The organism is Achromobacter pulmonis (genome assembly GCF_002885955.2).
Taxonomy (GTDB): Bacteria; Pseudomonadota; Gammaproteobacteria; order Burkholderiales; family Burkholderiaceae_B; genus Achromobacter; species Achromobacter pulmonis_A.
Window position 1 is genome coordinate 424,780 of the sequence record NZ_POQS01000005.1, and the last position, 46,826, is coordinate 471,605.

The window sequence follows — 46,826 nt, forward strand, 5'->3', positions numbered from 1 at the left end:
GCTGGGGCGCCGAAGTCTTCCACATGCTCAAAAAGCTGATCCACGGCCAGGGCATGTCCACGGCGGTGGGCGACGAGGGCGGTTTCGCGCCCAACGTGGCCAGCCACGAAGCCGCGATCCAGCTGATCCTGAAGGCCATCACCGAAGCCGGCTACGAGCCGGGTTCGCAGATCGCCCTGGGCCTGGACTGCGCCAGCTCCGAGTTCTACCGCGACGGCAAGTACACGCTGGCCGGCGAAGGCGGCATTTCGCTGTCCTCGCAGGAATTCGCCAACCTGCTGGCGACCTGGTGCGACAAATACCCGATCATCTCGATCGAAGACGGCATGGCCGAAAACGACTGGGAAGGCTGGAAGCTGCTGACCGACCAGCTCGGCAAGAAGGTGCAGCTGGTGGGCGACGACCTGTTCGTCACCAACACCAAGATCCTGCGCGAAGGCATCCAGAAGGGCGTGGCCAACTCGATCCTCATCAAGATCAACCAGATCGGCACGCTGACCGAAACCTTCGCCGCCATCGAAATGGCCAAGCGCGCCGGCTACACCGCCGTCGTGTCGCACCGTTCGGGCGAAACCGAGGATTCCACCATCGCCGACATCGCCGTGGCCACCAACGCCATGCAGATCAAGACCGGCTCGCTGTCGCGTTCGGACCGCATGGCCAAGTACAACCAGCTGCTGCGCATCGAGGAAGAACTGGCCGAAGTGGCGTCGTATCCCGGCCTGGAAGCCTTCTACAACCTGCGTTGATGAAAAACGCGGCCCGCAACCCGGGCCGCGCAAACGCCGCGACTGCTGAGGGTTCTCGCGTATGCGCCTGTTGTTCCTGGTGCTGTTCGTGCTGCTAGGCCTGATCCAATACCCGCTGTGGCTGGGCAAGGGAGGCTGGTTCAAGGTCTGGGATCTGCAACGCCAGGTGGCGGAGCAGCGCGAGACCAACGAAGGCCTGCGCGCGCGTAATGCCGCGCTCGAAGCCGAAGTGCGCGACCTGGAGGGCGGCTCCGGCGCCATCGAGGAGCGCGCCCGCGGCGAGCTGGGCATGATGCGCGAGGGCGAGGTCTTCGTGCACATCCTGCCCCAGAACACCCAGCCGCCGGCAGGCGGCGCCTCGCTGGCGGCCGAACCGGCCGCGGCGCCGGCCAAGCCTGCCAAACCCGCCGTCGGCACGCCCGCGCGCGCCAGCGCCCAGGCGCCCAAGCCCGCCAATCCGGCGCCCGCCCGCCACTGAGGGGCCGCCGCAGGCGCGGCGCTCCATTCCCCATTCCCCATTCGCGTTTCCGTTCAGCCGCAGCGCAGCCTGCGGCATTCGCCGTACACGATGCCGGCGGGCGGTGGCGCGCCGCGCGCCCAGTCCGCCGGGTGCGAGTGCATTTCCGTTTCCAGTTCGACCCGGATGGGCAGCAGGCCTGCGCGCAGCGCATTGCCGGCATAGCCGGCGCGGCCGCGGCTCAGCAGCGCCAGCAGGCCGCGCACGGGCGGCAGCAGCGGCCGGTGCAGATAGGTCAGGCGCAGTCGCAGCGTATTGGCCTGGAAGATGCTCTGGCCGCCCGGGCGCGGCGGGCGGCGCGCGTGCTGCAGGTCCTGGTAGTCGTTGTCGATGGCGCGCAGCCCGGGGCCGGCGCGCAGGCCGGGCCGGGCATGTTCGCGAAACGATTGCGCGTCGGGCAGCAGCACTTCGATGCGCCACGGATGCACGCCGGCGATGGCTGCGAGGTCGGCCCGGCCCTGGCGCGGCGGCAGGGCCTGCAGGAAGGCCGCGCGCATGCGCGCCGGATCGCCATGCGCGGTGGCGCCGGCGCGCGCGGCTTCCATCAGCGCCAGGTGGGCCAGCTGGCGCGCGCCCTGCCAGTGGGCGGCCTCGATGGCCAGCAGGCCCAGCAGCAGCACGATGGCCGCCGCCACGGCGAACTCGACGGCGGCGGCGCCGCGCTGCGGGCGGCGGGGCGGGACAATGAAAAAGGCGGTCATGGCAGCGCAGTCTGGCGCCGGCATGACCGCCTGTCGATGCGGACTATCCGAGGGGTGGCTCAGTGCACGGTGGGGGGCGTGTCGCCCGCGGCCGGCTGGTGGGGCGAGAACAGGGCGGCGCAATCGACCGCGTCGAACTTGTAAGGCTTGCCGCAGAAATCGCAGGACACGTCCACCTCGCCGCGTTCGGCCAGGATGTCCTGGATCTCGGCCTCGCCCAGCGAGCGCAGCATGTTGGCCACGCGTTCCCGGGTGCAGGGGCAGTGCCAGCGCACCTCCAGCGGGTCGAAGCCCACCAGGGTCTCTTCCCAGAACAGGCGATGCACCAGGGTATCGATTTCGGTGGCCAGCAGTTCGTCGCGCTTGAGGGTGCCGGCAAGGGCGCAGATGCGGTCCCAGGTTTCGGCGGCGTCCTGGTCGGTCAGGACCGGCGCGTCCGTGCCGCCGTTGTGCGGCAGGCGCTGGATGAGCATGCCCGCGGCGTGTTCGGGGTCGGCCGCCAGCCACAGCCGGGTGTCCAGCTGTTCGGAGGCTTTCATGTAGTGCTGCAGCGCTTCGGCCACGGTCTCGCCTTCCAGCGGCACGACGCCCTGGTAGGCCTGCTGGCCGGGCAGCTTGCGCTGCGGGTCCAGCACCACGATGAAACGGCCGTTGCCGCCGGGATTCAGCAGGCTTTGCATATCGCCTTCGGCGGGAACCTCGTGGCCTTCGCGTATCTTGACGGTGGCGCGCAGGCTCAGGTCGTGGCGGCATTCCACCACCAGCAGGGCGATGGGGCCGTCGCCCTGGATCTGCAGCACCAGGGAGCCGTCGAACTTGATGTTGGCGGCCAGCAGCGTGGACGCGGCCACCAGCTCGCCGAGCAGGTTGGTGATGGCGGGCGGGTAGTCGTGGTTGGCCTGCACGGCCTTCCAGGTCGCTTCCAGGCGCACGGCCTGGATGCGGCCGCTACGGTCTTCGGTAAGGTATTTTTTAAGCTGATCGGTCATGGGGGAATGTTAGCCGATCGGGCCGGCCAAATTCCCCTGTTGCCGGCAGGGGCAGGGGCGCCGCGGGCGGGCCTCAGCCGATCCGCTTCAAGGCCGTCTTGTAGTGTTGGCCCCGCGCCACGTAGTGGGCGGTGTTCTTGTGCAGATTGGCAATTTCCTCGTCGGAGAGCTCGCGCACGATCTTGCCGATCCCGATGATCAGGGAGTTGTCGGGAATGACGCGGTCCTCGGGGATGATGGCGCCGGCGCCGATCAGGCAGTTGCGGCCGATGACCGCGTTGTTCAGCACGATGGCCTGCATGCCGACCAGCGCGCCTTCGTGGATGGTGCAGCCGTGCAGCATGGCCTGGTGGCCCACGGTGACGTTGGGGCCGATGGTCATGGGGCAGCCGGCGTCCACGTGCAGCACGCTGCCTTCCTGGATATTGGTGCCCTGGCGGATCAGAATGGCGTCGTTGTCGCCGCGGATCGAGACGTTCGACCAGATGCTGACGCCGGCCTCCAGGGTCACATTGCCGATGATGTCGGCGCTGTCGGCCACGTAGGCGGCCGCGTCGATGCGCGGAATCAGGTCGTCGAGCTGGTAGATGGGCATGCCTGGGGTCTCCTGTGCGGCCTCAGGCCTTGGAGGCCGGCGGCGCGTCTGTCGTGGCTGCGGCCAGGCGCGCGAGGTCTTCTTCGCGCTGGCGCAGGATGCGACGTTGGATTTTACCGGTGGTGGTCATGGGCAGCTCGTCGACGAACTCGATCTCCTTCGGATATTCGTAGGGGGCCAGGCGCTCGCGCACGTGTTCCTGCAGGCTTTCGACGAGTTCGCCGCGCTCGCGCTGGGCGAATTCCGGGGTCAGGACCACATAGGCCTTCACCAGCGCGCCGCGCTCGGGGTCGGGCTTGGGCACCACCGCCGCGTTGGCCACGGCCGGATGCCCGACCAGGCAGCTTTCGATTTCCCCGGGACCGATGCGGTAGCCGGCGGACTTGAAGACGTCGTCGGCGCGGCCGGCATACCAGAGGTAGCCGTCGGCATCCACGGTGGCCAGGTCGCCGGTCAGGCACCAGTCGCCCTTGAACTTGGCCTGGGTGGCGGCTTCGTTGCGCCAGTAGCCCAGGAACATCACCGGGTCGGGGTAGCCGTGGATGTCGAGCCGGTTGACGGCGATCTCGCCGGTGCCGCCGGGGGCCACCGGCTTGCCTTCGTCGTCCAGCACGGCGACGTTGTGGCCGGGATAGGGGCGGCCCATGCTGCCGGGCTTGGCGGGCCAGCGCTTGTGGCTGTTGCCCACCACGTAGTTCATTTCGGTCTGGCCGAACATCTCGTTGGGCGTCACGCCCAGCGCCGAGCGGCACCATTCGAACACGCTTTCGCCCACGCTTTCGCCGGCGCTCATGACCGAGCGCAGCGCCAGCTGGTAGCGGTTGCGCGGCTCGGGCACGGCCTTCATCATCATCTTGAGGGCGGTGGGGAAGAGAAAGGTGTTGGTGACCTGGTAGCGCTCCATCAGCTCGAACGCGCGCTCGACGGAAAAGCGCCCGCGCGTGCCGACGATGGCGTGGCCGAAGTAGAGCGTGGGCAGCAGCGCGTCCATCATGCCGCCGGTCCAGGCCCAGTCGGCGGGCGACCAGAAGACGTCGCCGGGCTTGGGGAACCAGTCCTGCGAGGCCACGAAGCCCGGCAGGTTGCCGATCAGCACGCTGTGCGGCAATAGCGCGCCCTTGGGCGCGCCGGTGGTGCCGGAGGTATAGAGCAGGATGGCCGGGTCGGAGGAGCGGGTCGGGACGGCCTTGAATTCGCTGGGCTGGCGGGCCAGCAGGCTGCGCCAGGGCAGCACGCGTTCGTCGGCGAAGCCGATGCCGATGATCTGCTGCAGCGCGGGACAGTCGTCGCTGATGGACAGCAGGTTGGCGCTGGAGGCGTAGTCCACGATCGCGACGCGGGCCTCGGCGTCGCGCAGGCGGCTCCCCAGGGCTTCCGGGCCGAACAGGGCGGATAAGGGCAGGACCACGGCGCCGACGCTGTAGATGGCCATGTGCGCCACCACGGTCTCGGGACGTTGCCCCAAAACCACACCGACCCGGTCGCCGCGGCCCACGCCCATCTTGATCAGGCCGTTGGCCAGCTGGTTGGCGGCTTCCGCCAGGCGCGCATAGGTCCAGACCTCGCGGTTGCCGGATTCGTCTTCGTAGTAGATGGCGATGCGCCGCGCATCCGGACTGCTGGATGCCCAGCGGTGGCAGCACGCTTCCGCGATGTTGAACTGGGTGGGTACCAGCCAGCGGAATGTTTGGTAGAGCGCCTGATATTGGTCGTTCATGGCCCTATGTTGTGAGCATGTTGCAGCGTGAACGGGTCAGATCGCCCGTCGCCCCAGGTGCAAGCATGACCTAGAGGGCCGTGAACTGCAACATCCCCGTTGCGTAACGGGGACGCATAAGGGTTATCACGGGTGTTTGCTTTGGCGGCGCAGCGCCGAAGGCAGGGCGGGCAGGGTCAGCGAGCGCTGGCGGGGGCCGGGCTGGGTGCGCCGTTCGGCCTGCATGGCGGCCCAGTCCAGCAGCTGGAGCTGGCCTTCGTGGGTTTCGCCCAGGGCCGACAGGCTTTCGACCCAGTCTCCATCGTTGCAATAGAGTATGCCGTTCACGTCGCGCAGCTCGGCCTTGTGGATGTGGCCGCAGACCACGCCGTCCAGGCCGCGGCGGCGGGCCTCGCCCGCCAGCGCTTCCTCGAAGTCGGTGATGAACGACACGGCGTTCTTGACCTTGTGCTTGAGGTATTGGGACAGTGACCAGTAATGCAGCCCCAGCCGGTGGCGCAGCCGGTTGAAGTGATGGTTGACCCACAGCGCCAGCTGGTAGAGGCCGTCGCCCAGGTGGGCCAGCCAGCGGCTGTGCTGGACCACCCCGTCGAACTGGTCGCCATGCAGCACCAGCAGCTGCAGGCCCTTGGCGGTGACGTGCACGTCCTCGTCGAGGATTTCGATGTCGCCGAAGGCGTAGCCGGCGAATTCGCGCGCGAACTCGTCATGGTTGCCGGGAATGAACACCACCCGGGTGCCGTTGCGCGCCTTGCGCAGGATGCGCTGGATCACGTCGTTGTGGGCGCGCGGCCAGTGCCAGTGCTTGCGCAGCTGCCAGCCGTCGACGATGTCGCCCACCAGGTACAGCGTGTCGGAATCGTTGTGGTCCAGGAAGTCCAGCAGGAACTCCGCCTTGCACCCGGCGGTGCCCAAGTGAATATCGGAGATCCAGAGGGTGCGCCAGTGTGCAGGCTGGATGTCGTTCACGGTCGCGTCCCCAAGGGCTGTGGTTGTTCATGGCAATGAAACCACCCCGCGATGACGGGACCGTGAAACCTTTATGACGCTGTTGTGACGCTAGCGCACCTTTTTGTGCGGCGGCGCGTTGCGCAGCCGCGTGCCCAGGATGCGGTCATGCAGGAACTGGCCGTCGGGATCGAACCACGACCAGATGAAGATGGTGAAGGGCGCGGCCACGATGAACATGTCCATCGACGGCCAGCCGGTGGCCTGGGCGGCCGCCCAGACCAGGCCGGCGCCGGCCAGCACCAGCGGCCAGGCCAGGACGTAGCGCAGGATCAGGCGCGGGGTGGACGGAATGCTGCCGTCCTGCTCGACCAGGCGGATGTTCCAGGTCTTCATGGGCAGCGTCTGGCCGCGGCGGCGCCAGCACAGCACGAAATAGGCGCCGATCGCGACGAACAGCCAGGCCTGGCGGGCGCTGCGCAGGTCCAGCGCGTTCCGGCTCTGGGTCAGCGTGTCCATCAGGTAGCCGGCCAGGAACACCACGCCGAACAGCAGCACGGCTTCGTACATCATGCAGGCGAATCGGCGCAGCCGATTGGGGGTCTGGTCGAGATGGGCGTCGGTCATGGACGCGTATTATGCCCGGAATGCCGGCGCCGGCATTCCGGCCTGTGCGTGGATCCTTTTAGTGTGAACAGGCCCTAGGCGTCGACCGAATCTTCCAGCGTCGACAGCGGCAGGTCGCGGCCGTCCTCGCGCACCCGGGTCTCCAGGCCCATGGCGGCCAGCAGCGACAGGAAGGGGCGGGGCGGCAACTGCTCGATGTTGGCCATGCGGCGCACGTCCCAGGTGCCGTCGGCGATCAGCAGGGCGGCCGCCGCCGCGGGCACGCCCGCCGTATAGGAGATGGCCTGGCTGCCGATCTCGCGATAGCTTTCCTCGTGGTCGCAGACGTTGTAGATGAAGATCTCGTGCGCCTTGCCGTCCTTTTCGCCGCGCACCAGGTTGCCGATGCAGGTCTTGCCGGTATAGGTGGGCGCGAGCGAGGCCGGGTCGGGCAGCACGGCCTTGAGCACCTTCAAGGGCACCACTTCCAGGCCCTCGGCCGTGCGCACCGGCTTCTCGGACAGCATGCCCAGGTTCTTCAGCACGGTGAACACGTTGATGTAGTGCTCGCCGAAGCCCATCCAGAAGCGGATGTCGGGCACGTCCAGGTGCTGCGAGAGCGAATGCAGCTCGTCGTGGCCGGTCAGGTAGGCGGTCTGGCGGCCCACCACCGGCAGGTCCCATTCCTTGCGGTACTGGAACATCTGGGCGGAGGTCCACTGGCCGCCCTGCCAGGACCAGACCGTGCCGGTGAATTCGCGGAAGTTCACCTCGGGATCGAAGTTGGTGGCGAAGTAGCGGCCGTGCCTGCCCGCGTTGATGTCCACGATGTCGATCGACTCGACGCGGTCGAAGTAGTCGTCGCAGGCCAGGCGCGCATAGGCGTTGACCACGCCGGGGTCGAAGCCCGCGCCCAGGATGGCGGTGACGCCGGCGGCCTGGCAGGCCTCGCGCCGCTTCCATTCGTGGTTGGCGTACCAGGGAGGCGCTTCGCAGACCTGGTCGGGCTGCTCGTGGATGGCGGTGTCGAGGTAGGCGGCGCCGGTGCGCAGGCAGGCCTCCAGTACCGACATGTTGAGAAAGGCCGAGCCCACGTTGATGACGATGCGGGCGGCGGTCTTCCTGATCAGCGCTTCGGTGGCGCCGATGTCCATCGCGTCCAGGCGGTGCGCGCGCAGCAGGCCGGGCTGGCGCAGGCTGCCCTTGGCGTGCACGGACTCCAGGATGGCCTGGCATTTTTCCAGGGTGCGCGAGGCGATGTGGATTTCGCCCAGGCGGTCGTTGTGCTGGGCGCACTTGTGCGCGACCACGTGCGCCACGCCGCCGGCGCCGATGATGAGGATATTGGGCTTCATCTGGACAACTCCTTGTTGTGGATGGCCTGGCCGGACGCTCAGGACAGACTGTCGACGTAATCGCGGTAGCCGAACTGGCGCACCACGCGTTCGGTGCCATCCAGGTCGCGCACGACGATGGCGGGCATGGTCAGGCCGTTGAACCAGTTTTTCTTGACCATGGTGTAGCCGGCGGCGTCGCGGATCGACAGCCGCTGTCCCACGGCCAGCGGCTGCGGGAAATCGAATTCGCCGAAGATGTCGCCGGCCAGGCAGGACTTGCCGTAGACCAGGCAGCGGTGCGGCCCGGCATCGGGCTCCACGCGCGCCTGCAGGCGGTAGATCAGCAGGTCCAGCATGTGGGCCTCGATGGAGGCGTCCACCACGGCCAGCTGCTTGCCGTTGTACGAAGTGTCCAGCACCGTCACTTCCAGGCTAGCGCTGTCGGTGATGGCGGCCTCGCCGGGCTCCAGGTAGACCTGCACGCCGTACTTCTCGGAGAAGGCGCGCAGGCGCGCGCAGAAATCGTCCAGCGCATAGCCTTCGCCGGTGAAATGGATGCCGCCGCCCAGGCTCACCCATTGCACCCGCGCCAGCAGCTCGCCGTAGCGCGCCTCGACCTCGCCCAGCAAGGCGTCGAAGCGCGCGAAATCGCGGTTCTCGCAGTTGTTGTGGATCATGAAGCCGCTGACGCGGTCCAGCACGGCCGCGATGCGCGCCGAATCGCTTTCGCCCAGGCGGCTGAACGGGCGCGCCGGGTCGGCCAGGTCGAAGCCCGAACTGCTCACGCCCGGGTTCAGGCGCAGGCCCACCGGCAGCCCGGCCGCGCGCGCGCCGTAGCGTTCCAGCTGGCCCAGGCTGTTGAAAATGATCTTGTCGGCGTACGAGACCACTTCGTCGATTTCATGGTCGGCGTAGGCCACGCTGTAGGCATGGGTCTCGCCGCCGAACTTCTCGCGGCCCAGCCGCACTTCGTACAGCGACGAGGACGTGGTGCCGTCCATGTATTCGCGCATCAGGTCGAATACCGACCAGGTGGCGAAGCATTTGAGGGCGAGCAGCACCTTGGCGCCGGAATGCCGGCGCACGTGGTCGATGCGCCGCATGTTCTCCATGAGGCGCGAGCTGTCGATGAGGTAGTAGGGCGTCTGGATCACGATGTCCCTTGTACGTAAGCGCAGGCCCGGCGGGGCGCGCGCAATGACGGAACCTGTCCGGCTTGCGGCCGGGCGGGCGCGGGGCGGGCAGCAAAAGCGGCCCTCGGTATCCGGGCTAGATGCTCGGGGAGTGCTCGGGATGAGGCCGGCCACGGCCGACGGCCAGGCGAGCGCGGGAATATTCCCGGCTATCTGGGGTTTCCGGGGTTTCCGGGGTTTCCGTTAGGGAGGTGTTCAGACGGACTGAGACGATCCCCAATTGGAACAGGGCGTCTGGCGACATGGCGTCCTCTCCAACCAGCAGATGTGGTTCCGGCGCAGGGCCGGGCGTAACCGATTATTCTAATTCAGTACGTGCGCAAGCACAAAAGCGGCGCGGCGCGATTGGCCGCATTTCGGACCAGATGACCGCATCATGGCCGCAATTCGCGCCATGCGATCGATGCGCAGGCGATCTGGACGGCGCCGCCCGCCAGCATCGCGGCCCGCAGGCCGTCCTGGCCGCCGCCTGCCAGCGAGTACACGCTGCCGAGCGCGGCCACGCCCAGGGTCGCGCCCATCATGCGCGCCACGTTGATGAGCGCGCTGGCCGTGCCCGAGCGCGCCGCCGCCACCGCGCCCACCGCCGCACCCATCAGCGGCCCGGTCGCCAGGCCCATGCCCAGCCCCGTCAGGCCCAGCCCGATTTCGGCCGCCACGATGGCGGCGTGATGCGCGCTGGCGCCGATGGTCAGCAGCCCCGCGCCGATGATGGCCACGCCGCCGGCGGCCATGGGCCTGGCGCCGCAATACCGCGCCAGTGTGCCCGTCGCTGTCGAGACGACGACGAACACCAGCGCCATGGGCAACAGGGCCAGGCCGGTGGCCAGCGCGTCCAGCCTGCCGCTTTCCTGCCACACCAGCGGCAGCAGGAACAGCACGCCGTACATGCCGAAGGTCATGCCGGCGGTGGCGGCCATGGCGCCGCGAAAGACGCGCGAGCCGAACATGTCCAGCGGCACCAGCGCCGCCGCGCTGCGGGATCTTTCGATACGCAGGAACAGCGCGAACGCCAGCATGGCCGCCGCCAGGGCGGCGGCGGCCGTGCGCGGCGCGCCGTGGAACTGGATGGCGGCGTAGACCAGGCCGCCCAGCGCCGCCGCGCCCAGCGCCTGCGCCATGCCGTCGAACGCCCGGCGGCCCGCGTCGCGCGACTCCGCGATGCAGGCCAGGGCCAGCACGCAGGCCGCCGCGCCCAGCGGGACGACCACCAGGAATATGCTGCGCCAGCCGTAGGCGCCGATCAGCAGCCCGCCCAGCGTCGGCCCGATCGCCATGGCCAGCCCGTTGCAGGCCGCCCAGACGCCCAGCACGCGACCGCGCCGGGCGGGATCGACCCAGCTCACGCGGATGATCGCCAGCGAGGCCGGGACCAGAAACGCCGCGCCCACTCCCGTCAGCACCCGTCCGAGCACCAGCACCGCCGCCGAAGGCGCGGCCGCGCACAGCAGCGAGGCCGCGGTGAACACGCCGGTGCCGAACACGAACACCTTGCGCCGCCCATATACGTCGGCCAGCAGGCCGCCTGTCAGCAGCAGTACGGCATAGGCCGCGTTGTAGCCGTCGACGATCCATTGCAGCGCGCCGATGCCGGCGCCCAGGTCCTTGCCGATCGCGCGTACGGCCAGGTTGACGACGGCGGTATCGATCTGCGCCACCAGGACCGCCAGGCACAGCGTCAGCAGCGCGAGTTTGGGCCTGCGAGGCCCGTACGATTCGATTTGCATGAGCCCAGTGTAGGGATGCGCGGCCGCGGCTTGCTTCGATGCGCGTCGAAGCATGCGGGCCGTTGAATGCGGACAATGGGCATCGTCAAACGGCAATACCCGGAGAGGCCCATGTCCCATTTATCCAGTCTCTGGAGCACGGCGTTCCTGATCGCCGACGCGACCCGCGCCGCCATGCTGGCCGCCCTGATGGACGGCAGGGCGTTGCCCGCCGGCGAGCTGGCGCGGGCCGCCGGCATCACGGCGCAGACCGCCAGTTCGCACCTGGCCAAGCTGCTCGAAGGCGGCCTGGTTTCGGTCGAGACGCAGGGGCGGCACCGCTATTACCGGCTGGCCGGCGGACACGTCGCGCAGGCGATCGAATCGCTGGCCGCCATCCGGCCGCGCCCGCCCGCGCCGCCGCGGGCGCTGGGCCCCGAGCAGCGCCGGCTGTGCTGGTGCCGCAGCTGCTACGACCATCTGGCCGGGCGCGTCGGGGTCGCCATCACTCGCGCGCTGCTGGAACAGGGCTGCATAGAGGAAGCGCCGGACAAGCGGTACGTCGTGATGCCGGCCGGCGCCTCGTGGTTCGAACGCATCGGCCTGGACACCGCCGCCATCGCGCCGACCCGCCGCGGCCTGGCGCGGCAGTGCCTGGACTGGACCGAGCGCGCGCATCACATGGCCGGCCCGCTGGGCACCCGCCTCATGGCGGCCTTGTGCGAGCGCGACTGGCTGCGCCGCAGTCCCGCCTCGCGCGTCGTGACGGTCACGCCCAAGGGCTGGATCGAGCTGGAACGTAGCCTGGGCCTGACCGAAGCGTCGGTCGGGCAGGTTCCGCAAGCCCGGCCGCCGCACCGCTACGCCGCCTAGTCCGACACGGCGTGGGCGGCGGCCGCCGGCAGCAAGGCATCCAGGTCGACGGCCTGCGCCATCGCGCGGTTGCCCTCGTCGCCCGGGTGCAGATGGTCCTCGGAATCGAAGGCCGCGCGGATTCGCGCCGGGTGCGCGGGGTCGTGCAAGACGGCGTCGAAGTCCACGACCGCGTCGAACGCGCCGCCATGCCGTATCCAGTCGTTCAATTGCCGGCGCAGGGCGTCTTTTTCCGGCTGGTAATAGTCGTCCAGCGGCGTGCCCGGCAGCGCGCCTTCGAAGGGCGGCAGCGTCGCGCCCGTCACCCGCAGGCCGCGGCTGCGCGCCTGTTCGATCAACTGAAGGTAGCCTGCCTGTAATTGCGCCAGCGTGGGGCGCGGGGCCTGCCGCGCGAACGCGGTGCCGGGCCAGGAAATATCGTTGATGCCGATCGCCACCACGAGGCCGCGCACGCCGGGCTGCGCCAGGACGTCGCGCTCCAGGCGCGCCAGCGCGTTGACACCCATGCCGTCGGACAGCAGGCGCGCGCCGGAGATGCCGGCGTTGACCACGGCCACGCCGCGTGGAGCCAGGCGCTCGGCCAGGAAATCCGGCCAGCGCCGATCCCGGTCCAGGCTGGCCGCCGCGCCGTCGGTGATGGAGTCGCCCAGCACCGCCACGGCCTGCGCCGGCCGCGCGGTTTCGACCTGGATTCCCGTCAGCAGCGGGCGCGCCGTGGTGCTGTCGCCCGGCGCCGCGCGCAACACGGGGGCGCGGGTCTGGTCGCCGGCCACGATCCAGCTGGTCTGGCGGCCGTCCCAGTGAAAGGTCTGCATGGGCGTGGCCGCCGGCAGGAAGACGCTGACCGCCACTTGCGACAGCGCAGCCACCGGCAGCGCCACAGGGTCGCTGACCAGCGACGCGCCGGGCAGGATGGTGGCGTTTTCCTGGCCGCCGAACGTCACGCCGCGCAGGCTGTCCTGGACCACCGCGCCGTCGCCGCCGTCGCGCCGCGGCAGCGCCACCGTGGCCTTGCCCAGCACGATGGCCTGTTTGCCATAAGCGTTGGAAAGCACGATGCGCAGGCGGGCGCCGCCCAGGCTCAGGCGTGCTACCTGACGCACGGTCTGGTCGCGCAGCTCGGGCGCGATATTGGCGGGGAACAGGAAGTCGGCGCCCCAGACCGGCTGCGGGCTGGCCTGCCAGCTCGCCACCCAGCCGGCGGGCGCGGCGGCCATGGCCGGCGAGACTGCGCCGGCCGCGAAGGCCAGGCCCAGCATGGCCGTGGCGGACGCATTGTTAAGAGATCTCATGGCGGGTCACTTATAAGTGAATTCATGGCGTGATCGTGAAAAAATTATGAATTCAAAGCACAGTCTGGAATAGACTGACCAAAGGCACATCATTTATGAACTGAATTCATCAGGAGCGGCCGTGGCCCGCATCGAAGTCAATCGCTCGGGAGAATTGGAGGTATTCGCGCGCGTCGTCGAACTGGGCGGCTTCTCGGCCGCGGCGCGCGCCTGCTGCATGACGCCGTCGGCCGTCAGCAAACTGGTGGCGCGCCTGGAGCAGCGCCTGGGCACGCGGCTGGTCAACCGCTCCACGCGGCGGCTGCAGCTCACGCCCGAGGGCTGCGCGTTCTACGAACGCGGCGTGCGCATTCTGGCCGACCTGGACGAAGCCGAACGCTGCGCCAGCGCGCATGCCGCGCCCAGCGGGCGGTTACGGGTGAACGCCAACGTGCCTTTCGGCCATCACTTCCTGCTGCCGCTGGCGCCGGCATTCCTGGCGCGGCATCCGGAGGTGACGCTGGACATCGTGCTGACCGACGAGGTCGTCGACCTGCTGGAGCAGCGCGCCGAGGTCGCCGTGCGCGCCGGCCCGCTGAAAAGCTCGAACCTGGTCGCCCGCAAGCTGGGGGCCACGCGCATGATGATCGTGGGCGCGCCGGACTACCTGGCGCGCCACGGCGCGCCGTCCACGCCCGAGGAGCTGCTGGCGCACAACCGGCTGGGGGCGAACTACGTGCGTGCGCAGCCAGGCTGGCCGCTGCGCTGGCGCGGCGAGGACATCGTGGTGCCGGTGACCGGCAACGCCCAGGCCAGCGACGGCGCGGCCCTGCACCGGCTGGCCCTGGCCGGGCTGGGACTGGCGCGGGTCGCCGCGTTCCAGGTGCGCGAGGACATCGCCGCCGGCCGCCTGGCGCCGGTACTGGAAGACTGCAATCCGGGCGACGAGGAAGAAATACACGCGGTCTATGTCGGCCAGGGCGGGTACCTGCCGCTGCGCGTGCGGGCGCTGCTGGATTTCCTGGTGGAACACGTGCGCATCGGGTAGCGGGGCCGCGGCGGCGAAAAAAAACCCGCCGGTAAGGGCGGGTCTTAAAAGGGGCTGTGCAGCCCCCAAGGGGAAAATCGTCGGGGCCTTGCGGCCCGGGCCATGCTCAGGCGGCGGAGTGCGCGTCCTTGGCGCTCGTCTTGCCGGCCAGGGCACGGACGCCGTGGGCCAGCTTACGCAGGCCGGCGGCCAGCGCCCGCATCGGGTGCGGACGGAATTGTTCTTCAATAGCCTGGAGCATCAGTTGGCGCTCGAGTTCGTCGGTCAGGCGGATGGTGTTGTTCGGGTTGATCACGTTAGCCTCCACGGGCTTGCACAGTTGTTTCGCTACTAGGGATAACCCGAATTATAGGGGTTAACCCTGAACTTGTGCAAGAGGCTGGTGCATATCGGCAACACCACCGTCCGATGATGCACCAAAACGGCACGGCGCAGCACCATAAGCAAAGATAGATGCACTATGTTGCTGCGCGTTGACAGGCAGGCGAGGGGATTCAGGCGTCGCGATAGCCGGCCGCGACCAGTTCGAAGCCGAACAGTCGGCAGTCCAGCGAGCCGTTGTGCAGGGGCACCCGACGCTTGGGCTTGAGGCGCATCTGGTTGGGCAGGGTCAGGTCGCTGGTGATGGCGTGCAGCTGCCAGCCGGCGAAGTTGCGCTTCAGGCAGGCCGCCCAGTCGCGCCACAGGTCCGGGTCCTGTTCCGTCCCCATGCGTTCGCCGTAGGGCGGGTTAGTGACGATCCAGCCGTGGTCGGCGGGTGCCGTGATGTGGCGGGCGTCGCCGACTTCGAAGCGGATCGAATCCGCCGTCAGCCAGGCGCGCTCGGCGTTGTTGCGGGCGAACTCGATGGCTTGCGGGTCCAGGTCGTAGCCGACCAGCGGCGCTTCCAGTTGCGGCAGGATGCGCGAGCGGGCGTCTTCCTTGAGGTCACGCCAGCGGTAGGGATCGTGGCCGCGCAGGCGCTCGAAGCCGAAGGGGCGCGAGATGCCCGGCGGCACGCCCAGGGCGATCCAGGCGCCCTCGATGAGAATGGTGCCGGAGCCGCAGAACGGGTCGAGCAGCGGCGCGGCCGGGTCCCAGCCCGCCAGCGCCAGCATGCCGGCGGCCAGGTTCTCGCGCAGCGGCGCCTCGCCCTTGTCCAGGCGCCAGCCGCGCTTGAACAGGGATTCGCCGGACGTGTCCAGGTACAGCGTGGCGGTGTGGCCGGTCAGGAACAGGTGCACGCGCGCGTCTGGGCGCACCGTGTCGATGCTCGGACGTTCGCCTTCGCGTTCGCGCAGGCGGTCGCAGATGCCGTCCTTGGCGCGCAGGTTGCAGTATTGCAGGCTTTGCACCGGGCTCTTGATGGCCGAGGTGTCCACGCGCAGCGTCTGCTCCGCGCCGAACCAGCGTTCCCAGGGCGTATCGCGCGCCAGGTCCAGGATGTCGTCCTCGTGCGAGATCTCGGCGTGCGCGACCTGCACCAGGATGCGGGTCGCCAGGCGCGAATACAGGTTGGCGCGCTGCACGCCCGACCAGTCTGCGCTGAACGAGCAGCCGGCCCGGCCGATGCGGGCGTCGTCGAAGCCCAGCGCCTGCATTTCCGCCGTCAGCGCTTCTTCCAGCCCCTGAGGGCAGGGCGCGAAGACCGGGAACACCTCGGCCTGGCGCGGTTCGCGCGGGCGGCGGGGGCGGACTTCGACGGCGGGTTCGTGGCGCTGCGGCGCGTCGTCGGGCTCGGATTGCTCCAGGTAGCCGGGCGGCGGGGCGTCGTCCTCGAACGGGTCGTAAAAGCGCCCGGCCGGCGTGGCCGGGGCGATGTACTGGTCGTCGCGTTCGCGCGGGGCGCGGCGCGGACCGCCGGCGCGCTTGCGTGCCGGGCCGCCGGCCTCGTCCTGCCTGGACCGCGGCGCGGGCGCCGGATTCTTCTGCCGCTCGGCGGCTTCGCGGGCGCGTTCGTTCTGCGCCACCAGCCGGGCGCGGGCGCCGCTGCGGGTGCGCTTGCGGCTGTCTTCGGCGTGCGCGTCGCGCGCGGTTTTCTTGATGGTCAGCGTCTTGCGCGGACGGTCCTGGTCATCTGAGGACATACGAATCCTGGCGAATGCAGAGGTAGGGGGAATCAGAAGGGTTTGACGACGACCAGCGCCACCACCACCAAGAGCAGCAAGACGGGAACTTCGTTGAACCAGCGATAGAACTTGTGCGTACGGGTGTTTTCGCCCCGTTCGAATTTGCGCAGCATCGAGCCACAGGCGTGATGGTAGCCGATCACGAGCAGGACGAAAAAGAGCTTGGCGTGCATCCAGCCGTTGCCGGGCCCCATGCCGATGCCGTAGCCGATGTACAGCCACAGGCCGAGCAGCACGGCGACCACGGCGAGGATGCTGGTGAAGCGGTACAGGCGGCGCGCCATGCCCAGCAGCGTGGCCTGGACGGTGGGGTCCGATTGTTGCGCCAGGTTCACGTAGATGCGCGGCAGGTAGAACAAGCCGGCGAACCAGGAGGCGATGAAGACTATGTGAAAGGTCTTGACCCAAAGCATGGCCATGGCGCGATCCGTCCGAGGAAAGCCGCATTGTAAGCTGCGAGGCCACGGCAGGCCCGCGTTCGCGCGGGCCCGCGGCCAGCCTTCGGATCAAGGTTCAGATCACATACAGATCCACGTACTCGTGCACCGGCATGGCCTCCAGCGCGCCCTGGTCCAGCGAGGCCTGCAGGATGCGCGCCTGCTGGCGCGGCGGGAACATGCGCGCCAGGTTGGTGCGGAATTTTTCCTCCAGCAGCGGGATGCCCTCGGCGCGGCGGCGCTTGTGGCCGATGGGATATTCGCAGACCACTTCGTCCAGGCGGGCGCCGTCATTGAATTCCACCGTCAGCGCGTTGGCGATGGAGCGCTTGTCGGGATCGTGGTAGTCGCGGGTGTAGGCCGGGTCCTCGACGCAGACGATGCGGTCGCGCAGCGCGTCGATGCGCGGATCGCGGGCCACCGAGTCCTCGTAGTCGGCCGCGGTCAGGCGCCCGAACAGGATGGGCACGGCCACCATGTACTGGATGCAGTGGTCGCGGTCGGCCGGATTGGCGAGCGGGCCTTTCTTGTCGATGATGCGGATGCACGCCTCGTGCGTGCGGATCGTGATCTTCGCGATGTCCTCGGGACGCTTGCCCGCCGCGGCGAGCCGGCGGTGGATGTCCATGGCGCATTCGACGGCGGTCTGCGCATGGAATTCGGCCGGGAACGAGATCTTGAACAGCACGTTTTCCATGACGTAGCTGCCGTAGGGGCGCTGGAAGCGCAGCGGCTGGCCCTTGAACAGCACGTCGTAGAAGCCCCAGGTGGGAGCCGTCAGCACCGAGGGATAGCCCATTTCGCCGGTGCGGGCGATCAGGGCCAGGCGCACCGCGCGGCTGGTGGCGTCGCCGGCGGCCCAGCTCTTGCGGCTGCCGGTGTTGGGCGCGTGCCGGTAGGTGCGCAGGCTTTGTCCGTCGACCCAGGCCAGCGAGACGGCGTTGATCACTTCCTCGCGGCTCAGGCCCAGCATCTGCGCCACCATGGCGGTGGAAGCGACCTTCACCAGCACCACGTGGTCCAGGCCGACCTTGTTGAAGGAATTCTCCAGCGCGATGCAGCCCTGGATTTCATGCGCCTTGATCATGCCGGTCAGCACGTCGCGCATGGACAGCGGCGGCTTGCCGGCGGCCACGGCGGTGCGCGAGAGCCAGTCGGCGGTGGCCAGGATGCCGCCCAGGTTGTCGGACGGGTGGCCCCATTCGGCGGCCAGCCAGGTGTCGTTGAAGTCCAGCCAGCGGATCATCGCGCCGATGTTGAACGCGGCCTGGACCGGGTCGAGCTGGAACTGGGTGCCGGGGACCTTGGCGCCGTGGGGAACGGCGGTGCCGGGCACGATCGGGCCCAGCAGCTTTCTGCACGCCGGATATTCCAGCGCTTCCAGGCCGCAGCCCAGGGTGTCGATGAGGCAGTTGCGGGCGGTCTCGTAGGCCAGGCCGCTGTTGATTTCGTAGTTCAGTACGTAGTCGGCGATGTCGACCAGGACCTGGTCGGGATCGGGACGCACGTTGGATATCGGGGCAGACATGTCGGAACCTCTCCTGAGTGAGTACAGGAGGCCCGGGGCCCGCGCGGCGCTGCCGGTTTCATGCGCGGGCCCATGGGTCGCCTTACTTGCGCTTTTCGATCGGCACGAACTTCTGATCTTCCGGACCCACGTAGTTGGCGGTGGGGCGGATGATCTTGTTGTCGATGCGCTGTTCGATGATGTGGGCCGACCAGCCCGCGGTGCGCGCGATGACGAACAGCGGGGTGAACATGGCGGTGGGCACGCCCATCATGTGGTAGCTGACGGCCGAGAACCAGTCCAGGTTGGGGAACATCTTCTTGATGTCCCACATCACGGTTTCCAGGCGCTCGGCGATGTCGAACATCTTGGTGCTGCCGGCCTTCTTGGACAGCTTCTTGGCCACGTCCTTGATGACCTTGTTGCGCGGGTCGGACACGGTGTAGACCGGGTGGCCGAAGCCGATCACGACTTCCTTGGCCTCGACGCGGCGGCGGATGTCGGCCTCGGCCTCGTCCGGGGTCTCGTAGCGCTTCTGCACTTCGAAGGCGACTTCGTTGGCGCCGCCGTGCTTGGGACCGCGCAGCGCGCCGATGGCGCCGGTGATGGCCGAGTACATGTCCGAGCCGGTGCCGGCGATGACGCGCGAGGTGAACGTGGACGCGTTGAACTCATGCTCGGCGTACAGGTTCAGCGAGATGTGCATGGCCTTGACCCAGTCCTCGCTGGGCTTCTCGCCGTGCAGCAGGTGCAGGAAGTGGCCGCCGATGCTGTCGTCGTCGGTCTGCACGTCGATGATGCGGCCGTTGTGGCTGTAGTGGTACCAGTACAGCAGCGCCGAGCCCAGGTTGGCCATCAGGCGGTCGGCGATGTCGCGCGCGCCGGGGATGTTGTGGTCGTCCTTCTCGGGCAGCACGCAGCCCAGCACCGACACGGCGGTGCGCATCACGTCCATGGGGTGGCTGGCGGCGGGCAGGGCTTCCAGCGCGGCTTGCAGCTGGGCGGGCAGGCCGCGCAGGCTGCGCAGCTTTTCCTTGTAGGCCTTCAGTTCGGCCTTGTTGGGCAGCTTGCCGTGCACGAGCAGGTGGGCGACTTCCTCGAACTCGCTGGCGTCGGCCAGGTCCAGGATGTCATAGCCACGGTAGTGCAGGTCGTTGCCGCTTCGGCCGACCGTACACAGCGCGGTGTTGCCGGCGACCACGCCGGACAGCGCCACCGACTTCTTGGGTTTGAAGCCGGCCTTTTCTTCCGGCTTGGCGTCGGTCTTCGCTTCCTGCTTCTTGGGAGCCATGCTCATGTCTCTACTCCTTTCCTTTCGCGGGGGTCGATGCAATGGGTGGGTTTGCATGGCGCCGGGCCGTGGCCGCGGCGCCGGTTATCGTCAGGCCTTGCCCTTCTGGAACAGCGCGTCCAGTTTCGATTCGAATTCGTGGTAGCCGATGCGGTCGTACAGTTCCTCGCGCGTCTGCATCAGGTCGACCACGTTCTTCTGGTGGCCGTCGCGGCGGATGGCGGTGTAGACGGCTTCGGCGGCCTTGTTCATGGCGCGGAAGGCCGACAGCGGGTAGAGCACCATGCCCACGCCCACGCTCTTGAGCTCTTCAACCGAGAACAGCGGGGTCTTGCCGAATTCGGTGATGTTGGCCAGCACCGGCACCTTGACGGCCTTGACGAAGCGGTCGTAGGTGGGCAGGTCGTAGGCGGCCTCGGCGAAGATGGCGTCGGCGCCGGCTTCCACGCAGGCCAGCGCGCGCTCGATCGCGGCGTCCACGCCGTGCGAGGCGATCGCGTCGGTGCGGGCGATGAGGTAGAAGTCGCTGTCGGTGCGGGCGTCGGCCGCGGCCTTGACGCGGTCGGCCATTTCCTCGGTCGAGACGATTTCCTTGCCCGGACGGTGGCCGCAGCGCTTGGCGCCGACCTGGTCCTCGATGTGGCAGGCGGCGGCGCCGAACTTGATCAGGCTCTTGACGGTGCGGGCGATGTTGAACGCCGACGGGCCGAAGCCGGTGTCGATGTCCACCAGCAGCGGCACGTCGCAGACGTCGGTGATGCGGCGCACGTCGGTCAGCACGTCGTCCATCGTGTTGATGCCCAGGTCGGGCAGGCCCAGCGAGCCGGCCGCCACGCCGCCGCCCGACAGGTAGATGGCACGGTAGCCGGCGCGCTTGGCCAGCAGCGCGTGGTTGGCGTTGATGGCGCCGATGATCTGCAGCGGGCTTTCTTCGGCGAGCGCGCGGCGGAAGAGGGCGCCGGCGGATTCGGGTTTGGACATGGGTGGTCTCCGTATGTATGTGAGGCCCGGGTGTTCTTGGAAGCCCCGGATGGCACGATAGGGAAGCGGGCTGCGGGCCCGGAACATAAAGCTGTCCCCTTCGCGCGGGCAAAGGGACAGGTTTATGCCGCGCGTGCGCGGGCAGCTAGGAATTGGGCCCGAAAACGGGCCCAATCCTTTCATCCTGCGCTGCTTACTTCAGCAGGTCCTTGACGCCGTCGCGCTCTTCGAGGAGCTCTTTCAGCGTGAAGTCCAGGCGCTCGCGCGAGAAGGCGTCGATTTCCAGGCCTTCGACGCGCTTGTATTCGCCGTTTTCGGTCGTGACCGGCACGCCGTAGATGATGCCTTCGGGGATGCCGTAGGAGCCGTCCGACGGGATGCCCATCGTGACCCACTTGCCGTTGCTGCCCAGGACCCAGTCACGGACGTGGTCGATGGCGGCGTTGGCGGCCGAGGCGGCCGAGGACAGGCCGCGGGCTTCGATGATGGCGGCGCCGCGCTTGCCCACGGTGGGGATGAACGTGTCGCGGTTCCAGGCGTCGTCGTTGATCAGCTTGGCCAGCGATTCGCCGCCGACGGTGGCGAAGCGGTAGTCGGGGTACATGGTGGGCGAGTGGTTGCCCCACACGACCAGTTTCTCGATGTCGGCCACGGCCTTGCCGGACTTGGCGGCCAGTTGCGACAGGGCGCGGTTGTGGTCCAGGCGCAGCATGGCGGTGAAGTTCTTGGCGGGCAGGTCCGGCGCCGACTTCATGGCGATGTAGGCGTTGGTGTTGGCGGGGTTGCCCACGACCAGCACCTTGACATTGCGGCTGGCCACGTCGTTCAGGGCCTTGCCCTGCGCCGTGAAGATCTGGGCGTTGACCGACAGCAGGTCCTTGCGCTCCATGCCGGGGCCGCGCGGGCGGGCGCCGACCAGCAGGGCCACGTCGGCGTCCTTGAAGGCGGTGCGCGGGTCGCTGTGGGCGGTGACTTCCTGCAGCAGCGGGAAGGCGCAGTCATCCAGTTCCATGATGACGCCCTTCAGGGCCTTTTGCGCCTTCTCGTCGGGGATTTCCAGCAGTTGCAGGATGACGGGTTGATCTTTACCCAGCATTTCGCCCGAGGCGATGCGGAATAGCAGTGCGTAACCGATTTGGCCGGCGGCGCCGGTGACGGCGACACGCAAGGCAGGCTTGGACATGGACGTTCTCCGTAATGGTTTGGCGAGAAAAAAATCTCACCAATCAGTGTAATCGCTGGGCCGTTGAAACCGGCGCGCGCGCAGCGCGCGACCTGGCGCCCGGATAGCGCTGAATCCTAGATTGATTTTACGTATGCGTCAATTGCTCTTCTATCTTATATAAGACATAAGACGTTGGACAGCGCCAGCCGCGATATGCCACAATAGAGCGTTTATTCGAATGCGCCGCAGCCTCGACGGGCCACGCGCCTGTATCGAGCCGGCACGCTGCACCGACAGCGCGCGGCGGCAGCGCATTGCGGATGGGTTCGCGTCCCTTGCGCCGCCTTCCCATTCTCCGGATAAACATGACACAACCAAAAAGATCCATGGCAGAGTCCCGGCCCGAAACCTCCCTACGCAATCGCGCCGCCCGTCCGGCGGGCGAGGGGGCCGCTTTCAGTCCGCTGTACCGCCAGATCAAGGACCTGCTGGTCCAGAGCCTCGAACGCGGCGAATGGAAGCCGGGCGAGCTCATCCCCAGCGAGATCGACCTCGCCGCCCGTTTCCAGGTGAGCCAGGGCACGGTGCGCAAGGCGGTCGACGAACTGGCCGCCGAGCACATGCTGCTGCGCCGCCAGGGCAAGGGCACCTTCGTCGCCACCCACCACGAAGCGCGCGTGCGCTACCGCTTCCTGCGCCTGGCCCCCGACGACGAGACCGAGGCCGGCCGCGCCGAAAGCCGCATCCTCGAATGCCGCCGCCTGCGGGCGCCGGCCGAGATCGCGCGCGCCCTGGACCTGCGCGCCGGCGAAACCGTCGTGATGATCCGCCGCCTGTTGTCCCTGGGGCATGCGCCCACCGTGGTCGACGACATCTGGCTGCCGGGTTCCATTTTCCGCGGACTGACCCTGGAACTGCTGACCGCCAACAAGGCGCCGCTCTATGGTCTGTTCGAATCCGAATTCGGCGTGAGCATGGTGCGCGCGGACGAGAAGCTGCGCGCGGTCGTCGCGCCGGCCGAGGTCTGTGCGCTGCTTAATGTCCCCGCCGGGACGCCGTTGTTGCAGGTGGATCGGGTGTCCTACACCTACGGTGACCGCCCCATGGAAATACGTCGGGGCTTGTACTTGACCGATCGATACCATTACCGCAATAGTTTGAATTGATGAGCTTTTTGACTACGATTTGATACCAACCCTGTCTCTGGGCGAAAATACCGTGATTTCCCGCCAGGGTCCCCGCAAGGGGCTCGAAATGGGCACGGCGTTCTTGCCGTAACGATTCCCTAGTTCCGAAACACCGAGGCCGTCATGTCCGACACCGCTGCCAAGCCACGTCCGCAGTTTCGCAATATTGGCATTGCGCAACTCGCCAGCTATCGCCTGCCCCTGGCCGGCAAACTGTCCATCCTGCACCGCGTCAGCGGCGCGCTGCTGTTCCTCTGTCTTCCCTTGGTCATCCTGCCGCTGTTCGCGGCCAGCGTGGCCGCGCCGCAGACGTTCGCCGCCGTGGCCGTGTACGCCGGCAACCCGATAGTCAAGCTCGTGTTCCTGGTCCTCGTCTGGGGTTATCTGCACCACTTCTGCGCCGGTATCCGCTACCTGCTGCTGGACCTGCATCTCGGCATCGACAAGCTGTCGGCCAAGAAGAGCGCCGGCGTGGTTTTCGGGGTGAGCCTCGCGCTGACCCTCGTGTTCGCCCTCAAACTGTTCGGAGTGCTGTAATGGCCGACGTCAAAAACTACGGACCCAAGCGTCTGGTCGTGGGCGCCCATTACGGCGTCATGGATTTCATCATTCAGCGCGTCACCGCGGTCATCATGGCCGTGTACACGCTGGTGCTGCTCATCGGCATCCTGATGATGCCGGCCTTCACGTACGAACACTGGACCGCGCTGTTCAATTTCTACGTGGGCGTTCTTCCGGTCGGCCAGATCCTGGCCACCCTGGCATTCGTTGCGCTGGCCTGGCACGCCTGGATTGGCGTGCGCGACATCTGGATGGACTACGTCAAGTCGGCGGGCCTGCGCCTGCTGCTGCAAGTGCTGACGATCCTCTGGCTGGTCGGTTCGGTCGTTTACTTTGCGCAAATCCTCTGGAGCATTTAAGCCGTGGTCTCTGTCCTGAAATCCCTGCCGCGCCGCCAGTTTGATGTGGTGGTCGTCGGTGCCGGTGGAGCCGGCATGCGTTGTTCGCTGCAACTGTCCCAAGCGGGCCTGTCCGTTGCGGTGCTGTCCAAAGTGTTCCCCACGCGTTCGCACACGGTTGCCGCCCAGGGCGGCGTGAGCGCCTCGCTGGGCAACATGAGCGAAGACAACTGGTACTGGCACATGTACGACACCGTCAAGGGGTCGGACTGGCTGGGCGACCAGGATGCCATCGAATTCATGTGCCGCGAAGCCCCGAACGCCGTGTACGAGCTCGAGCACTTCGGCATGCCCTTCGACCGCAACCCCGACGGCACGATCTACCAGCGCCCGTTCGGCGGCCACACCGCCAACTTCGGCGAGAAGCCGGTCCAGCGCGCCTGTGCCGCGGCCGACCGCACCGGCCACGCGCTGCTGCACACCCTCTACCAGCGCAACGTCGCCGCGCGCACCCAGTTCTTCGTCGAATGGATGGCGCTGGACCTGCTGCGCAACGAGGCCGGCGACGTCGTGGGCGTGACCGCCCTCGAAATGGAAACGGGCGAAATCTACATCCTGGAAGCCAAGACCACGGTGCTGGCCACCGGCGGCGCCGGCCGCATCTGGGCCGCTTCCACCAACGCCTTCATCAATACCGGTGACGGCCTGGGCATGGCCGCCCGCGCGGGCATCCCGCTGCAGGACATGGAATTCTGGCAATTCCACCCGACCGGCGTGGCCGGCGCCGGCGTGCTGATCACCGAAGGCGTGCGCGGCGAAGGCGGCATCCTGCTGAACAAGGATGGCGAGCGCTTCATGGAGCGCTATGCGCCCACGCTGAAGGACCTGGCCCCGCGCGACTTCGTCTCGCGCTCGATGGACCAGGAAATCAAGGAAGGCCGCGGCTGCGGTCCGGACGGCAGCTACGTGGTCCTGAAGCTCGACCACCTGGGCGCCGACGTGATCAACAAGCGCCTGCCCTCGATCCGCGAAATCGCCATCAAGTTCGGCAACGTCGACCCGATCAAGGAACCGATCCCCGTCGTCCCGACCATCCACTACCAGATGGGCGGCATCCCGGCCAACTACCACGGCCAGGTGCTGACGCGCGAAAACGGCGAGAACAAGATCGTCAACGGCCTGTACGCCATCGGCGAATGCGCCGCGGTGTCGGTGCACGGCGCCAACCGCCTGGGCACCAACTCGCTGCTCGACCTGATCGTGTTCGGCCGCGCCACCGGCAACCACATCGTGAATTCGCACCCCGAGCGCCAGCACTCGCACCAGCCGGTGCCGCAGCAGGCCGTCGAGTTCTCGCTGGACCGCGTCAACCGCCTCGAATCGCGCACCTCGGGCGAGAAGCCCCAGGACATCGGCAACGCCATCCGCTTCTCGATGCAGCGCCACTGCGGCGTGTTCCGCACGCTGGATCTGCTCAACGAAGGCGTCGAGCAGATCGAAGACCTGGCCAAGCAGGCCCAGGACATCTACTTCAAGGACAAGTCCAAGGTGTTCAACACCGCGCGCGTCGAAGCGCTGGAGATCGCCAACATGACCGAAGTGGCCCGCGCCACGATCAAGTCGGCGGCCAACCGCACCGAAAGCCGCGGCGCCCACGCGCTGGATGACCACCCCAACCGCGACGACGAGAACTGGCTCAAGCACACGCTGTGGTACTCCGAAGGCAGCCGCCTGGAGTACAAGCCCGTGCAGATGAAGCCGCTGACGGTCGAGTCCTTCCCGCCCAAGGCACGTACCTTCTAAGTCCGGATAGAGCCTATTATGAGCACCAAGAGAATCGTCAAGTTCGAAATCTACCGCTACGATCCGGACAAGGACGAGCGCCCTTACATGCAGAAGCTGGAAGTCGAACTCCAGCCCACCGACAAGATGCTGCTCGATGCGCTGGTGCGCATCAAGAACGACGTGGATGACAGCCTGGCCCTGCGCCGCTCGTGCCGTGAAGGCGTGTGCGGTTCGGACGCCATGAACATCAACGGCAAGAACGGCCTGGCCTGCATCACCAACCTGCGCGAACTGAAGGAACCCATCGTCCTGCGTCCGCTGCCGGGCCTGCCCGTGATCCGCGACCTGATCGTGGACATGACGCACTTCTTCAACCAGTACCACTCGATCCGCCCGTACCTCATCAACGACACGCCGCCGCCCGAAAAAGAGCGCCTGCAGTCGCCCGAGGCCCGCGAAGAGCTCGACGGCCTGTACGAGTGCATCCTGTGCGCGTGCTGTTCCACTTCCTGCCCGTCGTTCTGGTGGAATCCGGACAAGTTCGTCGGCCCGGCCGGCCTGCTGCAAGCCTACCGCTTCATCGCCGACAGCCGCGACGAAGCCACCGGCTCGCGCCTGGACAACCTGGACGATCCGTACCGCCTGTTCCGCTGCCACACCATCATGAACTGTGTCGACGTCTGCCCCAAGGGCCTGAACCCGACCAAGGCGATCGGCAAGATCAAGGAACTGCTGGTCCGTCGCACGGTCTAGTGTTTACGGTCTGTATGTAATGCCGGGCCATGTCCCCTGTAAAACGGGGACGGCCAGCCTGCCTGACGGGCCCGGCGCAGGACTTTTTATTAAGGTGTAATGATGAGCAGGCTTACTGAACTACAGCGGGCGCGTCTGCGTTGGCGGGCACGCCGTGGTCTGCTCGAAAACGACTTGATCATCACCCGGTATCTCGATGCCCACGAGGCCGAGCTGACCGATGATGACGTAGCCGCATTGACGCAGTTGTTCGAGCTGGGAGACAACGATCTGCTCGACCTGCTGCTGGCCCGCAAAGAGCTGGAAGGCGAGCTGGACACGCCCAGGCTGCGGAGCATTATTGGCCAGATGCGCGCGCTCTGATTAATTGAGAGGAAAAAAGCATGAACCTGTCTGACAAAAAAGCCACGCTATCCTTTTCGGATGGCAGCGCCCCCATCGAGTTCCCTGTGTACAAGGGCACGGTCGGTCCGGATGTGATCGACATCCGCAAGCTTTACGGCCAGACGGGCATGTTCACGTTTGACCCGGGCTTCATGTCCACCGCCGCCTGCGAATCGGGCATCACGTACATCGACGGCGACAAGGGCGAACTGCTGTACCGCGGCTACCCCATCGAACAGCTGGCCGTGAACTGCGACTTCATGGACATCTGCTACCTGATCCTGAACGGCGAACTGCCCAACAAGGACCAGAAGGCCGATTTCGACTCGCAGGTGACCCATCACACGATGGTCAACGAGCAGCTGCATTTCTTCCTGCGCGGCTTCCGCCGCGACGCGCATCCGATGGCCGTCCTGACGGGCCTGGTCGGCGCGCTGTCGGCGTTCTACCACGACTCCACCGACATCACGAACCCGCAGCACCGCCACATCTCGGCCATCCGCCTGATCGCCAAGATGCCGACGCTGGTCGCGATGGCCTACAAGTACTCGCAAGGCCAGCCCTTCATCTACCCGCAGAACGACCTGTCCTACACGGGCAACTTCCTGCGCATGATGTTCGCCACCCCGTGCGAAGAATACAAGGTCAATGAAGTCGTCGAGCGCGCGCTGGACCGCATCTTCATCCTGCACGCCGACCACGAACAGAACGCCTCCACCTCGACCGTGCGCCTGTGCGGTTCGTCGGGCACCAACCCGTTCGCCGCCATCTCGGCCGGCGTGGCCTGCCTGTGGGGTCCGGCCCACGGCGGCGCCAACGAAGCCTGCCTGCAGATGCTGGAAGACCTGCAAGCCAACGGCGGCATCGCCAAGGTCGGCGAGTTCATGGAGAAGGTCAAGGACAAGAACTCGGGCGTGCGCCTGATGGGCTTTGGCCACCGCGTCTACAAGAACTACGACCCGCGCGCCAAGCTGATGCAGGAAACCTGCAAGGAAGTGCTCTCGGCCCTGGGCCTGGAAAACGACCCGCTGTTCAAGCTGGCCATGGAACTGGAACGCATCGCCCTGGAAGATCCGTACTTCGTGCAGCGCAAGCTGTACCCGAACGTCGACTTCTACTCGGGCATCGTGCAGCGCGCCATCGGCATCCCGACCTCGCTGTTCACGGCCATCTTCGCGCTGGCCCGCACGGTGGGCTGGATCGCCCAGTGGAACGAAATGCTGTCCGATCCCGACTACAAGATCGGCCGTCCGCGCCAGCTGTTCACCGGTTCGGTCACGCGCGACGTGCCCCCGATGGACAAGCGTTGATACGCTTTCCGGCTTGAACAATAAACCGCCTTCGGGCGGTTTTTTGTTGCCGGGCCGGCCCGCGCGGCGGGCAGGCGCCCGTAGGCGTATATCATCCTGCCCATGATTCCGATCGCACTGCCTTCCGCCGGCTTCTATATCTTTGTTTCCCTCGGTTTTCTTGCCGGCCTCGTGCTGCTCGGCTGGGCGCTGGTCCTGGTCGCCAGCGCGGGCGCGCGCCGCACGGTGCGCAGGTACTGGAAGACCTCTACCCTGATATTCGCGGTGCTGGCCGTGCCTTTCGCTTTCTATGCCTGGGTCCAGATGGCGATCTGGCAGGTGGAGAAGGAAAGCGCGCGCGCCCAGGCCGCGCGCAAGGTGACCTTGCAGCAAGAGACCACGGTGGGCGGCGTCGCCATGCCGGCCGGCACGCGCCTGGAGCTGCAGGACGAAGCGCAGCTGGAAACCTATCTCGAAGCGCAGTTCCCGCGGCCGGTGGCCATGTATGGCGTTCAGGCCACGAGCGCGCGCCGCTACCTGGATTCCGATTACGACCGCGAGACCTACGCCTTGCTGGGCCGCCATCCGCGCAACGTCATCCTGCGCGGCGAGGGCAGCCAGACGGTGCTGGGCTGGCGATGCGACGCCACCCAGGACATCGAGTTCGACGTGGCGCCCGACGGCGCCATGAAGGCGCTGGATAAGTGCGTGCTGGGTCCGGGCAACCGGGCCGGGGACCTGGCGCTTGCGCCGGGTTCGGTCGTCTATGGCTCGGACGGCTCGGTCTACACCGATGGCTCGCGCGATCCCGACCGCTGGCGCATCGAGGTCAAGAATCCGGTGGCGCTGCGCATTTACGGGCTGCCCCTGAGCGAGCCCACGCTATACCTGGACGAAGCGCGGCGCCTGCTGCGGGTCGACAATGCGGAACTGGCCTGCGCGGCGCGCCTGGGCGAGCTGCGCTACGCCGCCGGCACCCGGGTCAAGACGACGCGGCGCGGCCGCGGCGACCGGCGCGAGCCGTTTCCGGGCGTGCTGGTGTTGAGCCCCTGGAACGGCCAGGCCGCGCAGCGCGATGGCGCGGCCGACGTACCCGAGGGCATGTCGGTGATGCAGACGCTGGCCGGCGAGGTCGTGGAGGTGCTGAAGAACGACGCGGTGGGCGTTTTCCATTTCGCCACCATCACCGTGGGCGACCAGGAGCCGCAGCAGAGCAGGGCGTCCTGCCCCTGAGCGGCGGCGCGCGTCCTACGCGCCGATGCCGCGCGCCATCAGCACGGCGAACAGCGGCAGGAAGATAAACAGGTGCGATTCGATCATGACCCAGCGGCGGGCGCGCTTGATGTCGGCCGCCGCCGGCAGGAATTCCGGCTGCTGGCGCGACTGCCTGGCCCAGCGCAGGAAGGTCATGGTGGGCGGGATCGAACACAGCGCGATGATGACGAACAGCGTGATCTTGGCGTGGAACCAGGGATTGGCCATGTAAAAGGCGGCGCCCTTGATGCCCAGCGTCAGGCGCAGCACGCCGGTGATGAGCACGACCACGGCGCTGGCCAGGTAGAGGCGGTCGTAGATGACCAGGCGCTTGAGGCCGTTGACGGTGAGCTCGGGACGCAGCAGCACCGCTTCGGCCGTCAGGACCACCACGAGCAGGAAAATCGCCAGGTAGTGAAACCAGGCATACAGGGCATCGGCCAGCATGTTGACTCCATAAGCAAGGGCAACACCGGTTTTACCATCAGCACAGGCAGGCGGGCCAGCGCGATGGCCTGGCCGGCTGCAAAGAAAAAGGGCGCCGCCGCGAACGGCGGGCGCCCTTTGCCTTAGCGGCCGTCGGGAATCAACGGCGCTTCTTGGCGGCCTCGGCGGCTTCCTGCTGCGCGTCCACCACGGCCAGCGCCGTCATGTTGACGATGCGGCGCACGGTGGCGCTGGTGGTCAGGATGTGCACCGGGCGCGCCGCGCCCAGCAGGATCGGACCCATGGCGATGCCGTTGCTGCCGGTCATCTTCAGCATGTTGTACGTGATGTTGCCGGTGTCCAGGTTGGGCATGACCAGCAGGTTGGCGCGGCCCTTGAGCGTGCTGTCCGGGTAGGCCAGCATGCGGATCTTCTCCGACAGGGCGGCGTCGGCGTGCATTTCGCCGTCGACTTCCAGGTCGGGGGCGCGGTCGCGCACCAGCTGGTTGGCCTGCGCCATCTTGCGCGAGGAGTCGGTCGCGCGGCTGCCGAAGTTGGAGTGCGACAGCAGCGCGATCTTGGGCACCACACCGAAGCGCACCATCTCGTCGGCGGCCTGGATCGTGATGTTCGCCACTTCTTCGGCCGTCGGGTTTTCGTTGACGTGCGTGTCGGTGACGAACAGCGTCTGGTCGGGCAGCATCAGCACGTTCAGGGCGGCGTAGGTCTGGCCTTCCTTCCGGCCGATGATCTCGTCCACGTACTTGAGCTGGTTGTCGTACTTGCTGGCCACGCCGCACAGCAGCGCGTCGGCGTCGCCGCGGCGCAGCAGCATCGCGCCGATCAGCGTGTTGTGCTTGCGGATCATCGCCTTGGCGATGGCTGGGGTTACGCCTTCGCGGCCCTTGAGCTGGTAGTACGCGTTCCAGGTTTCGTTGAAGCGGCTGTCGTCTTCGGGATCGACGATCTCGAAATCCTTGCCGGCGAGCAGGCGCAGGCCGAACTTCTTGATGCGCATCTCGATGACGGAGGGGCGGCCGACCAGGATCGGGAAGGCCAGCTTCTCGTCGCTGACGGTCTGCACCGCGCGCAGCACGCGCTCGTCTTCGCCGTCGGCGTAGATGACGCGCTTGGGCGCCTTCTTGGCCTGGGCGAACAGCGGACGCATCAGCTGGCCGGAGTGGTAGACGAAGCCCATCAGCTTCTGGCGGTAGGCCTCGATGTCCTCGATGGGACGGGCGGCCACGCCCGAGTCGGCGGCGGCCTGGGCCACGGCCGGCGCGATCTGGACGATCAGGCGCGGGTCGAAGGGCTTGGGAATGATGTAGTCGGGGCCGAACGACAGCTCCTGGCCGGCGTAGGCGCGGGCCACTTCGTCGTTCTGCTCGGCCTGGGCCAGTTCGGCGATGGCCTTGACGCAGGCCAGCTTCATTTCTTCCGTGATGCGCGAGGCGCCGGCGTCCATGGCGCCGCGGAAGATGAAGGGGAAGCACAGCACGTTGTTGACCTGGTTCGGGTAGTCCGAACGGCCGGTGGCGATGATGCAGTCGGGGCGCGCGGCCTTGGCGACTTCCGGACGGATTTCCGGTTCCGGGTTGGCCAGCGCCAGGATCAGCGGGCTGGCGGCCATGGTCTTGACCATGTCGGCGGTCAGCACGCCGGCGGTCGAGCAGCCCAGGAACACGTCGGCGCCGTTGACCACGTCGGCCAGCGTGCGCGCGTCGGTCTTCTGCGCGTAGCGCTTTTTGTTGGCCTCCATGTTCTCGTCGCGGCCTTCCCAGATCACGCCGCGGGAGTCCACCACGTAGATGTTCTCGCGCTTGACGCCCAGGTTGACCAGCAGGTCCAGGCAGGCGATGGCGGCGGCGCCGGCGCCCGAGCAGGCGAGCTTGACCGAGCCGAGATCCTTGCCCACGACCTTCAGGCCGTTGAGGATGGCGGCCGACGAGATGATGGCGGTGCCGTGCTGGTCGTCGTGGAAGACGGGGATCTTCATGCGCTCGCGCAGCTTCTTCTCGATGTAGAAGCACTCGGGCGCCTTGATGTCCTCGAGGTTGACGCCGCCCAGCGTGGGTTCGAGCGCCGCGATGATGTCGACCAGCTTGTCGGGGTCGTTTTCGGCCAGTTCGATGTCGAACACGTCGATGCCGGCGAACTTCTTGAACAGGCAGCCCTTGCCTTCCATGACCGGCTTGGCGGCCAGCGGGCCGATATTGCCCAGGCCCAGCACGGCCGTGCCGTTGGTGATCACGCCCACCAGGTTGCCGCGCGAGGTGTACTTGGACGCGGCGTCGTCGCCCTGGTCGAAGATGGCCATGCACGCGGCCGCCACGCCGGGGGAATAGGCCAGGGACAGGTCGTCCTGGTTGGCCAGCGTCTTGGTCGGGGTGACCGAGATTTTGCCGGGGGTGGGGTAGGCGTGGTAGTCCAGCGCCAGTTTGGTGAGAGTTTCGTCCATGGGTACAAGCCTTAGAGGCGTAAAACGGAAGAGAAAACGGACTGCAAAAAGCGGGCTCGCGGCCCGCCGTATTGGTTTGGCAATGCTTGGGAACACCCGTATTTCAACAGAAAGCGGGGCGACTTGGTTGTTGCGGTGCAGCGAACGTTGACGGCTGGGCGCCTCGTCCGCCCGTCTTGCGGCCGTTACAGCTCCCAGGGCGGGGTCTGGCGGCCCGCCGCGTTCAGCCGGGCGCGCACGGCCTGGGCGTCGTCCTGCCGGCCCAGGCTGTCGAGGGCGTAGAGCACGATCCAGTCGGCGCTGACTTCGAAGAAATCGCGCAGCTGGGCGCGGGTGTCGCTGCGGCCGAAGCCGTCGGTGCCCAGCGTGCGATAGGGCGCGGGCACCCAGGCGCGGATCTGTTCGGGCACGGCGCGCACGTAGTCGGTGGCGGCGACGACCGGCGCGTCGCTGCCGCCCAGGCAGGCTTGCACCCAGTCGGCGGCCGCGCCGGATTCCAGGCCCAGCACGCGGGCGCGCTCGGCCTGGCGGCCGGCGCGGGCCAGTTCGGAAAAGCTGGTCACGCTCCAGACTTCGGCGTCCACTCCGTGGTCGGCCAGCAGCCGCTCGGCGGCCATTTCGGCCTCGCGCAGCATGGGGCCGGCGCCCAGCAGGCGCACCTGGGCCTGGCCGCGGGCCGGACGCAGGCGGTACATGCCGCGCAGAATGCCCTCGCGCGCCTGCGGGTCCGAGGGCATGTCGGGCTGCGCCAGGTTCTCGTTGGTGACGGTCAGGTAGTAGAACTCGTCGTGCTGCTCGTCGAGCATGCGGCGCATGCCGTGCTCGACGATCACGGCGACCTCGTAGGCATAGGCCGGATCGTAGGCGCGGCAGTTGGGCACCGCCGCCGCCATGATGTGGCTGGAGCCGTCCTGGTGCTGCAGGCCTTCGCCGCCCAGCGTGGTGCGCCCCGACGTGGCGCCGACCAGGAAGCCGCGCGTGCGCTGGTCGGCGGCCGCCCAGATCAGGTCGCCGATGCGCTGGAAGCCGAACATCGAGTAGTAGATATAGAACGGCAGCATCGGCAGGCCGTTGACCGAGTAGCTGGTGCCGGCGGCGGTCCAGGAGGAAATCGCGCCGGCCTCGGTAATGCCTTCTTCCAGGATCTGGCCGTCGCGGGCCTCGCGGTAGTACAGCACCGACCCGATGTCCTCGGGCTCGTACAGCTGGCCCTGCGCCGAATAGATGCCGATCTGCCGGAACAGGTTGGCCATGCCGAAGGTGCGGGCCTCGTCGGCGACGATGGGCACGATGCGCGGGCCCACGGTGGCGTCCTTGAGCAGCGCGGTCAGCATGCGCACGATGGCCATGGTGGAAGACATTTCCTTGCCGTCGGCGGCCAGCGCGAAGCGCGCCCATTGCTCGGCGGCCGGCGGCGCCAGGCGCGGCGCCTGCGTGCCGCGCCGCGGCAGGTGCCCGCCCAGCGCCTCGCGGCGCGCCTGCAGGTGGCGCAGTTCGGCGCTGTCCTCGGCGGGGCGGTAGAACTTCAGCGCCAGGCAGTCGGCGTCGGAGATCGGCAGCGCGAAGCGGTCGCGGAAGGCCAGCAGGGCCTCGTCGTCCAGCTTCTTCTGCTGGTGGGTGGTCATCTTGCCCTGGCCGGCCGCGCCCATGCCGAAGCCCTTCTTGGTCTGCGCCAGGATGACGGTGGGCTGGCCGCGGTGGTTCGCCGCGCGGTGATAGGCGGCGTAGATCTTCACCATGTCGTGGCCGCCGCGGTGCAGGCGGTCGATGGCTTCGTCGGTCCAGTCGGCCACCAGCGCGGCCAGCTCGGGATTCTGGTTGAAGAAATGGGCGCGGTTGAAAGCGCCGTCGTTGGCGGCGAAGGTCTGGAACTGACCGTCCACGGTATTGGAGAACGCGCGCGCCAGCGCGCCGCCGGTGTCGCGGCGCAGCAGCGCGTCCCAGTCGCTGCCCCAGACCAGCTTGATGACGTTCCAGCCGGCGCCGGCGTACAGCGTTTCCAGCTCGTCGATGATGCGGCCGTTGCCGCGCACCGGGCCATCGAGGCGCTGCAGGTTGCAATTGACCACGAACACCAGGTTGTCGAGCTTTTCGCGCGCGGCCAGCGTCAGCGCGGCGATGGATTCGGGCTCGTCCATTTCGCCGTCGCCGAAAATGCCCCAGACCTTGCGGTCGCCGCCGGGCATCAGCGAGCGGTGTTCGAGATAGCGCATGAAGCGCGCCTGGTAGATCGCGTTGATCGGGCCGATCCCCATCGAGCCGGTGGGAAACTGCCAGAAATCCGGCATCAGCCACGGGTGCGGGTAGGAAGACAGGCCGCGCAGGCCGCGTCCGGTGGCGGTGATTTCCTGGCGGAAATGCGCCAGGTCGTCCTCGCTCAGAAAACCTTCCAGGTAGGCGCGGGCGTACACGCCGGGCGCCGAGTGCGGCTGCATGTAGACCAGGTCGCCCGGCCCCTGCAGCGTGCGCGCGCGGAAGAAATGATTGAAGCCCACCTCGAACAGGTCGGCGGCCGAGGCGTAGCTGGCGATGTGCCCGCCCAGCTCGCCGTGCGCCTGGTTGGCGCGCACCACCATCGCCAGCGCGTTCCAGCGGTTGATGCGGGCGATGCGCTCTTCGACGGCCAGATTGCCCGGAAACGCCGGTTCCTGGTCGGCCGGGATGGTGTTCAGGTAGGCCGTGCGCGTCTGGCGCCGGGCGCGCAGGCCCAGCGTGGCGGCATGGCCCAGCAGATTGTCCAGCACGTAGGCCGCGCGCACGGGTCCTTCGGCCTGCGCCAGCGACTGCAGGGCGTCGCGCCATTCGGCGGTTTCGTCGGGGTCGATATCGTGGTCCGGGTCCTGCCCCGAACGCAGGGAACTGGCGTCGCGCATGGTGGTGTTGTCTCCTGGTTTAATGTTCATGCTAGACCCCAACCCCTGGCATGGGTGATTGAAATTCCGACGCAATTCCCGCGGTTTCAGCATAATCTTTTGCAGGGTGGGCTCCCTGCAGCAGCTTATGCCGCAGATTCGCCCGATCGCCACCTTCCCGGACCGATGCCTGCGAGGCGCTAGAATTCGCGGCTAGAAATTAAGGAAGATTTCCATGACCCAACCCAACAGCGTCCCCGCAGAGGTCACGCTGCCGGAGCTGACGTTCCGCGGCATCCTGCTGGGCGCCCTGATCACCATCATTTTTACCGCCTCCAACGTGTTTCTGGGGCTGAAGGTGGGCCTGACGTTCTCGTCGGCCATCCCGGCGGCGGTGATTTCGATGTCCGTGCTGCGCCTGTTCAAGGACGCCAACATCCTCGAGAACAACATGGTGCAGACCCAGGCCTCGGCGGCCGGCACCCTGTCCTCGATCATCTTCATCCTGCCGGCGCTCGTCATGATGGGCCACTGGCAGGGCTTTCCGTTCTGGCAGACGCTGGGCATCTGCGCCGCCGGCGGGATGCTGGGCGTCATGTTCACGATTCCGCTGCGCCACGTGATGGTGGTGCAGAGCGACCTGCCGTACCCCGAAGGCGTGGCGGCGGCCGAGATCCTGCGCGTGGGCAGCGCCGAGCGCAGCCAGGACGAGGCGGCCGACGCCGGGCAGGCGCCGGCCAGGACCGCCACCGGCATGGGCGACATCGTGGCCGGCGGCCTGACCGCCGCCGCGGTCAGCTTCGCGGCCAGCGGCCTGCGGGTGCTGGGCGACAGCGTCAGCGGCTGGTTCTCGCTGGGCGGGGCGGTGTTCCGCCTGCCCATGGGCTTTTCGCTGGCGCTGCTGGGCGCCGGCTACCTCATCGGCATCGTCGCGGGCCTGGCCATGCTGACCGGGCTGGTCATTTCGTGGGGCATCGCGGTGCCGATCCTGAGCGCGATGGGCGACATGCCCGCCGGCCAGACGATCGCGCAATACGCCAACGGCCTGTGGGCCACGCAGGTGCGCTTCATCGGCGCCGGCGTGATCGGCGTGGGCGCCATCTGGACGCTGGCCACGCTGTTCATGCCGATGGCGCGCGGCGTGAAAGCCTCGTTCGCTGCCCTGACCAAGGCCGGCGCGGCCCGCGCCGGCCGCGCCCCGCGCACCGAGCGCGACCTGTCGGCGGGCTGGATCTCGGTGGTGACGCTGGCGCTGGTGGTGGTGCTGGTCGTGACCTTCCAGGTGTTCCTGTCGGGCGCGCCGCTGTCGGCCGGCGCGATCTGGAAGCTGGTGGCCTACGCCGTGCTGTTCGCCTTCGTGTTCGGCTTCCTGGTGGCGGCCGCCTGCGGCTATATGGCCGGCCTGGTGGGGTCGTCGACCAGCCCGATCTCGGGCGTGGGCATCGTGGCGATCGTGCTGGTGTCGCTGCTGATGCTGACCTTGGGCGGCGAACTGCTGGGCGCGGAGAACGGCGTGCAGATGGCGATCGCGCTGTCGATCTTCAGCACCTCGGCGGTGGTGGCCGTGGCCTCGATCTCCAACGACAACCTGCAGGACCTGAAGACCGGCTGGCTGGTGGGCGCGACCCCGTGGCGCCAGCAGGTGGCCCTGCTGATCGGCTGCGTGGCCGGCGCGGCGGTGATTTCGCCGGTGCTGGAGCTGCTGTACAACGCCTACGGTTTCGCCGATTCCATGCCGCGCGAAGGCATGGACCCGGCGCAGGCCCTGTCGGCGCCCCAGGCCACGCTGATGCTGGCCATCGCCCGCGGCATCTTCACGCACCAGCTCAACTGGACCATGATCGTCATCGGCATGCTGGTCGGCCTGGGCCTGATCCTGGTGGACCAGGTGCTCAAGCGCACCTGCCGCGTGGCCCGCATGCCGGTGCTGGCGGTCGGCATCGGCATCTACCTGCCGCCGACCGTGGCCGCGCCCATCGTGGCCGGCGCGGTCCTCGCCTGGCTGCTCGAACGCGCGCTGCGCCGCCGCGCCGCCGCGGCCGGCCAGCCCTACGAGCAGTTCGCCGACGCGGCCAACCGCCGTGGCGTGCTGATCGCCTCCGGCCTGATCGTGGGCGAAAGCCTGGTCGGTGTGCTGATGGCCGCCGTCATCGGCGCGGCCGGCACCGAGGCCCCGCTGGCGATTGCCGGCGCGGGCTTCGAGCACATCGCGTCCTATCTGGGACTGGCGGTGTTCGTGCTGGTGGCGGTGTTGTTCTGGCGCAGGGTGCTGAGGTTGGCGTAGGCGCCGACCGATGGGTTCCGCGCGGTCGGCGGTGGCGTTTTTGCCGAGGGTTTGCCGCGCTGCACCCATCCTACGGCATGGTGTCGTAGGATGGGTGCAGCGCGAGATGCCTTAAAACAAGAAAACGAATATCAAGCGCGCGGAACCCATCACTCTCCCAGCAAATCGCACAGCGTGCGCGCGATCACCTTGGTGGCGCGCCGCAGATCCTCCAGCGCGACGCGCTCGTCGTTGCGCTTGGCGTGCGATTCCAGCACGGTTCTCGGCCCCGCGCCGTAGATCACGCCGGGGACGCCGGCTTCGGCATACAGGCGCACGTCGGTGTAGAGCGGCGTGCCCATGGCCGGTATCGGTTCGCCGAACAGTTCCTGCCCGTGTTTCTGGATGGCCTGCACCAGCGGCTGATTGCCGGGCAGGGGGCGCATGGCGTTGGCCAGCAGCAGGCGCCGGATCTCCACCGTGATGCCGGGCTGGGCGGCGGCGGCCTCGGCGATGATGCGGCGGATGTCGGCCTCGACTTCGGCGGCGTTTTCCTCGGGGATCATGCGCCGGTCCAGCTTGAACACCACCTTGCCGGGCACCACGTTGGTGTTGGTGCCGCCTTCGATGCGGCCGATGTTCAGGTAGGGGTGGGTGATGCCGGGCACCTGCGAGCGGATCTCGCGGTAGCGCGCATTCTGCGCGTATAGCGCGCCCAGTATCGCGACGGCGGCCTGCAGCGCGTCCACGCCGGTGGCGGGAACGGCGGCGTGGGCCATCTTGCCGTGCACGGTCACTTCCATCTGCAAACAGCCGTTGTGCGCGGTCACGACCTCGTAGCTGAAGCCCGCCGCGATCAGCAGGTCGGGCCGGGTCAGCCCCTGCGACAGCAGCCAGCCGGGTCCCAGCAGGCCGCCGAATTCCTCGTCGTAGGTGAAGTGCAGTTCGACCGCGCCGCGGCCGGGACGGGCCACGGCCTCGAGCGCGCGCAGCGCGAAGGTGTAGCTGGCGAAGTCGCTCTTGCTGACGGCGGCGGCGCGGCCGTAGAGGCAGCCGTCCTCGATTTCGCCGCCGTAGGGATCGTGGCGCCAGCCCTCGCCGGGCGGCACCACGTCGCCGTGGGCGTTGAGCGCGATGCGCGGCCCGCCGGCGCCGTATTCGCGGCGCACGATCAGGTTGGTGATGGATTGCAGGCCGTAGTCGCGGACCTGCGCGGCCGGCACCGGATGGGCCTCGGCCTGCAGGCCGAAGCCTTGCAGCAGTTCGGCGGTGCGCTCGGCGTGCGGGGCGTTGTTGCCGGGCGGCGTGTCGGTGGGCACGCGCACCAGCTCCTGCAGGAAGCGGACCTCTTCGTCGAAGTGGGCGTCGATCCAGGCGTCGAGTCGGGTGTAGTCGGTCATGGCGGTCATGGTGTTTCGTGGGCGAGGTTGTCGAGCAGGTTGAGCATGGCCTGCGCGGCGAGCTGGATGTCGTCGCTGGTGGTGGATTCGCGCGGGTTGTGGCTGATGCCGGCATTCTGGCCGCGCACGAACAGCATGGCCTGCGGCATGATTTCGTGCAGTTTCATGGCGTCGTGGCCGGCGCCGCTGGGCATGCGGTGCACCGGCAGCCCGAGCGCGTCCACGGCCCGTTCCCAGCGCTGCTGCCAGGCGGGATCGCTGGGGGCGGCGGCGGCGCGCATGGTTTCCTCCAGCGCGTAGCGCAGGCCGCGGCGGCGGCACACGGCTTCCAGCTCGGCCAGCACGTCGCGGGCCAGCGCATCGCGCTGCGCGTCGCTGGGCGCGCGCAGGTCGAGGCTGAAGCGGCACTCGCCGGGCACCACGTTGATCGAGCCGCCGGGCACTTCCAGCATGCCCACGGTGCCGACCGAATCGCCGTCGAGCGCGGCGCGCCGCTCCACGTACAGCACCATCTCGGCGGCCGCGGCGGCGGCGTCGCGGCGCCGGTCCATCGGCGTGGTGCCGGCGTGGCAGGCCAGGCCCGAAACCTGGACCTGGTAGCGCAGGCAGCCGTTGATGGACGTGACCACGGCCAGCGGCAGCCCCATCTCGTAGAGCACGGGACCCTGTTCGATATGGATTTCGACAAAGCCCAGGTAGCGCGCCGGATCGCGGCGCAGCGCCGGGATGTCCTCGGGGCGCAGGCCGGCGCGCGCCATGGCCTCGCGCATGCTGACGCCGTCGGCGTCCTGCTGCGCCAGCCATTCCTCGCGAAAACCGCCGATCAGCGCGCCCGAGCCCAGGAAGGTGGCGCGGTAGCGCTGGCCTTCCTCTTCGGCGAAACCGATCACTTCCAGGTGATAGGGCAGGCGCCGGCCGGCGCGGCTCAGTTCGCGCACGCAGGCCATGGGCACGAAGATGCCCAGGCGGCCGTCGTACTTGCCGGCGTTGCGCACCGTGTCGTAGTGGCTGCCGGTCATCAGCGTGGGCGCGTCGGCGCGGTCGGCCAGGTAGCGGCCCACCACGTTGCCGACGGCGTCGATGCCGACCTCGTCGAAGCCGCAGTCGCGCATCCATTGCGACAGCAGCCCGGCGCAGGCGCGGTGCGCGTCGGTCAGGTAGGTGACGGTCAACTGGCCTTTTTCCGCATAGCCCGGATCGCTGTGCGCGGCGAGCCGTTCGCCCCAGTCCCAGATGTCGTTGCCGATGGCCGGCGCCTCGCCGAAGCGGTCCTGCAGGCGGATCTCGGCGATGCGGTGCAACTGGTGCAGCGCCTCCTGCAGCTCGACCTCGGGCGGGTTGTCCTGGCGGCGCGCGAATTCGTCGGCGATTTCCTGGCGCGTCAGATCCGTGCCGCGCGGGCCCTGCGGGGCCAGCACGAAGGGAAAGCCGAAGCCCTCGCGATAGGCGGCGCCGGGTTCGGGCAGGTGCGCAGGCTCGGGATGGGCGCGCACCAGCGCCAGGCGCGTTTCGGCGTCGGCCTCGTCGACCGCCTGTCGCATGCGCTGGCGCAGCTCGGCCAGCGAGCGGAACGGACGCGAGCGCAGCGCGCTTTCGGCGATCCAGGGGGCTTGTTCGTAGAGGCCCTCGAGCATCGCGGCGGCGGCCGCGGGCGGGGCTGAATTGAGTTGGGCTAGGGTGTGTGCCATGGCCGTCCTGTTCAGGGCTGAGGGGTGTAGGGATGCGCCGCTCTCCAGTGGCGCGCGATGTCGATCCGGCGGCAGACCCAGACGCGGTCGTGGCGGGCGATGTGGTCCAGGAAGCGCTGCAGCGCGACGATGCGTCCGGGGCGGCCCAGCAGCCGGCAGTGCATGCCTATGCTCATCATCCTGGGCGTCTCGTCGCCTTCGGCGTAGAGCGCGTCGAAACTGTCTTTCAGGTATAGCAGGAACGGGTCGGCGTGCGAAAAGCCCTGCGGCAGCGCGAAGCGCATGTCGTTGCAGTCCAGCGTATAGGGCACGATGAGCTGCGGCGCGCTGCCGCCGTCGGTCTTGCGCACCAGCATCCAGAAGGGCAGGTCGTCGCCGTAGTAGTCGCTGTCGTACTCGAAGCCGCCGTAGTCGGCCACCAGCCTGCGGGTGCGCGGGCTGTCGCGGCCGGTGTACCAGCCCAGCGGGCGCGTGTCGGTCAGCTGCGTGATGGCCTGCATGCCCAGGCGCATGTGTTCGCGCTCGGTGGCTTCGTCCACGTCCTGGTAATGGATCCAGCGCCAGCCGTGGCAGGCGATCTCATGGCCCAGCTCGACGCAGGCGCTGGCCACCTCGGGGTGGCGCTGCAAGGCCATGCCGACGCCGAACACGGTCAGCGGCAACTGCCGCTTTTCGAATTCGCGCAGGATGCGCCACACCCCGACCCGCGAGCCGTACTCGTAGATGCTTTCCATGCTGAGGTGGCGCTCGGGATAGCTCGCGGGATTGAACATCTCGGACAGGAACTGTTCCGAACCGGCGTCGCCGTGCAGCACGCTGTTCTCGCCGCCTTCCTCGTAATTCAGCACGAACTGCACGGCGATGCGCGCCTGTCCCGGCCAGCCGGCATGCGGCGGGTTGCGGCCGTAGCCGATCAGGTCGCGTGGGTAGGGGCGGGTGGCGTCGTAAGTCATGGCGGGCGAAGAGTGGGAGTGCGAACCGGCGATGACCGGCACCATAGCCGGAAATCGCGGTTTTGTATACAAATTATGTACATCATCTGGACGGTCAAGCCGGCGCCGGATACAGAACGCCCCGCTCGGGGACACTCCCGGCGGGGCGCGGGCCCATGGCCATCATGGGCGCGGAAGGGGCGGGCTGGCAAGTCCGGGCGGGCCCGGCGTTCAGCGCAGGTCGCCGCAAGGCCAGCCCAGCGGGCCGTAGGCGCTCTTATCCGTTGCGGTACAGAAAGCTGTAGGCGTTGATCGCCGGCACCCCTCCCAGGTGCGCATACAGTACGCGGGAGCCGGCGGGGATGTCGCCGCGGCGCACCAGGTCCATCATGCCCTGCATCGATTTGCCCTCGTACACCGGGTCGGTCATCATGCCTTCGAGCCGGGCGCACAGGCGGATGGCCTCGTTGGTCTCGGCCGAGGGCAGGCCGTAGGCGGGGTAGGCGTAGCGCGTGTCCAGCACCACGTCGCGGTCTTCGATGGCCCGGCCCAGCCCCACCATGTCGGCGGTGCGCCGCGCGATGCGCAGGATCTGCGCGCGGGTCTGGTCCGGCGTGGCCGAGGCGTCGATGCCGATGACGCGGTCCGCGCGCCCGTCGGCGGCGAAGCCCACGACCATGCCGGCCTGCGTGCTGCCGGTGACGGCGCAGACCACGATGTAGTCGAACTTGAAGCCCAGCTCGGCCTCCTGGCGCCGCACTTCCTCGGCAAAGCCCACATAACCCAGGCCGCCCAGTTCGTGATCGGAGGCACCGGCCGGAATGGCGTAGGGCTTGCCGCCGCGCCGCCGCACCTCTTCCAGCGCTTCCTCCCAGCTCGGGCGCAGGCCGATGTCGAAGCCCTGGTCCACCAGGCGCACGTCGGCGCCCATCAGGCGGCTCATCATGATGTTGCCGACGCGGTCATACACCGCATCCGAATAATCCACCCAGTTCTCCTGCACCAGCACGCAGCCCAGTCCCAGCTTGGCCGCGACCGCGGCGACCATGCGGGTGTGGTTGGACTGGATGCCGCCTATCGTGACCAGCGTGTCGCAGCCCTGTTCCAGGGCCTGCGGAATGAGGTACTCCAGCTTGCGCAGCTTGTTGCCGCCGAAGGCCAGGCCGCTGTTGCAGTCCTCGCGCTTGGCGTAGATCTCGACCTTGCCGCCCAGGTGCGCGGACAGGCGGTCGAGCTTTTCGATCGGGGTATCGCCGAAGGTCAGGCGATGACGGGGAAAGCGTTGCAGATCCATGCGGGCTCCTGTGGGGTCTGGACGTGTCGGCCGGGATGGCTCGCACGGAAAAATCATAGGAATCGCACGAATATTTGGTCAATTGCGTATTTTTTTGATTTATCGTTTTTTAAAACAGGTAATTATCCAGATATGGATTTATTATTTGGCAGATAAAAATCCTGGCGAAATTTAATTTTTAGGGACGTATTAATGGCAGCCATTTCCGGCCTGGACCGCATCGACCGCCAGATCCTGCGCGTGCTGCAGGACGACGCCCAGATCACCAACCTGGAACTGAGCGCGCGCGTGCACCTCAGCCCGGCCGCCTGTCTGCGCCGGGTCGAAAAGCTCAAGGCCGAGGGCATCATCCGCAAGACCGTCGCGCTGCTCGAACCGGCCGAGGTCGACATGGCCACGCTGGTCATCGTGGGGGTGGTGCTGGACCGCTCCACGCCCGAATCCTTCACCGACTTCGAAGCCGCCGCGCGCGGCATCAGCGGCTGCCTGGAATGCCACCTGGTGGCCGGCGAGTTCGACTACTTCCTGATGCTGCGCATCCGCGACCTGGAACGGTTCAACAAACTGCACGCCGGCGAGATCATCAAACTGCCCGGCGTGCGCCAGATCCGCACGTTTTTCGTGCTCAAAGAGATCCTGTCCACCACCGAGTTGCCGGTCTGATCGCGGCGAACACGCAACACTCGCCTTGCGTCCGATCAAAAATGACGCGCCGCCGCATTTTGGAATGACGGTTTTTGAGGGCGCGTAGACGGCTCGATAGAAGGGGTTCGCCGGACATTCCAATACTGCATGCAGCCATTCCCCATGCGCTTTTGCGGCACGCAATCGCAGGCAGACGCCCGTAAACTCAAAGGGTTATACTTTCGGGCATACGGCTTTCAAGGCTTGTACGCGCCTTCTGCCCCTGCTATCCGCTAACCGGGAAGCCCGTGTCGCGGAAGGTTTTCCTGCATCGTGTCGAGTGAAGCACTCGTAAAGGTGAAGCGATATGTCTTCGGAATTGGAATCTCTATCCACGTCTTATCTATTCGGGGGTAATGCCCCGTATGTCGAGGAGCTTTACGAAGCCTACCTCGATAACCCCGGTTCGGTGCCCGACAACTGGCGCGAATATTTCGACCAGCTGCAGCACGCTCCCGCCACCGACGGCCAGGAGTCCACCCGCGATCAGGCCCACGCGCCCATCGTCGAATCGTTCGCTCAACGCGCCCGCGCCAACGCCTTCGTGCAGCGCTCGGCCGAGCCCGACCTCAGCGTCGCCAGCAAGCAGGTTTCCGTTCAGTCGCTGATCGCCGCCTACCGCTCCCTGGGTTCGCGCTGGGCCGACCTGGACCCGCTCAAGCGCCAGGAACGTCCGCCCATCCCCGAGCTCGATCCCGCCTTCTACGGCCTGACCGAAGCCGACCTCGACCAGACCTACTCGGCCACCAACACCTACTTCACGACCGCCAGCACCATGACGCTGCGCGACATCCTGAAGGCGCTGCGCGACACCTACTGCCGCAGCATCGGTGCCGAATTCACGCACATCTCCGACCCCGCCGCCAAGCGCTGGATCCAGGAACGCCTGGAAGCCACGCTGGGCGCGCCCACCTACACGGCCGAAGAAAAGCGCCACATCCTGCAGCAGCTGACCGAGTCCGAAGGCCTCGAGCGCTTCCTGCACACCAAGTACGTCGGCCAGAAGCGCTTCTCGCTGGAAGGCGGCGAAAGCTTCATCGCCTCGATGGACGAAGTGGTGAACCACGCCGGTGAAAACGGCGTCCAGGAAATCGTGGTCGGCATGGCCCACCGCGGCCGCCTGAACCTGCTCGTGAACATCATGGGCAAGATGCCCGGCGACCTGTTCGCCGAATTCGAGGGCAAGCACGCCGAAGGCCTGACCGACGGCGACGTGAAGTACCACAACGGTTTCTCGAGCGACCTGTCCACCCGCGGCGGCCCGGTCCACCTGTCGCTGGCCTTCAACCCCTCCCACCTGGAAATCGTCAACCCGGTGGTCGAGGGCAGCGCCCGCGCCCGCCAGGAACGCCGCGGCGACGCCGAAGGCAAGCAAGTGCTGCCGGTGCTGGTGCACGGCGACGCGGCATTCGCCGGCCAGGGCGTGGTCATGGAAACGCTGAACCTGGCGCAGACCCGCGGCTACGGCACGGGCGGCACGCTGCACATCGTCATCAACAACCAGATCGGCTTCACCACCTCCGACCCGCGCGACTCGCGTTCGACGCTGTATTGCACGGACGTGGTCAAGATGATCGAAGCCCCGGTCTTCCACGTCAACGGCGACGATCCCGAAGCCGTGGTGTTCGTCACCAAGCTGGCGCTGGACTACCGCCTGCAGTTCCGCCACGACGTGGTCGTGGACATCGTCTGCTTCCGCAAGCTGGGCCACAACGAGCAGGACACCCCCTCGCTGACGCAGCCCCTGATGTACAAGCGCATCGGCCATCACCCCGGCACGCGCAAGCTGTACGCCGACAAGCTGACCACGCAGGGCGTGCTGGCCGAAGGCGAAGCCGACCAGCTGGTCAAGGACTACCGCCAGCTGATGGAAGACGGCCAGCGCACCATCGAGCCGGTGCTGACCGACTACAAGAGCAAGTACGCCATCGACTGGTCGCCGTTCCTGGGCGCCAAGTGGACCGACCAGGCCGACACCGCCGTGCCGCTGGCCGAGCTCAAGCGCATCGGCGAACGCATCACCACGGTGCCGGAAGGCTTCACCGTGCACCCGCTGGTCGCCAAGCTGCTGAACGACCGCCGCACCATGGCCAAGGGCGAAATGAACCTGGACTGGGGCATGGGCGAGCACCTGGCCTTCGCCACGCTGGTGGCTTCGGGCTACGCCATCCGCATCACCGGCCAGGACTCGGGCCGCGGCACGTTCACGCACCGCCACGCCGTGCTGCACGACCAGAACCGCGAACGCTGGAACGACGGCACCTACATTCCGCTGCAGAACGTCTCGGAAGGCCAGGCTCCGTTCACCGTGATCGACTCGGTGCTGTCCGAAGAGGCGGTGCTGGGCTTTGAATACGGCTACTCCAGCGCCGAGCCCAACACGCTGACCATCTGGGAAGGCCAGTTCGGCGACTTCGTCAACGGCGCCCAGGTCGTGATCGACCAGTTCATCAGCTCCGGCGAAGCCAAGTGGGGCCGCCAGTCGGGCCTGACCCTGATGCTGCCGCACGGCTACGAAGGCCAGGGCCCCGAGCACTCGTCGGGCCGCATCGAGCGCTTCCTGCAGCTTTGCGCCGACAACAACATGCAGGTGATCCAGCCGACCTCCGCGTCGCAGATCTTCCACGTGCTGCGTCGTCAGATGATCCGCCCGTTCCGCAAGCCGCTGGTGCTGTTCACGCCCAAGTCGCTGCTGCGCAACAAGGACGCCGGCTCGCCCCTGACCGAACTGGCCGGCGGCAGCTTCCGCCCGGTCATCGGCGAGGTCGACGAGGCCATCGACGCCGCCAAGGTCAAGCGCGTGCTGGCCTGCTCGGGCAAGGTCTACTACGACCTGGTCAACGCCCGCCGCGAGCGTGGCGCCGACAACGTCGCCATCATCCGCGTCGAGCAGCTGTACCCGTTCGCGCACAAGTCCTTCGAGGCCGAACTGCGCAAGTACCCGAAGGCCACCGAAGTCATCTGGGTCCAGGACGAGCCCCAGAATCAGGGCCCGTGGTTCTACATCCAACATCACGTGTACGAGAATATGGCCGAAGGCCAGAAGCTGGGTTACGCGGGCCGCGCCGCGTCGGCATCGCCGGCCGTGGGCTACCTGGCCAAGCACCAGGAGCAGCAGAAGGCGCTGATCGAAGCGGCTTTCGCTCCCAAGTTCAAGGTCATGTTGACGAAGTAACCATCGCTAGCTGCGCGCGTGGCGCGCGGCAGGTTTGCTGAAAGCCTGCCGCGCCTCGCGGTCAGAACTCAAACCTCTACGGAATAAACAAAATGGCTATCACCGACGTCGTCGTCCCCCAACTTTCCGAATCCGTCTCCGAAGCGACGCTGCTGACCTGGAAGAAGCAGCCGGGCGCTGCCGTCGAAGCGGACGAAATCCTGATCGAAGTCGAAACCGACAAGGTCGTCCTGGAAGTGCCGGCTCCCGCCTCGGGCGTGCTGGCTGAAATCGTCAAGGGCGACGGCAGCACCGTCACCTCCGGCGAAGTGCTGGCCCGCATCGACACCGCCGGCAAGGCCGCCGCCGCCGCGACCGCCCCGGC

Annotated in this window: 40 protein-coding genes (1 of these 40 running past the window's edge); 16 read left to right on the forward strand and 24 right to left on the reverse strand. The window is 67.5% G+C overall.

Annotated elements, in window-relative coordinates:
• Together eno and ftsB are read left to right on the forward strand one after the other, a co-directional pair.
• On the forward strand, positions 1-749 hold the 3' portion of the coding sequence (gene eno, locus C1I89_RS20855; protein WP_102774467.1) for a phosphopyruvate hydratase. 538 nt of this gene lie to the left of the window's left edge; only the last 749 of its 1,287 coding nucleotides appear in the window; the start codon falls outside the window, past its left edge; it ends in the stop codon at positions 747-749.
• Between the two features lie 61 nt (positions 750-810).
• Positions 811-1,227 carry a cell division protein FtsB gene (gene ftsB / locus C1I89_RS20860; RefSeq protein ID WP_102774468.1) on the forward strand — a complete coding sequence of 139 codons (417 nt, stop codon included), beginning with the start codon at positions 811-813 and terminating at the stop codon, positions 1,225-1,227.
• Positions 1,228-1,280: 53 nt separating this feature from the next.
• Here the strand turns inward: ftsB and C1I89_RS20865 are convergent, their stop codons facing one another.
• From C1I89_RS20865 to C1I89_RS20905, 9 genes are all read right to left on the reverse strand, one after another.
• A complete protein-coding gene (locus C1I89_RS20865) occupies positions 1,281-1,967 on the reverse strand; it encodes a TadE/TadG family type IV pilus assembly protein (protein ID WP_102774469.1) in 687 nt (228 codons plus the stop codon).
• A gap of 59 nt (positions 1,968-2,026) precedes the next feature.
• On the reverse strand, positions 2,027-2,956 hold the full coding sequence (hslO, locus tag C1I89_RS20870) for an Hsp33 family molecular chaperone HslO (protein ID WP_102774470.1): 930 nt from the start codon (positions 2,954-2,956) through the stop codon (positions 2,027-2,029).
• Between the two features lie 73 nt (positions 2,957-3,029).
• A complete protein-coding gene (locus C1I89_RS20875; RefSeq protein ID WP_102774471.1) occupies positions 3,030-3,551 on the reverse strand; it encodes a gamma carbonic anhydrase family protein in 522 nt (173 codons plus the stop codon).
• A 22-nt stretch (positions 3,552-3,573) separates the two neighbouring features.
• The gene (locus C1I89_RS20880) at positions 3,574-5,268 is read right to left on the reverse strand and encodes an acyl-CoA synthetase (RefSeq protein ID WP_102774472.1); all 1,695 of its coding nucleotides are present in this window, start codon (positions 5,266-5,268) and stop codon (positions 3,574-3,576) included.
• 126 nt (positions 5,269-5,394) lie between these two features.
• Positions 5,395-6,237 (reverse strand): UDP-2,3-diacylglucosamine diphosphatase, encoded by an 843-nt coding sequence (locus C1I89_RS20885; protein ID WP_102774473.1) that lies wholly within the window; start codon positions 6,235-6,237, stop codon positions 5,395-5,397.
• Positions 6,238-6,327: 90 nt separating this feature from the next.
• Positions 6,328-6,843, reverse strand: coding sequence for an RDD family protein (locus C1I89_RS20890; protein ID WP_102774474.1), 516 nt, complete (start codon positions 6,841-6,843; stop codon positions 6,328-6,330).
• 74 nt (positions 6,844-6,917) lie between these two features.
• The gene (locus tag C1I89_RS20895; protein ID WP_102774475.1) at positions 6,918-8,177 is read right to left on the reverse strand and encodes a saccharopine dehydrogenase family protein; all 1,260 of its coding nucleotides are present in this window, start codon (positions 8,175-8,177) and stop codon (positions 6,918-6,920) included.
• 38 nt (positions 8,178-8,215) lie between these two features.
• Positions 8,216-9,313 (reverse strand): carboxynorspermidine decarboxylase, encoded by a 1,098-nt coding sequence (locus tag C1I89_RS20900; RefSeq protein ID WP_102774476.1) that lies wholly within the window; start codon positions 9,311-9,313, stop codon positions 8,216-8,218.
• 413 nt (positions 9,314-9,726) lie between these two features.
• A complete protein-coding gene (locus C1I89_RS20905) occupies positions 9,727-11,079 on the reverse strand; it encodes an MFS transporter (RefSeq protein ID WP_102774477.1) in 1,353 nt (450 codons plus the stop codon).
• Positions 11,080-11,190: 111 nt separating this feature from the next.
• On the opposite strand from C1I89_RS20905, the gene C1I89_RS20910 reads away from it, so the two are divergent.
• Positions 11,191-11,931: an ArsR/SmtB family transcription factor gene (locus C1I89_RS20910; RefSeq protein ID WP_102774478.1), complete on the forward strand. Its 741-nt coding sequence runs from the start codon at positions 11,191-11,193 to the stop codon at positions 11,929-11,931.
• On the opposite strand, the gene C1I89_RS20915 is transcribed toward C1I89_RS20910, so the two are convergent.
• A complete protein-coding gene (locus C1I89_RS20915) occupies positions 11,928-13,223 on the reverse strand; it encodes an SGNH/GDSL hydrolase family protein (protein ID WP_181391013.1) in 1,296 nt (431 codons plus the stop codon). The genes C1I89_RS20910 and C1I89_RS20915 overlap by 4 nt on opposite strands.
• A 121-nt stretch (positions 13,224-13,344) precedes the next feature.
• On the opposite strand from C1I89_RS20915, the gene C1I89_RS20920 reads away from it, so the two are divergent.
• Entirely contained in the window at positions 13,345-14,250 is a 906-nt protein-coding gene (locus tag C1I89_RS20920) for a LysR family transcriptional regulator (RefSeq protein ID WP_102774480.1), read from the forward strand.
• A gap of 106 nt (positions 14,251-14,356) precedes the next feature.
• Here the strand turns inward: C1I89_RS20920 and C1I89_RS20925 are convergent, their stop codons facing one another.
• The 7 genes from C1I89_RS20925 to C1I89_RS20955 form a co-directional block, all read right to left on the reverse strand.
• Positions 14,357-14,545, reverse strand: coding sequence for a hypothetical protein (locus tag C1I89_RS20925; RefSeq protein WP_168202251.1), 189 nt, complete (start codon positions 14,543-14,545; stop codon positions 14,357-14,359).
• A gap of 199 nt (positions 14,546-14,744) precedes the next feature.
• Positions 14,745-16,316: a THUMP domain-containing protein gene (locus C1I89_RS20930; protein ID WP_102774481.1), complete on the reverse strand. Its 1,572-nt coding sequence runs from the start codon at positions 16,314-16,316 to the stop codon at positions 14,745-14,747.
• 32 nt (positions 16,317-16,348) lie between these two features.
• Complete coding sequence (locus C1I89_RS20935) at positions 16,349-16,771, reverse strand: CopD family protein (protein WP_102774563.1); 423 nt, start codon at positions 16,769-16,771, stop codon at positions 16,349-16,351.
• Between the two features lie 100 nt (positions 16,772-16,871).
• Complete coding sequence (locus C1I89_RS20940; RefSeq protein WP_102774482.1) at positions 16,872-18,323, reverse strand: bifunctional 2-methylcitrate dehydratase/aconitate hydratase; 1,452 nt, start codon at positions 18,321-18,323, stop codon at positions 16,872-16,874.
• 82 nt (positions 18,324-18,405) lie between these two features.
• On the reverse strand, positions 18,406-19,599 hold the full coding sequence (prpC, locus tag C1I89_RS20945) for a bifunctional 2-methylcitrate synthase/citrate synthase (protein WP_102774483.1): 1,194 nt from the start codon (positions 19,597-19,599) through the stop codon (positions 18,406-18,408).
• A gap of 84 nt (positions 19,600-19,683) precedes the next feature.
• Entirely contained in the window at positions 19,684-20,574 is an 891-nt protein-coding gene (gene prpB / locus C1I89_RS20950) for a methylisocitrate lyase (protein WP_102774484.1), read from the reverse strand.
• A 193-nt stretch (positions 20,575-20,767) separates the two neighbouring features.
• The gene (locus C1I89_RS20955; RefSeq protein ID WP_049072248.1) at positions 20,768-21,757 is read right to left on the reverse strand and encodes a malate dehydrogenase; all 990 of its coding nucleotides are present in this window, start codon (positions 21,755-21,757) and stop codon (positions 20,768-20,770) included.
• A gap of 368 nt (positions 21,758-22,125) precedes the next feature.
• Here C1I89_RS20955 and C1I89_RS20960 point away from each other — a divergent pair, with 368 nt between their 5' ends.
• From C1I89_RS20960 to C1I89_RS20995, 8 genes are all read left to right on the forward strand, one after another.
• Entirely contained in the window at positions 22,126-22,905 is a 780-nt protein-coding gene (locus tag C1I89_RS20960) for a GntR family transcriptional regulator (RefSeq protein WP_102774485.1), read from the forward strand.
• Between the two features lie 144 nt (positions 22,906-23,049).
• A complete protein-coding gene (gene sdhC / locus C1I89_RS20965; RefSeq protein WP_102774486.1) occupies positions 23,050-23,463 on the forward strand; it encodes a succinate dehydrogenase, cytochrome b556 subunit in 414 nt (137 codons plus the stop codon).
• Positions 23,463-23,846: a succinate dehydrogenase, hydrophobic membrane anchor protein gene (sdhD, locus tag C1I89_RS20970; protein ID WP_102774487.1), complete on the forward strand. Its 384-nt coding sequence runs from the start codon at positions 23,463-23,465 to the stop codon at positions 23,844-23,846. The genes sdhC and sdhD overlap by 1 nt, the downstream gene beginning before the upstream one ends.
• Before the next feature lie 3 nt (positions 23,847-23,849).
• Positions 23,850-25,628, forward strand: coding sequence for a succinate dehydrogenase flavoprotein subunit (gene sdhA, locus C1I89_RS20975; RefSeq protein WP_102774488.1), 1,779 nt, complete (start codon positions 23,850-23,852; stop codon positions 25,626-25,628).
• An 18-nt stretch (positions 25,629-25,646) separates the two neighbouring features.
• Positions 25,647-26,363, forward strand: a complete 717-nt coding sequence (locus C1I89_RS20980) for a succinate dehydrogenase iron-sulfur subunit (RefSeq protein WP_102774489.1) — start codon at positions 25,647-25,649, stop codon at positions 26,361-26,363.
• A 102-nt stretch (positions 26,364-26,465) separates the two neighbouring features.
• Positions 26,466-26,726 (forward strand): succinate dehydrogenase assembly factor 2, encoded by a 261-nt coding sequence (locus C1I89_RS20985; RefSeq protein WP_102774564.1) that lies wholly within the window; start codon positions 26,466-26,468, stop codon positions 26,724-26,726.
• 20 nt (positions 26,727-26,746) lie between these two features.
• Positions 26,747-28,057, forward strand: coding sequence for a citrate synthase (locus C1I89_RS20990; protein WP_102774490.1), 1,311 nt, complete (start codon positions 26,747-26,749; stop codon positions 28,055-28,057).
• Between the two features lie 102 nt (positions 28,058-28,159).
• On the forward strand, positions 28,160-29,269 hold the full coding sequence (locus tag C1I89_RS20995) for a hypothetical protein (protein ID WP_102774491.1): 1,110 nt from the start codon (positions 28,160-28,162) through the stop codon (positions 29,267-29,269).
• A 15-nt stretch (positions 29,270-29,284) separates the two neighbouring features.
• Here C1I89_RS20995 and C1I89_RS21000 read toward each other — a convergent pair whose 3' ends face one another.
• The 3 genes from C1I89_RS21000 to mdeB all read right to left on the reverse strand — a co-directional run bounded on the left by C1I89_RS21000 (position 29,285) and on the right by mdeB (position 35,047).
• Positions 29,285-29,737 (reverse strand): DUF2214 family protein, encoded by a 453-nt coding sequence (locus tag C1I89_RS21000; RefSeq protein WP_102774492.1) that lies wholly within the window; start codon positions 29,735-29,737, stop codon positions 29,285-29,287.
• A 139-nt stretch (positions 29,738-29,876) separates the two neighbouring features.
• The gene (locus tag C1I89_RS21005) at positions 29,877-32,174 is read right to left on the reverse strand and encodes an NADP-dependent malic enzyme (protein WP_102774493.1); all 2,298 of its coding nucleotides are present in this window, start codon (positions 32,172-32,174) and stop codon (positions 29,877-29,879) included.
• Positions 32,175-32,359: 185 nt separating this feature from the next.
• Entirely contained in the window at positions 32,360-35,047 is a 2,688-nt protein-coding gene (gene mdeB, locus C1I89_RS21010) for an alpha-ketoglutarate dehydrogenase (RefSeq protein WP_102774494.1), read from the reverse strand.
• A gap of 214 nt (positions 35,048-35,261) precedes the next feature.
• Between mdeB and C1I89_RS21015 the strand changes: the two genes are divergently transcribed.
• Entirely contained in the window at positions 35,262-37,310 is a 2,049-nt protein-coding gene (locus tag C1I89_RS21015) for an OPT family oligopeptide transporter (RefSeq protein ID WP_102774495.1), read from the forward strand.
• Positions 37,311-37,459: 149 nt separating this feature from the next.
• Here the strand turns inward: C1I89_RS21015 and C1I89_RS21020 are convergent, their stop codons facing one another.
• From C1I89_RS21020 to C1I89_RS21035, 4 genes are all read right to left on the reverse strand, one after another.
• Positions 37,460-38,689 (reverse strand): M20 family metallopeptidase, encoded by a 1,230-nt coding sequence (locus tag C1I89_RS21020; protein WP_102774565.1) that lies wholly within the window; start codon positions 38,687-38,689, stop codon positions 37,460-37,462.
• A 5-nt stretch (positions 38,690-38,694) separates the two neighbouring features.
• Positions 38,695-40,377: a hydantoinase/carbamoylase family amidase gene (locus C1I89_RS21025; protein ID WP_102774496.1), complete on the reverse strand. Its 1,683-nt coding sequence runs from the start codon at positions 40,375-40,377 to the stop codon at positions 38,695-38,697.
• 11 nt (positions 40,378-40,388) lie between these two features.
• On the reverse strand, positions 40,389-41,375 hold the full coding sequence (gene puuE, locus C1I89_RS21030; RefSeq protein ID WP_440130650.1) for an allantoinase PuuE: 987 nt from the start codon (positions 41,373-41,375) through the stop codon (positions 40,389-40,391).
• A gap of 211 nt (positions 41,376-41,586) precedes the next feature.
• Complete coding sequence (locus C1I89_RS21035) at positions 41,587-42,603, reverse strand: 1-aminocyclopropane-1-carboxylate deaminase (protein ID WP_102774497.1); 1,017 nt, start codon at positions 42,601-42,603, stop codon at positions 41,587-41,589.
• A gap of 192 nt (positions 42,604-42,795) precedes the next feature.
• Here C1I89_RS21035 and C1I89_RS21040 point away from each other — a divergent pair, with 192 nt between their 5' ends.
• The 3 genes from C1I89_RS21040 to C1I89_RS21050 all read left to right on the forward strand — a co-directional run.
• Positions 42,796-43,266, forward strand: coding sequence for an Lrp/AsnC family transcriptional regulator (locus tag C1I89_RS21040; protein WP_102774498.1), 471 nt, complete (start codon positions 42,796-42,798; stop codon positions 43,264-43,266).
• Positions 43,267-43,594: 328 nt separating this feature from the next.
• A complete protein-coding gene (locus C1I89_RS21045; protein ID WP_102774499.1) occupies positions 43,595-46,462 on the forward strand; it encodes a 2-oxoglutarate dehydrogenase E1 component in 2,868 nt (955 codons plus the stop codon).
• A 92-nt stretch (positions 46,463-46,554) separates the two neighbouring features.
• Positions 46,555-46,826: biotin/lipoyl-containing protein (locus C1I89_RS21050; protein ID WP_308810280.1), on the forward strand; the 272-nt coding region annotated here is incomplete at its 3' end.

Coding starts and splice junctions, on each gene's coding strand:
- hslO (WP_102774470.1), bottom strand. CDS start 2,956: ATGACCGATCAGCTTAAAAAATACCTTACCGAAGACCGTAGCGGCCGC.
- C1I89_RS20955 (WP_049072248.1), bottom strand. CDS start 21,757: ATGTCCAAGCCTGCCTTGCGTGTCGCCGTCACCGGCGCCGCCGGCCAA.
- C1I89_RS21000 (WP_102774492.1), bottom strand. CDS start 29,737: ATGCTGGCCGATGCCCTGTATGCCTGGTTTCACTACCTGGCGATTTTC.
- C1I89_RS21025 (WP_102774496.1), bottom strand. CDS start 40,377: ATGGCACACACCCTAGCCCAACTCAATTCAGCCCCGCCCGCGGCCGCC.
- C1I89_RS21015 (WP_102774495.1), top strand. CDS start 35,262: ATGACCCAACCCAACAGCGTCCCCGCAGAGGTCACGCTGCCGGAGCTG.
- C1I89_RS20905 (WP_102774477.1), bottom strand. CDS start 11,079: ATGCAAATCGAATCGTACGGGCCTCGCAGGCCCAAACTCGCGCTGCTG.
- C1I89_RS20880 (WP_102774472.1), bottom strand. CDS start 5,268: ATGAACGACCAATATCAGGCGCTCTACCAAACATTCCGCTGGCTGGTA.
- C1I89_RS20940 (WP_102774482.1), bottom strand. CDS start 18,323: ATGTCTGCCCCGATATCCAACGTGCGTCCCGATCCCGACCAGGTCCTG.
- C1I89_RS20980 (WP_102774489.1), top strand. CDS start 25,647: ATGAGCACCAAGAGAATCGTCAAGTTCGAAATCTACCGCTACGATCCG.
- sdhD (WP_102774487.1), top strand. CDS start 23,463: ATGGCCGACGTCAAAAACTACGGACCCAAGCGTCTGGTCGTGGGCGCC.
- C1I89_RS20985 (WP_102774564.1), top strand. CDS start 26,466: ATGAGCAGGCTTACTGAACTACAGCGGGCGCGTCTGCGTTGGCGGGCA.
- C1I89_RS20930 (WP_102774481.1), bottom strand. CDS start 16,316: ATGTCCTCAGATGACCAGGACCGTCCGCGCAAGACGCTGACCATCAAG.
- C1I89_RS20995 (WP_102774491.1), top strand. CDS start 28,160: ATGATTCCGATCGCACTGCCTTCCGCCGGCTTCTATATCTTTGTTTCC.
- C1I89_RS20895 (WP_102774475.1), bottom strand. CDS start 8,177: ATGAAGCCCAATATCCTCATCATCGGCGCCGGCGGCGTGGCGCACGTG.
- C1I89_RS20960 (WP_102774485.1), top strand. CDS start 22,126: ATGGCAGAGTCCCGGCCCGAAACCTCCCTACGCAATCGCGCCGCCCGT.
- C1I89_RS20990 (WP_102774490.1), top strand. CDS start 26,747: ATGAACCTGTCTGACAAAAAAGCCACGCTATCCTTTTCGGATGGCAGC.
- C1I89_RS20910 (WP_102774478.1), top strand. CDS start 11,191: ATGTCCCATTTATCCAGTCTCTGGAGCACGGCGTTCCTGATCGCCGAC.
- C1I89_RS20935 (WP_102774563.1), bottom strand. CDS start 16,771: ATGCTTTGGGTCAAGACCTTTCACATAGTCTTCATCGCCTCCTGGTTC.
- C1I89_RS20865 (WP_102774469.1), bottom strand. CDS start 1,967: ATGACCGCCTTTTTCATTGTCCCGCCCCGCCGCCCGCAGCGCGGCGCC.
- C1I89_RS20890 (WP_102774474.1), bottom strand. CDS start 6,843: ATGACCGACGCCCATCTCGACCAGACCCCCAATCGGCTGCGCCGATTC.
- C1I89_RS21045 (WP_102774499.1), top strand. CDS start 43,595: ATGTCTTCGGAATTGGAATCTCTATCCACGTCTTATCTATTCGGGGGT.
- prpB (WP_102774484.1), bottom strand. CDS start 20,574: ATGTCCAAACCCGAATCCGCCGGCGCCCTCTTCCGCCGCGCGCTCGCC.
- mdeB (WP_102774494.1), bottom strand. CDS start 35,047: ATGCGCGACGCCAGTTCCCTGCGTTCGGGGCAGGACCCGGACCACGAT.
- C1I89_RS21040 (WP_102774498.1), top strand. CDS start 42,796: ATGGCAGCCATTTCCGGCCTGGACCGCATCGACCGCCAGATCCTGCGC.
- sdhC (WP_102774486.1), top strand. CDS start 23,050: ATGTCCGACACCGCTGCCAAGCCACGTCCGCAGTTTCGCAATATTGGC.
- C1I89_RS21005 (WP_102774493.1), bottom strand. CDS start 32,174: ATGGACGAAACTCTCACCAAACTGGCGCTGGACTACCACGCCTACCCC.
- prpC (WP_102774483.1), bottom strand. CDS start 19,599: ATGAGCATGGCTCCCAAGAAGCAGGAAGCGAAGACCGACGCCAAGCCG.
- C1I89_RS20915 (WP_181391013.1), bottom strand. CDS start 13,223: ATGAGATCTCTTAACAATGCGTCCGCCACGGCCATGCTGGGCCTGGCC.
- C1I89_RS21020 (WP_102774565.1), bottom strand. CDS start 38,689: ATGACCGACTACACCCGACTCGACGCCTGGATCGACGCCCACTTCGAC.
- puuE (WP_440130650.1), bottom strand. CDS start 41,375: ATGGTGCCGGTCATCGCCGGTTCGCACTCCCACTCTTCGCCCGCCATG.
- ftsB (WP_102774468.1), top strand. CDS start 811: ATGCGCCTGTTGTTCCTGGTGCTGTTCGTGCTGCTAGGCCTGATCCAA.
- C1I89_RS21035 (WP_102774497.1), bottom strand. CDS start 42,603: ATGGATCTGCAACGCTTTCCCCGTCATCGCCTGACCTTCGGCGATACC.
- C1I89_RS20875 (WP_102774471.1), bottom strand. CDS start 3,551: ATGCCCATCTACCAGCTCGACGACCTGATTCCGCGCATCGACGCGGCC.